Below are 57,671 nucleotides of genomic sequence, written 5' to 3' on the forward strand. Positions count from 1 at the left end.
GAAGCGGGCAAACGCGGATATCGGCAGGCAGGCGGAAGCGGTCGGCTTGACGTTCCGCTTCGAGACGATGAAGCCGACGAATACGTTTGACGCTCATCGCTTGGCGCAATACGCGAAGGAAAAAGGGAAGCTTGATGATGTCGTCGAACGGCTGTTTTTCGCGTATTTCACCGAATCAAAGCGAATCAGCGACCGCGCTGTGCTCCTTGACATCGCGGAAGCGGCCGGGCTTGACCGAAGCGAGACGGAAGCGGTGCTTCATGGCGGCCGCTACACGGAGCAGGTGCGAAACGATGAAGCGGAGGCAGCCCGGCTTGGTGTCCGCGGTGTGCCGTTTTTCGTGCTGAATGGAAAGTATGCCATTTCTGGGGCTCAGCCGGCGGATGTGTTCCGGCGGGCGCTAGAAACGGTGTGGGAGGAGGAACAACAAGCTTCGCCGTTGCGGCCGCTCGCTGACGAAGGCGGCACATGCACGGACGGCAACTGCTCGATCGACGAATCCGTCCGTTAAGCAAATGAACAACCGGCTCGAGTCCTCCGAGCCGGTTGTTTTTTGCCATTCCATTGAGGTGAGGCCGGTAGGATGAAGGCAAATCAGCCGCGCTTCACAAACAGCGGCAAGTCCGTATGCCCCATTGCGCGGACGTAGACGAACAGCTGCCCTTTATGGTGGATTTCGTGATCCATCGCCATTTGCAGCAGCTGCGCGGCTGTGATGTGAATACCAAAGATGGAAGTGAAATCAAGCGTCCGGTTAAAGTCGTCATCACTCATTGATTCGATGAGCTGCCTCGTTTTTTCCGTATACGTTTCCGCCAGCTTAGCCAAATTTGTCTCCGGTTCTTCGATTTTTTGCCGGAACAGCGATGGATCGCCGTATTTCGCCGCATTGGCGAAATTGTAAAAGCTGAACAGCATATGCGTCGCCAGCTGCTTCGCCGTCATCGACGTCGGCGTCGGTTTGTACTCATAATGCGCTTCGTCGATTTTGTTGATCAGTTCCAGCGTGACATGGCGATGTGAAAGGAAATAGTTCACCCATTTTTGTGCGCGGGGCATGGCGATCCCTCCTTTTGGTTAAGGATTCCTGTTTTCATTTTACCATAAACGTCTTCGTTATCGTCAGCGGGGAAGCTTGACCCGAAAGGTCGTCCCTTGGCCAAGAGTGCTGTGGACATCGATGGTTCCGCCGTGAGCCGATACGAATTCTTTGGCAATAGCAAGGCCCAATCCGGTTCCCCCGCGATTTCGCGTCCTCGCTTCATCTGTGCGGTAAAAGCGATCGAACAAAAAGGGCAAATGCTCCGGCGCGATGCCGATGCCTGTATCGGAAACATCAATTTGCAACAGGGCGGGCTCTTCATCGATCATCACGTTTACCGCTCCACCCCTAGGGGGAATCATATCACTCCTACCTGAGCTCCCTTTCCTTCATGGCAATGGAAGAAACTCCTCTTATTCATTACAATGAAAGTAAATCGTTCAGAGCGTCCACACATGACGATGAATGGGGAAAACGCAAAGTGGATGAGGAAAGGATGGGGAAAGATGAAACAGACCTCTGCGCCCGATCCGCTGCGGATCAAAGTGCTCATTGCCGATGACAATTCCTTTGTCCGCGAAGGGCTGCGGATCATCTTAAGCACGTATGACGAGTTTGATGTCGTCGCGACCGTAAGTGATGGGAAAGAGGCGGTGGAATATTGCCGGCATCATGAAGTCGATATTGCGTTATTGGATGTGCGCATGCCGAACATGAACGGCGTCGAAGCGACGAAGCTCATCTGTGAGCAGACGAAGACAAAGCCGCTGATTTTGACGACGTTTGATGATGATGAGTACATTATGGATGCCATCCAATACGGCGCAAAGGGATATTTTTTAAAAAATACCGATCCAGAGCGAATCCGGGAAGCGATCAAAGCCGTTTATCACGGTCAAGTGGTCATGCAAGAGGTGGTCATGGAAAAAATCAAGTCCAATCTCAAAGAAGAAAAAGGACCGACGCCGAAAATCGACAAACGTCTGTTTACTGAGCGAGAGTTGGACATTATGGCGCTCATTGCGAAAGGGCTTTCGAATAAAGAAATTGCCAGCCAGCTATTTATCTCCGAGGGAACGGTGGCTAATTACATTACGTCCATTTTCAATAAAACAGGATTGCAGCATCGAACGCAAATCGCTGTTTATTACCTGACGGGGAAAATCGGTTGAGGGAGCGGTATGGAACGTTTGCTTCTGTTTTACAAACTCATTGTATGGGGATATGCAGCGCTTGATTATATCTCATCGGAACAGAGGAATGAATCTTGGTTTGTCTTGTCCTCTCTGATTTATTTTTGTCTCAGTTTGTCTGCTTCTATCGTTCGAAATGTAAGGTGGAAAAAGGGAGCGGCGCTGTGTTCCGTCGTCCTTGTGATCCTTTCCAGCGCCTATGTGGAGCCGTCATTTGGTTTATTGTTGCCTCTCAATGGATATGAGTTGGCTTCGTTCTATATTCCCCGACTATGGGGGATATGGGTGGTGCTGCTTGTTCCTATGGTTTGGCTTGGCCCTTCGGCAGCGAAATTGTATGGTCTTGTGGCGTTGTTCAGTCTTGTCAGCGTGACGACCGCCAAGCGCCATCTTGAGCGGATGAAACAACAAGAAGATCGTTTGGATCAACTGCGTAACGATTGGCATCGGCTGACAAGGAGTGTCAACGAATATCATCAATATATCAAGCAATCGGAATATATGTTGCAATTAGAAGAGCGAAACCGTCTGTCACAGCGCATTCATGACCAAATCGGCCATTCGCTGACGGGGGCGCTCATTCAGATGGAGGCGGCCAAACGGTTGATGGATGGAGATCGCAACAAGGCAAAACAATTGTTGGAAAACGCCATCCACATTTCCAAAGAAGGCATTGAACAAATCCGGATGACCTTAAAACAGATGAAACCGCCACCTGAGCAAATGGGGATCAATCGAGTGAAATTATTTATTGATGAGTTTTCCGCCCAACATCATCTCCCGATTCCACTCGTATGCAAAGGGGATCTGGATGTGATTACGCCAATCCAATGGAAAGTCATTTATGAGAACATGGCCGAGGCGTTGACGAATGCGATCAAATACGCCGAGGCTACCGCCATTGCCGTTGAGATTCACGTCTTGAATCGAGTCATCAAGGTGGAAGTGAAAGATAACGGGAAAGGTGCGACCAAGATCAAGAAAGGGCTTGGGATCATCGGCATGGAGGAACGGGCGGCCTCTGTTCATGGCACGGTCATTGTCGATGGGACAAACGGGTTCTCTGTCACAACATTGCTTCCGATTCATGAGTAATTCGTGAATTTTCTCATGTCAACGAGATGAATTCCTGCACTTACAGGAGTTCATCTTTTTTTCTATAATCAATAACACCAAGTATGGAAAGAAGGTGGAACGGTGAACATGTTGGAAATCAAGCAGGTCACGAAAAAATTTGGCGACTTCATTGCGGTAGATCATATGTCCCTCTCTGTCGCCGAAGGAGAAATCTTTGGCTTTCTCGGAGCCAACGGAGCGGGAAAAAGCACCACGATCAATATGATTGCCGGGTTGCTGCGCCCGAACGCAGGTGAAATCACGATTCTCGGCAAGGACATCACGAGGCACCGCCAGTTTGCCAAACGACAGATCGGCATCGTGCCTCAAGAAATCGCCATCTATGAAAATTTGACGGCGTATGAGAATGTAGAGTTCTTTGCCGGATTGTATGGACTGCGCGGCGCGGAGCTGCGCCAGCGGGTGGAAGAGGCGCTTGAGTTTGTTGGCTTGAGCGATAAACGCAAACGTTATCCGAAGCATTTCTCAGGCGGGATGAAACGGAGGCTCAATATCGCCTGTGCGATCGCCCATCGGCCGAAGCTCATCATTATGGACGAACCAACAGTCGGCATCGATCCGCAGTCGCGAAATGATATTTTAGCTGCGGTCAAAAAGCTCAATGACATGGGATGTACGATGATTTATACAAGCCATTACATGGAGGAAGTTGAAGAAATTTGTACACGAATCGCGATCATTGATCACGGAAAGATCATCGCAGAGGGGACAAAGGAGCAATTGGAAGCGATGATTACCGATACAAAAGATATTTGGATCGAAATCAGGGGCATGGATCAGCTCAACAAGCAGCATCTACAAGACATTCCCGGGGTCAAGGCGGTGCAATGTGAAGAAAATATGATTAAAATCAGTTCGGACATCAATGTTAATCATTTAAATCAAATTGTGCAATGTTTGATCAATGACGGGGTGGAGATCCGGTCGCTCGAAGACCAATCACCGAATTTAGAAACCGTTTTTCTTACGCTGACGGGGAGAAATTTGCGCGATTCATGACCGATCTTTCATTGGGCAAAGGAGGTGCTTCTTTTGAATATTGTTCGGATCGCGGTAAAGGAGATCAAAAGCGATTTTCGTGATGCCCGGACGCTGTTTTTCATGCTGCTGTTTCCGATTGTACTCATGTTCATCTTAGGAACAGCCCTTTCTCACGCGTTCCAATGGACGATTTCTGTCGGTGAGGTACGCGTCTTCTACAAAGACCAAACAGCCGGGCAGTTGTCGGCATCGATTCACGCCATGGCTCAAGAGGCGAAGAAAGCCCATATCAATTTTCAAAAGGTGCCGGACGATATGAATGGAAAGCAAGCGGTCCAGGACGGAAAAGCCGATGGATACGTCGAGATCGGCTTACATGGGGTCGAGTTGTACACGAATGAACATAACAAGGTAAAAGGGGGGATTGTTCAAGGAGTGATGGGCGCGTTTGTCGGCCAATATCAGCTGGCCATGGCCGTTTCGCAAGGGCAGCCGGGTTCGTTTCAGCCCAATCGAAATCCACATGAGGAGTACATTCAAGAACGATCGCTGCGTTCCAAACGAAAACCGGGGGCGATGGATTATTATGCGGTGGCGATGACGACCATGATCGCTTTGTATAGCGCATTGCCTGGCAGCTCTTTGTTGCGGGGAGAGCGGACGCGGAAGACGGCTGACCGCCTTTTGGCGGCCCCTGTTCGCAAAAGCGAGATTTTTATTGGAAAACTGGCCGGAAACATCGTGGCGAATTTTCTTTGTGTGGCCGTAGTGATCTTGTTTAGTAAACTTGTTTTTCACGCGTATTGGGGGCGTCACTTCAGTCTCGTGTATTTGCTTCTGTTGACTGAAGTGGTATTGGCCATAAGCTTTGGGCTAGGGATGAGCTATCTGGCAAGGACGGAAGGAGCGGCGCGAACGATAGCGATGGTCCTCATTCAGCTCGCTTCTTTTTTCGGGGGTGCTTATTTTCCGATCGATGAAACGAAGTGGGTTGCTCATTTGTCGCCGCTTTCTTGGATGAATGAAACGATTTTTAAAATGGTATATACCAACGATGTGTCCAGCGTGGTTCCAACCATGCTTCTCAATGTCGGTCTAGCGGCGTTGTTTTTATTGATCGCGGTGGCGTCTGTAGCGAGACGGGAGGGATTATAGGGTGAACGATGTGATTTGGTTGGTGAAGTATACGTTAAAGCGAACGTTCCGTCGAAAAATCAATTTTTTGTTATATTTTGGCACGCCGTTGGCGGCAATCCTTTTGTCTTTGTTTGCGGCCGGGAGCAACCCTGTCAAGGAGGTGCGCATCGGGATCGTCAATGAGGATCATGGACGGATTACCGATGATACGATCCATTTTCTGAAAAACATTGACCATCTATCAGTGAAAAGCGTCACGTTGTCAGCAGTGGACGACCAAATCACCTCGCAAAAGGTGGATGGTGTGTTGATTTTTCGCCAAGGGTTTTCCGAAAGCGTCCAGCACGGCCAACCTCGGCCGATTGAACTCGTCTCGCTCAAGGGAGCGGAAATCACTACGTTTATCAAATCATACTTGCATGAATACATTGATCATCTGGCCACATTGGGGCGATTGGCCAATGGAAACAACGATCTCTTTTGGAAAATGTATGAACGGTATCAACACGCACCGTTCCGGTTGGCTATTCATTCATTATCCGATACATCCAAACAAAAAGCGATCACGTATCAAACGATCGGCTACTTGCTCATGATCATGGTAATGTCAGCGGGAAATTTGACGGAGATCATCCTCAAAGAAAGAGAAGAGCGCACGTATTCTCGATTATTGACGACACCGATTCAAGCCAGAACGTATGTGTTATCGAATGTTGTGGTGAATGTGTTGGTCATAACGGTACAGATGATCGTGACCTTTGTGGCGATGAAAAACATCTTTCATATTTATCCTAACGTTCCGATGTGGCAAATGGCCCTCGTACTTTTCGTATTCTCTTTATCGGCAATCGGGTTGGCTTTGATTACGGTGATGGTGGCGAACAGCTCCACCTCTGCCGGAGCGTTGCAGCCATTGATCACCGTTCCGACCTGCATGCTGGCCGGCTGTTTTTGGCCTGTCGAGGTGATGCCGAAGTTTTTGCAAAAGGCGGCGTACTTTCTACCGCAACGGTGGACGCTTGATTTCTTAGTGAAGCTGCAGGAGGGGCGTTCTTTTGGCAGTTTGTATTTGCATGTGTTAATTCTTCTCGCGTTTGCACTGACATTTTTCCTTATTGCTGTTTATACGTTCAGCCGAAGTCAGCAGAATGGACAATTTGTGTAACGATGTTGAATGGTTGTTGATCGCTAGCGGTGCAAGAGGCCTTCATTGGTGTGGAACCGTTGGGTAGTTCTTAAATCAAGCACAGCCGAAGCAGATGGCTGTGCCTTATTTTATTGGTTTTGGGAAACTGTCCATCGCATTTTCGCTCGTCATGCTTATGCTAATAGTGACAGATTCCTAAGCGAGAAGGGTGGGAGAGAGAAGCGCGATGGTGAACATTTTTCTTGACCCCGGTCACGGGGGGACGGACACTGGGGCGGTCGGTAACGGATTGCGGGAGAAAGACATCACGCTGTCCATCGCCTTGGAGATGAGCCGCCTTTTGCAAAGTGAGTACGAAGGAGTTTCCGTGCAGCTGAGCCGGACAAAAGATGAAACGGTGTCATTGAACGAGCGGACGGAGCGAGCCAACCGCTGGGGAGCCGATCTATACGTTGCGATCCACGTAAACGCGGGCGGTGGCACGGGATACGAAGATTACATTTACTACGAGCTGTCGGAAAATTCCCGAACGGCCCGCATTCGCGATGTGCTGCATGAAGAAGTGATTCGGGCGACAGGATTCCGCGACCGTGGAAAAAAGAAGGCGAATTTTCATGTGCTAAGGGAGACAACGATGCCGGCGGTGTTGACGGAGAACGGGTTTATCGATAATGAGGAAGACGCAAAAAAATTGGCGGACACCGAATTTTTGCGGACGATTGCCCGCGGTCATGTCAACGGACTAGAACGGGCGCTCGGATTGAGAAAAAAAGAAGGGACGCCGAACAATCCTCCTGAGCAGGATCCGGATGAGCCAAGCGTTCAAAGATTGACGCGTGTGATCGTTGATGGCAAGCAAGTTGGCGTCTTTGCTAAACCGGAAAACGCGCTGCGCCAAGTGGAGCATTATTTAGGAAGAGCGAAGCGGATTGTGCTCGAACAGGTCGAGAAGTGACGAAAAACGTTTGTCTGGCTTTTAGACGGGCATGTGGTTTTGTCCGTTTGTCCTAGGGGAAAGGCCGCCTCCTCCTTTGTTCAGCCGTCATATGAGTATAGCGAGAAACAAAGGAAGGGGGAAAAGACATGTTTGGCTATTCGATTGTCCAGTTGGCCCGTCGCCATGCGGGGCGGTTGGATCGTCCTCTCCGCCATGCGCTTGTCAATATGTACAAACCGATGACGCGCATGCCGTGCATTTTTCACCGCTGGGCCGAGCGCTGGCTGCGGAAATGGCGGAGGCTTTCCGTCTTGATTGAAGTCGAAAATGCTGAAGGGATGGAGGCAGTGGCCAAAGCGGAACGCGATCATTTCCGTATGACAGTACGCCACCATTTTCGCCATGTTCCCTTCTACAGCGCAACGGTGACACCAGCAGCGCTTGAGCAGCTGCTTGAGCATCCAAAAGTGAAGAAAGTGTATCTGAACCGCACGATCAAGGCGTTATTAAACAACGCCGTGCCATCGGCGAATGCGAAACACGTCACCGTCAATGGAACCGAGCTGAGCGGCAAAGGGGTGACGATTGCGATTGTCGACACCGGCATTGCCCCGCATCCCGATTTAGAGGGGCGGATTGTGGCGTTTGTTGATTTGGTGAACGGGCGCACGGAGCCGTATGACGATAACGGGCATGGCACCCACTGCGCCGGCGATGCGGCCGGAAACGGGCGCATGTCCGACGGGCTGTATGCCGGGCCGGCGTATGAGGCGAACGTCGTGGGCGTCAAAGTGCTCGACCGCTCGGGAAGCGGGACGCTAGAGACCATTATGCGCGGCATCGAATGGTGCATTGACTACAATAGGAACAACCCGGCTAAGCGCATTCAAATCATTTCTTTATCGCTTGGTGGGGAGCCGCAGCCGTTCCCGGCCGAAAATGATGATCCGCTCGTGCAAGTCGTCGAACGGGCGTGGGAAAACGGCATTGTCGTCTGTGCAGCGGCGGGAAATGAAGGACCAAATTATGGAACAATCGCCAGCCCGGGCATCAGCGACCGCATCATTACGGTCGGCGCCCTCGATGACCGTGATACGGCGGCAACGCGCGCCGATGATGCGGTGGCGCCGTTTTCGAGCCGGGGGCCGACGGAATATGGGGTGACCAAACCGGATCTCGTCGTCCCGGGGGTCAACATTGTTTCGCTTCGCGCGCGGCGTTCATTTCTTGACAAGATGAATAAGCAAAGCCGGATCGGTGATTATTATACGGCGATGTCCGGCACATCGATGGCAACGCCGATTTGCGCCGGCATTGTCGCGTTAATGCTGCAGGCGAAACCAACCGCGACGCCGGACGAAATCAAGCAGGCGTTAAAAGACGGCGCCGATTTGTGGAAGGGGCGCGACCCGAACGTATACGGGGCGGGCTACGTGAATGCGAAACGGGCTGTCGAGCGGCTGCGGCAAGGCTAGAAAAAAAGAGGGAGGCGCTTATTGAGCGCTTCCCTCTTCGTCTTCACGGTTGTTATAATCGTATTTCGATGGATCGACCGGTTTAAAGCCTTTGGGCGTGTAGAACCGGAGCAAATCGCCGTAAACGACTTTATCGGACAAATCGAGCTTCGTGCGCACGATTTGTTCAAGACGCTTGATTTCCGGCGTTTCTTTGAGCGGTTCGCCCGTTTTTGTATCATAGTATTTCCCGTTGACGGCCGTGACTGTCGGTGTGACAAAATCGCCGTTGCGGAACGGGATGATCTCTTGATGGTCCGGCGACAACAAGTCTGTTCCGAAGTGGACATAGTTTTTCGTATCGATGCCAAGCAAGTGCAGCAGCGTCGGCAGTAAGTCGATTTGCCCGCCAAACTCGTGAATGACACCGCCTTTGACGCCCGGAACGTGGATAAATAGCGGCACCCGCTGCAATTGGGCATGTTCGTACGGCGTAATTTCTTTTCCTAAAATTTGTGCCATGGCTTTGTTATGGTTTTCGGAAATGCCGTAATGGTCGCCGTACAAAATGATGACCGAGCGGTCGTACAGGCCCGATTTTTTCAGATAATCAAAGAACTCTTTGACAGCCTCATCCAAGTAGCGAGCCGTTTGGAAATAACGGTCGACCGAGCCGTCGCCAGTCGTTGCCGGCGGGATCGTAGCGTCTTCCTCGCTGATCGGGTACGGGAAGTGGTTCGACAACGTAATGAATTTTACATAGAACGGCTCTTTCAACGTCTCTAACAGCGGGATCGACTCCCGGAAGAACGGTTTGTCTTTCAGACCGTAGTTCAAGACGTCTTCGTCGTTCATATCGTAGTAGCTCGCGTCAAAAAAGTGGTCAAAGCCGAACGACTTATAAATTTCGTCGCGGTTCCAGAACGTTTTGTAGTTGCCGTGGAAAACGGCGCTTGTATAGCCGTATTGATGCAAAATGGCCGGAGCCGCATGGTACGTATTTTGCCCCTTGGTCGTAAAGACGGCGCCTTGTGGCAGGCCGTACAACGAGTTTTCCAACATGAACTCCGCGTCCGACGTTTTTCCTTGCCCGGTTTGATGGAAAAAGTTGTCAAAATAGAACGTATTCGGATCACGGGTGAGCGAGTTCAAAAACGGCGTGACCTCTTCCCCATCCAACTTGTAGTTAATGATAAAATTTTGAAGAGATTCCAAATGAATGTAAATGACGTTTTTGCCTTTCGCCACCCCGAAATATTTCGGGTTCGGTTTGGCGTATGTCGCCTGCACGTGGTTCAGCACCGTCGTGATGTCGCTTTTGTTCGCAAACGCCCGTTGTGTCGATGATTTCATGCTTTGGAACGCGTCGTAAATCAAATAGTTGTATACCCCTAAATATTTGACGATATAGTTGCGGTCAAACGTTCTCGTCAGCAGTTGCGGGCGGTCAGCCTCAGCGAGCGCCAAATTGACGCTGAACATCAGAATGGCTGAAGCGAATACAATGCTTTTTTTGAAGCGGCCGGCTTGCACTTGCGGGAGCGGAACGCGCTTAGAGATCACAAGCGCCGCCAAAATGGCCGTATCCAAGAAATAAAACACATCGTACCACTTCAGCAATTCCCAAATGCTTCCGCCCAAATCGCCGAAGTTTTTCGTTTGCGTCAACGTCGGCAACGTAATGAAATCGCTGAAAAAGCGGTAATAGACGATGTTAGCGTATAAGATGAACGACAAAATGAAATTAATAATGATGATCCAGCGGTAGAAGCGCGCATCCTTTGCGAGGAGCGCCAACCCTAAGAAAAACACTGCCGAACTGATCGGGTTGATCAGCAGCAAAAGTTCCTGCATCGAATTGCTGATGCCGAGGTTAAACTCGGCCAAATAGGCGATGTACGTCTTCAGCCAAAACAACAGCACCGCCAAAATAAAAAAACCAATATATTGGTTAGAGAGAGAACGGCACATCGTCAACCAAGCTCTTCCCATTTTTTTGGCGTTCACGTCCTCTTCTCCTCCTTTGCCTCGTATTCTTCCATCCTACATTTCTCTATTTTTATATGAAAATATGCACGTTGCGTTCTTACATCATTTTACATCGGATCGTCTCCATGTCAAGTAGCATAATACTTCTTTTGCCAAAAGTCAATGGAATGTTTTTCGGGATGATGAACGCCTCCTTCCTCGTTTGGCTGGATGCGGCGGCGAGGAATGGACTGCCATTCATTATAGACGAATCGCAACGAAAAAAGTTTCAACAAGTTTGTCCCGATGTCCATGCTCTTTACCCATTTTATTACCCCGATTTACGGTTATGATAAAAATTGTCCCGTACCGAGAACGGGTTATTTTTGGTATAGTTTTTCTATATGCGGTCCGCTACCTTGAATAAAGTAGAGGGAAGGTGATGGGATGATGAAGGGAAAAGGCATCGTTTTGGATCCGCCGAAAATTCTCGTGCTAGGGTTCGCGCTCATTATTCTGGCAGGGGCGCTGCTGCTGACGCTTCCTATGGCGACGGTCAACGGAAAAGGGCTGCCGTTTTTGGACGCGCTGTTTACCGCGACGTCAGCGACGTGTGTCACCGGCCTAGTCGTTGTGGATACAGGAACGACGTTCACCCTGTTCGGTCAACTTGTCATTTTGGCATTAATCCAAGTTGGCGGGCTCGGGTTTATGACGTTTGCGACATTGTTTGCCTTTTTGCTCGGCAAGCGCATTTCGCTGAAAGAGCGGCTCTTGCTGCAAGAGGCGCTGAACCAGTTGACGATTGAGGGCATCGTTCGATTGGTGAAACGCATTTTTATTTTTACCATCGTGATTGAAGGCGTGGGCGGCGTGTTGCTTTCGCTTCGGTTTGCGTTGGACATGCCGGTCGGCCGGGCCATTTATTTCGGGTTTTTTCATGCGATCTCCAACTTTAACAACGCCGGCTTTGACTTAATGGGCGAATTTCGCAGTTTAACCGGGTACGTAGATGACCCGGTCGTCAGCCTTGTCGTGCCGCTGCTGATCATTTTAGGGGGAATCGGTTTCATCGTCATGAACGAAGTATACGAATATCGGCAAACACGCCGCCTTTCCCTTCACACGAAAGTGGTCGTTGCGACGACCGGCTGGCTCCTGCTGGCCAGCATGGCGTTGATTTTGGCGCTGGAATGGAACAATCCGAAAACGATGGGACCGCTGTCGCTGTCAGGCAAGTTGTTGTCTGCGTTTTATCAGGCGGTGACGCCGCGCACGGCAGGTTCGAACACGCTCAACATCCCCGATTTGACGCAGCCGACCTTGTTTCTCATCATTTTCCTTATGTTTGTCGGCGCCTCGCCGGGCTCGACGGGCGGAGGAATTAAAACGACAACGTTCACGACCTTGCTTGGCGCTGTATGGTCGCAAATCCGCGGGAAGGAAGATGTCGTGCTGTTTCGCAACCGCGTCATTTACGATACGGTATACAAGTCGCTGACGGTGACGATGAGCGGGTTGTTCATTGTCATGTTGGTCACGATGGTGCTGACGGTGACCGAGAACGGCAAAGATTTCTTAATGATTTTATTCGAGGCGACATCGGCGTTTGGGACCGTCGGATTGTCAATGGGGTTGACGCCGGAATTGTCTCCGTTAGGGAAAATGGTCATCATTTTGACGATGTTTGCCGGCCGCGTCGGCCCGCTGACGATCGCCTATGCGGTGACGTTGCGCCGTCAGCCCGATCCGTTCCGCTATCCGAAAGGGAGAATGATGATCGGATAACGGCGGGAATAATACAAGCAAACGTCTGAGGGAGTGAGCAAAAGAAAAACAAAGAGAACGTGAGCGATCGTTCGCCCGGCAAGGAAAAATGACCGAACGCGGCGAAAAATCGTCATTGGTTGCCTATTTTCCTTGTTTACAGTGTGAAGGCCGAGGAGTACGATATGGAAACAAGAACACCAGTAACTAGGCGCTGAATCCATGACGGAGCGGGGGACCCAACGTTGTAACGGTTTCGTTACTGGGGGTGAATCCGAACAGGAAGGGCATCTCTCCAAGCCCGAACCCGACAGCTAACTCCGCAAGCGCTTTTTGGGGAGGGACGAGTATGTTTTTCGGCTGTTTTTAGCCGCTGAGCGCGTCCTCGGCGTTTTTTTTTTTTTGGCTGACAGACATGGTAAGGAGGAATTGAAGACATGGCTTCGCTGAAACGATGGGTAATCGGCAAACCGATGGAAACGAAACAGTTAAAACATGAAAAATTGCCGAAATGGAAAGCGTTAGCTGTTTTTTCATCGGATGCGCTGTCATCGGTAGCCTACGCGACCGAAGAAATTTTGTTGGTGTTGGCGCTGTTAGGAACGAGCGTCTTTTTCTACTCGCTTCCCATTGCGGTAGCGATTTTAGTGTTGCTGCTGCTGGTGACCCTCTCCTACCGGCAAATCATTTACGCCTTTCCGTCCGGGGGAGGGGCGTATGTGGTCGCACGCGATCATTTAGGGACGAAAATTAGTTTAGTGGCCGGGGCGGCGCTCATGATCGATTATATTTTGACGGTCGCCGTCAGCATCAGCTCCGGCGTCGCCGCGTTGACATCGGCTTTTCCGGGGCTGCTGCCGTGGAAAGTAGAGGTTGCTGTCGCCCTTGTTTTGGGATTGATGATTTTGAATTTGCGCGGCATCACCGAATCGGCGACGGTTTTTGCCTATCCCACATACGTATTTATCGGTTTTGTTCTCATGATGATCGCAGCCGGTGGATGGCAATTATGGCAGGAAGGGTGGCATGGGTTCACGAGGCAGGAGCATGCATCGACAGCCCATATGTTCGCATCGGGGTACAGTTGGTTTCTTTTGTTGCGCGCCTTTTCTTCGGGATGTTCGGCCATGACGGGAGTCGAAGCTATTAGTAACGGCGTGCCGGCGTTCCGGCCCGACAGCTCGAAAAATGCCGCCATTACGATGGGATGGATGTCCGTTCTGCTCGGCACGATGTTTTTAGGCATCACAGTGCTGGCGGCCGGATTTGGTGTGACACCGGCTGAGCACCAGACGGTGATTTCGCAAATTGGACGTCACGTCTTCGGAAATGGACTTTTGTTTTACTTGTTTCAGCTGACAACGATGCTGATTTTAGTGCTTGCCGCCAATACGAGCTTTGCCGGGTTTCCACAGCTGACGTCGATCATGGCGAGAGACGGATTTTTGCCGCGAAGCTTGGCGGCCCGAGGGGATCGCCTCGTGTTTTCCAACGGTATTATTTTATTGAGCGTGCTGGCGATTTTGTTGATCGTTATTTTTCATGCCGAAACGCATTCGCTCATCCCGCTTTACGCGGTTGGTGTCTTTCTTTCCTTTACCATCGGTCAGAGCGGGCTGATGAAAAAATTATGGAATCGGGAAGAAGGACGGAAGATCGGCGTGCTGTTTACCGTTGGAATGGGAGCGGTGGTCACCGGAATGGTCACTCTTGTCACGATGGTCGCTAAATTTGCGCAAGGGGCGTGGATCGTTATTGTGGCGATTCCGCTGTTCGTCTGGATGTTCATCCGAATTCATGAACACTACAAAAAACTCGGCAAGCAGCTGCGCTTGGACGAACGGGAGTGGCAACGTCCCGAAAAAATATGGAAACCAAAAGTTATTATTCCCATTTCCGGCGTCAGCAAAGTAGTCGACCAGTCCGTTCAGTACGCCCGCAGCATTTCTGATGACATTACCGCTTTGTCGATCATTTTCGACGAAAAAGACGAACAAAAACTGCGGCAGAAATGGGAGACGTTTTATCCAGATATCCCGTTGACCATCATCTATTCGCCGTATCGAACGATTTTATCGCCGCTGCTTGAGTATATTACGCGAACAGAAAAAGAAGCTGATCGAGCGCCGGTGACAGTACTCTTGCCACAATTTGTTGTGAAAAAATGGTGGCATACGTTTTTGCATAACCAAACCGCAATCATTTTACGCTTTGTTCTCATTATGAAAAAAGATGTTGTCATCGCGACATTGCCGTATCATTTGCGGGAATAATGTCGAGAAAAGAGGAAGTATTTCCCCGGAAATCGATTCGTGTCGAAGGGGATGACATTCCCCTTGCCGTACTGGATTGCATATTTTACGGCAAGGGGGGATTTGAATGTGGTTATGGGTATCGATGATGGGGTTGGCTTTGAGCGTGAGCATGGACAGTTTGAGTGTGGGGATTTCATATGGGATGAGGGGGATCCGTTTTCCCTTTCTTTCATTGACGCTCATTTCATTGATGTCTGGAGTGGTAGTGTTTGCTTCCATGCACATCGGCGAGTGGCTGGCGCTTCTGTTGCCGAGGCAGGTTGAGCGCGGACTTGCTTCAGTCATTCTCATTGGTCTTGGCGGTTGGGCGGTTTATCACGTCTATCGTTCAAAGGAGGAGCGAAGGGAAGGATTGGCGGAAGACGGCGGCAGCGCGGTGGCCGGGCGACTGAACGGCGCCGTTCAAGTGTTGAAACGGCCTGAGCAGGGGGATTTAGACCGTTCGGGAACGATCAGCCAAAAAGAGGCATTGTTGATCGGATTGGCCTTGTCAACGGATGCGTTTGGCGCCGGAATCAGCTCATCGCTTTTGCATCTTCCCGCGCTTTCTTTTGCCTTGCTGGTTGGGTTGTTTACTCTCGCGCTGATTCGTGCTGGCTTGTCGCTCGGGCGTTTAGCCTCAAAAACGAAAATCATGAAAAAGGCGAACGTGGTACCTGGCTTTGTGCTCATTGTTTTAGGAGTGGTGAAGTTCTTTCGATGACACCGTTAAACCGATTCATTCGTAATTCAAGGATGGAACTAGGGAAAAGGGAAAGGAGAGAGAGTCGATGTGGAAACGGTTTTTAACGAAATTTGGCATCGGTGGCGCGAAAGTGGATCTCATGTTGCACCGTCCCCATGTGCACCTCGGTGAAACATTGGAAGGCGAATTTTGGTTGGAAGGCGGTTCCGTTGCACAGCACGTCCGTGCCTTGGACGTTTTGCTGGAATTGGAAATGCAAGCGGAAGGGAAGGGGTATCGCCAGACGGCAGCGGTGATTCCGGTCGCGTCCTCGTTTACGATTCAGCCTGGGGAGCGAAAAAAACTGCCGTTTGCCTACAAACTCCCACTCCATTTGCCGATCAGCCGCCCCACGGTCCGTTATACGTTCGTCACTCGTCTTGATATTGCCAATGGGGCGGATGCGTACGACGAAGATGCTATTGAAATCTTGCCGCCACCAGCGCTTGAGCAAACGTTCGCGGCGTTTGCAGCGCTTGGGTTTCGCGAGAAGCCGGCCTCTGGGCGCATTACACGATATGGGCAGGAATTTTCGTTTTTCCCAACAGGCGAATTTCATGGAATAGTTCAAGAAGTAGAGTTTTTGGCCCTTGTTGAGACGGAAGGTGTGCGTCTGCATATGGAAGTGGACGTTTGCCATCGTGCCGGTGGGGAACGGGAGATGAAGCGGGAATTGTTTCTCCCGTTGGAGTCGCTGCGTGATCTTGAGACCGCGGTCCGCCTGATCCGGGACGCCCTTGAAGAAACGGTACAAGCGGCTGGCGCGATCGATTCACTGGAGCCGCATCATTGGCCATTGTCGTCTTCGCCGTTCTATGGTCATTCGGGCAGCCACGTGCCACCCGTTTCTCGCCCGCATCATGGCGGATCAGGATGGGCGGGAGCCATTGGCGGCTTTGCGGCCGGAATGCTGACGGGAATGATCGCCGAGGAGCTGCTCGATGATGTGATCGATGATGTCGCCGACGATATCGCGGATGGAATCGATGCTGATGATTGGTTTGACGGTGGCGATGGCTTTGACGGCGGGGATTGGCTGTAACGGCGGCGCAACGCAGTTCGCTTTGTCTTCTTTGCGTTGCTAGGCTTGGGCAATGGGAACCGTTTCCTCTAGGAGGCCGGTGATTTACTCGCACAAACGCTTCTCAGAATCGTTTCTCAAGCAGAAAAACTGGTTGCATCAGATTCTATGTTCAAGCGTTCCATCATCGATCAAGGCAAACAACGATTTTTCACCGGCCTCCTAGGCAATACAGCCAATGGAAGCAAGCCGAATAGGGGTGGGATGGATGCCTCAATATATCGTCTTTGATGTCGGTGGAACGTATGTCAAATATGCGGTGATGAACCGCCAAGGAGATTTTTTGGAGAAAGGAAGCTATCCTTCCGAACGGCATGATTTTGCCAAGTTTAAAGCTGATCTGTTGGCTGTTGTCCGTCAAGCCCGAACGAATTATTCGATTCAAGGCATGGCGATGAGCTGTCCGGGGGGAGTGGACAGCGAGAGCGGCATCATCGGTGGAAGTAGCGCGTTGCCTTGCATTCATGGCCCCAATTTCAAAGAAGTGTTCGGCGGTGAGACAGGACTGCCGATTGAATTGGAAAACGACGCGAATTGCGCCGCGCTCGGTGAGCTTTGGAAAGGAGCGGCGAAGCATCATCGCGATGTCGCGTTTGTCGTCGTCGGCACCGGCATTGGGGGAGCAGTCGTGAAAGACGGCCGCATTCATAAAGGGGCTCATTTGCATGGCGGGGAATTTGGCTATATGTTGATGGACGTTTGCTATGAAGATGGGACGGTGAAAGGAAAAACGTGGAGCGAGTTAGGGGCGACGAGCGCGCTTGTGCGCATGGCCGCGGCGGACATGGGAGTGCCAGAAGGCGAACTGAATGGGGAAAAGGTGTTTGCGCTGGCCGATGAAGGGAATGCTGCCGCCCAAAAGGCAGTGGACCGGTTTTATTTTTCACTCGCCCATGGCATTTTTAATTTGCAGTACGCCTATGACCCGGAAAAAATCGTTCTCGGCGGCGCCGTCAGCAATCGTCCGGACTTTATCGAACAGATTGAACGGCGGCTTTCCCTCTTGCTCGCAGCCGTGCCGTTTGCCAAAGTGAAGCCGGTCATTGAAAAGTGTCACTTCAAAAATGATGCCAATTTGCTTGGGGCGTTGTACCACTATTTGCAGCGGCGCGGGGAACTGCCGCCGGCGTAACGGGCATGCATGATGGCTCCGTCTTTGTCCAGCCAATGAACGGCGCGGGTAGTAGAAACAGATGATTTATAGTACAATAGAGCAGGCGTGGCCGAACAGGCCGTGCTATTTTGCCGCTTGGCCCATATGTATGGAAACAGACGATTTCCGCGCAGAAAGGATGGACAAAGATGCAATGGATGGAGTTGTGGAAGGCCGTCATTTTAGGAATGGTGGAGGGATTGACAGAGTTCGCTCCCGTTTCTTCCACCGGCCATATGATTATTGTCGACGATCTTTGGTTGAAGTCGACGGAGTTTTTAGGCCAATACGCCGCCAATACGTTTAAAGTCGTCATTCAGCTCGGCTCCATTTTGGCTGCCGTTGTGGTGTTTAAAGACCGGTTTTTGGATTTGCTCGGCGTTCGTGGCCGCCATCCGGGTGGGAAGCCGCGGCTGACGCTGCTTCATGTCATCATCGGTCTGTTCCCGGCCGGGGTGCTCGGCGTATTGTTTGAAGACTATATCGATGAACATTTGTTTTCAACGAAAACGGTGCTCATCGGCTTAGTGCTTGGCGCGCTGTTGATGATCGTTGCCGACCAATTCGCCAAAAAGGCGGCGCGGGCGCGGACGGTCGACGAAATCACGTACAAGCAGGCGTTTTTTGTCGGGCTCGTGCAATGTTTGTCCTTATGGCCGGGGTTTTCCCGCTCCGGATCGACGATTGCTGGCGGGGTGCTCGCCGGTATGAGCCATCGCGCTGCCGCCGATTTCACGTTTATTATGGCAGTGCCGATCATGGCGGGGGCGAGCGGCCTGTCGCTCTTGAAAAATTGGCAATATGTCAGCGCCGCCGATATTCCGTTTTTCATCGCCGGCTTTTTGAGCGCTTTCGTCTTTGCCTTGCTGGCGATCCGCTTTTTCTTGCAGCTGATTAACCGCATCCGTCTCGTGCCGTTTGCGGTGTACCGCATTGTCTTGGCGGCGGTCATTTATTTCTTGTATTTTTAACTTAACCAACGGAAGAAGTCTCCCACTTCTAAACAAAAAAGGGAGATGAATTTCGGTTCCGTCTCAAAAAAGAAAGGCTTGAAACAGTTAGGTGTGGTCTAACGGGCTGTCGAACCGTGGGGCACACGGGAGTGGCTCGGTCCACTTCCTGTCGTATAGACGCGGTGACCCGAGCCCCCGCCCCTAAGCGTCGGCGTAGGTGGTGGAAATATATCACCGCTCGTTTCGAATGAAGTTTCTCTTCCGGTTTGGTTCGATGTTGACGTGATCCGTCAGACGGGAAGGCGTGAACGATGAGGAAGCCCGTTCGAGGAGGGAGGAAGGCGATGCCCAGCAACGGCCAATAGCGGCGTGAGGCATCGCCTTCTTTTGATCAGCGGGCGGTATCTTCAATGACAGAAAGAAGCGTTTGCAGCGGATCGTTGTTGCCGGACCGTTCCATGTTTTGCCGGTAGCGGTCTCGGTTTTCGTACAGGCGGCGAATGGCCCCTGGCAATGATTCGTCTGTCAAGTCTTCTTCCATTAACACGGCTGCATAGCCCGCTTTTTCAAATGAGCGAGCGTTTAAGATTTGGTCACCGCGGCTGGCGGCTTTTGAGAGCGGGATGAGCAACATTGGCTTGCGCAAGGCCAGCAGTTCGAAAATGGCGTTCGCGCCGGCGCGGGAGACGACGAGATCGGCCAAGGCCAACAGGTCAGGCAGCTCTTCGTTGACGTATTCGAACTGTCGGTAGCCTTGTTGGCCTACTAGGCTTGAATCGACGTTGCCTTTTCCGCAGATGTGGACGATGTCAAATTCGCTCAGCAGCGCGGGCAGGCAGGCGCGCAATGCATCGTTGATCGTTTTTGAACCTAAGCTGCCCCCCATGGCGAGCAGCACCGGTTTTTTTCCCGCAAACCGGCAAAGGCGTCGCCCTCGCTCCGCGCTTCCGTGTTTCAGCTCTTCGCGGATGACGGCGCCGACGTACACCGCTTTGTCGGCTTGCACATGATTCTTTGTTTCCGGAAAGGTCAGGCAAATTTTTGTCGCAAACGGCATGGCGATTTTGTTGGCCAAGCCGGGCGTCAAATCAGACTCGTGAATGACGGACGGAACGCCGTTTAGCCAAGCGCCGAGAATGACGGGAACGGAGACGAACCCGCCTTTGGAGAATACGACCGCCGGCTTTTCTTTTTGGATTAAGCGATACGCTTGCCAAATCCCTTTTAAGACGTGAAACGGGTCCTTAAAGTTTTTCCAATCAAAATAACGGCGCAGCTTTCCGGTTGACACCGGATAGTACGGAACGCCGTCGATGCGGCCGATAATCTCGCGTTCAATACCTTGATGGGATCCGATGTACACGATCTCCCATCCAAGCTCTTTCAGCTTCGGGATGAGGGCAACGTTGACCATGACATGTCCAGCCGTGCCGCCGCCGGTTAAAACGATTTTTTTTCGCAACACACATCACCTGTCTTGTTGGCAAAATGAACCTATGCCATTCTAGGCTCCGAGAGGCAGAAAAGTTTCTGCAGGCAAGGCCCGCTAGCGGAAATTCCCGCCCCAACATATCGTGCCCATCTGTCATTATAGCAAATTTCCCGCCGCTGATGGAGGAAACCAGAGAGCGGTGCATTTCGTATTGAGCAGGAGGAATGGGCAAGGCGACTTCATTTCGGTGCATCATTTTCTAGAAGGCTAGTGAAAAATGGTTGTTTCTTTTGAGCAATGGGGGATCGTTTGAAAGGTGATCCTGATGCGACGAGGCTTTTCTATTTGAAAAACAGGCTTGATAAGCGGCTTCCCCCTTAAATCACCGGTCTCCTAGGAAGCTGGGGATTTCATTCATGGATACGGCCTTACAATGTTATTGTTCAATTAGAAAATCTTGTTTCAAGGGTCCTGCTTTTCGCTAGTTCTCCCATTGATGAAGGGAATCAAGCGTTTGTCATCAACCTTCTAAAGGGTGGTAATGAAAGGAGCCGCTCGCTTCATCGCTAAGGTTTTCAAATGAAGCAACTTGGTGTCGTTCGCTTCTCAGTTGACGAGATTGGGCGTTAGCTAGGAACGATCGGCGTTTTTCACCAGCCTTCGAGAAGAATGGCGATTTGGTGTGAAATACCGGTGATTTCATTTCTAAAATGCCGGGCTGACGCGAGATTTTCATTTGTTGGGTGGAGGGGAGATCGCGCTGCCCATGCAATTTTTCCATTAGCGAACCTCCTGCAGACACAGCGATTGTTCTGATGAAAATGCCTCCGATTGGTGCGTGACGACAGTTTTTTACTATTCTTCTAACGATTTATTAAACAGTGATTGGCTAGTCTCCTATTTTCAAAGACACGAAATATTGGTAAAGTACTATCAAGGGGTGAAGACGAGATGTTGGCATGGCTGGTTGGTTGTTTGTTGGTTGGAATCGTTAGTTATGGGGTTGTGCCGACGATCGTCATTCGCAAAAAGCGGGTGCGTTTGTTTCGTGAAGGAACGGCGCCTGACTGCCTCGCTTTGACGTTTGATGATGGCCCTGACCCGTATTATACGCCAAAGCTGCTTGATTTATTAAAGAAATATGGAGTGAAAGCGACCTTTTTTGTCGTCGGTCGAAAAGTGGAGCGCCATCCGGAGATCGTGCGGCGGATGGTGGAAGAGGGGCACGAAGTCGGTTTGCATAATTACCGTCATATCAGCAATTGGCTGCTTCCGCCGTTTTGGCTCGACCGAGGGTTGCGGCGGACCGCTGCGGCGATTGAGCGGGCGACCGGGCAGCGTCCCTTATATTATCGGCCACCATGGGGCCATTTTAACGCTTGGACGCCCATTGTGCAAAAGCGATATGTTACCGTGTTATGGTCGCATATTCTTGGTGATTGGAACGAGAAATTGGGTACAATGGAATTGTTCCATCGATTGCGGGCGGCTGTGCGCGGTGGAGCTGTGATCGTATTGCATGACAATGGTGATGCTTTAGGAGCGGATCAACGCGCTCCGGAGCAGATGCTGGCCGCTCTTGAGCTGCTGCTGAAGGATGAAACGGCGAAAAAGATGCGCTGGGTGACGATTACAGACTTGAGAAACGCGCAAACTAATCAACAAATGCTGTCGATGTAATGGGGGAGCTATGGATACGAGCGTATGGTTACCGTATGTTCAGTCGTACGGGTATGTGATGTTGTTTTTGCTTTTGTTTTGCGGCATCGTTGGCATTCCGGCGCCCGAGGAGAGTTTGCTTTTTCTTGTTGGAGTCATGATCGCCAAAGAGCAGCTGCTGTTTTGGCCGACGATCGCTTCGTGCTGGGGCGGAACGATGGCCGGCATGGTGACCGCGTATGGGGCTGGGAGATGGTGGGGAGCTCCGTTTGTGCAAAAATACGGGAAATATGTAGGGATTACGAAGGAGCGGTGGGAACAGGCCCAGCTTTGGTTTCGCCGCCGTGGAAAATGGGGCATTTTGTTCGGGTGCTATGCTCCAGGGGTGCGGCAAATCTGCCCGTATATGGCGGGGGTGAGCCGTCTCCCGTTTCGGACGTTTTTATGGTTGGCTACGGTCGGGACAGCCGGATGGGTCATCCCTTTAACGTTGGCTGGACAGCTGCTCGGCCGACATCTCCATCTCCCCCTCGCTTCCTTCCCGCTCGCTGGATTGGGATTGTTTTTGCTGTTTTTGCTTGCGGCATGGGTCGGACAGCGGAGGCGAAAAAAATCTATGGAGAGCTAAAGGGTGCGATCGATGATGAAAGTGTTGTTTTTGCCGCTGTTTCAAATGAATACCGGACACCATAAAGTGGCCGATACGCTGATCGATTTTTTGCAACGGCAAATTCCGGCGGTTGAAAGCAAGAAAATCGATTTTTTGAGCTATTGCAATGAACTGATGGAAAAGATGGTGTCGGAGGCATATTTGCGCTGGATTCGCTCGCATCCCGGTTCGTATCACCGCTTGTACAAAACGCTCATGTACCAAGAGCTGTCACGGTTTGAGCTGATGCCGTTCGAGCCATGGCTTCCTTACTTCGAGAACAAAATGAAAAAGATGGTGGAGCAAGAGCGTCCAGATCTTATCGTCTGTACCCATTCGTTTCCATCACGCATTTTGCAGCGGCTGAAGCGGAAACGAGCCTTGGCCGTTCCCGTAGTGAACGTCTATACGGACTTTTTTATGAACAGCGTATGGGGAAAACGATTCATTGACTACCATTTTGTTCCCCATCAAGAAGCCAAATGGGAGCTGATGACGACATACGGCCTCGATCCGGCGCGCATTGTTGTGACAGGCATTCCGGTCCATGATGTGTTTATGAACCGTGCCGAGGGGCGGCGAAAACGTCAGCCTGCTCACGTGCTTGTCGCTGGCGGAAACCAAGGGCTCGGCAATATGATGGCCTTCTTACAGGCGGCGCGGACATCGGCTCGGTTCCGCTACTCTGTGTTATGCGGCGCCAATCGCCAACTGTACGAAGAAATCGCCAGCTGGCAGCTGCCCCACATTCGCCCGCTTCCGTACATCACCGACCCTGAGGAGATGAACCGGCTGTACGATGATGCGGATGCGGTGGTGACGAAACCGGGCGGGGTAACCGTCAGCGAACTGCTTCATAAGCGCATTCCGATCTTTGCGGTCGATTGCCTGCCTGGGCAAGAGCGCATTAATTTGCAATACTTGCAGCGAAACGGCCTCATTTACCATTTGAGCGGACCGGAACAAGTCGAACAGGAGATGTTGCGGCTGCTGACCGACGATGTCGAGAAAAACCGCTTTTTCCGGCGTGTCTCAGACTATTTCGCTGGGTTGGAAAAAACGGCGCAAGAGGCGCTTGCCGAAATGGTGGCCGCGATGCCGCAACGCGTGGCTTGGCGGGTGTTGCGTCCGTAATGAGAAGCCATCTGACAGGAGTTGGATGGCGTTTTTTTTGTGCGGAAAGATGGAGGTGTGGCGAAACAACCCACGCCGCACATAATAAAATATCAGACCGTTGGGTGTGAACCGTGTTACAATAGACAACGATGGCTAAAGAAATGAGGAGGAACGATGATGAAAACGAGAGTAGGCGTGTTATACGGGGGCAAATCGCCTGAACATCAAGTGTCGCTGTCAACGGCCATGGCGGTGATGAACGCGATCGATCCTCATAAATTTGCTGTAGTTCCCATTTATATTACGCCGGAAGGGAAATGGATTAAAGGAGAGCCGCTGACGGGTCCGGTCGAGGAAGTCAAGCAGCTCCAATTTGTGTCAGACGCTACCGCGATGATCCCGGTGTCTTTGAACCAAGTCCAACCATCGGATGCGGGTGGCCAAGAGGAAGCGATCGATGTCATTTTCCCGCTTTTGCACGGACCAAACGGCGAAGACGGAACGGTGCAAGGGCTGCTGGAAATGCTCAACCTTCCGTACGTCGGCAATGGGGTGCTCGCCTCTGCCGTCGGGATGGATAAAGTAGTGATGAAAAACTTGTTTGCCCAAGCTGGGCTGCGCCAAGCGAAGTATGTGGCAGTGACAAAATACGAATGGAACCAAAGCGGCGAGGCGGTGTATGACCGGGTTGAACAGGCGCTCGGCTATCCGTGCTTTGTCAAGCCGGCCAACGCCGGTTCGAGCGTCGGTATTTCGAAGTGCAAGCGGCGCGATGAGTTAAAAACGGCGTTTGCTGAGGCGTTTACGTATGATCGGAAAATTATTATTGAGGAAGCCATTGTCGGCCGAGAAATTGAGATTGGCGTGATCGGGAACGACGAGCCGGTTTGTTCCGTTGTCGGAGAAATTGTGCCGAAAAAGGAATTTTATGATTATGAAGCGAAGTATGAAGATGGGCAAACGGAGCTGATTATTCCCGCCGCTGTGACGGAGGAACAGTATGAAACGATCCGGTCGATGGCGTTAACGGCGTTTCGGGCCCTTGATTTATCCGGGCTCGCACGCGTTGACTTTTTCCTTGCTGAGAACGGCACGGTGTACATTAACGAAGTCAATACGATGCCGGGATTTACGCCATACAGCATGTTCCCGCTCCTTTGGAAGCATAGCGGCGTGTCATATCCGGAGCTGATCGAGCGCCTCATTGCGCTGGCGTTGGAACGGCATCAAGAAAAACAGACGATTTCATACACATTGGAACGAAAAAGAGGGTGAGAGCCGATGATGAAACGGACGGTGCGAGAGATTGCCGCGATGACCGGCGGCCGTTGTCCCCAGCCAGAGTGGGAAGACATTGTCGCCTCTGGGGTATCGACCGACACGAGGACGATTGCGGCCGGCAATTTGTACGTCCCGTTGCGCGGCAAGACGTTTAACGGCCACGCGTTTGTGAAAGAAGCGGTGCAGAAGGGAACGGCCGCCGTCTTATGGACGGCAGCGGAGGGGGAGCCGCCGGAAGGGGTTCCGGTCATCGTTGTCGACGATACATTGACGGCGCTGCAACGGCTTGCTGCCCGCTATCGCGAACAGCTCGGTCTACACGTGGTCGGCGTCACCGGCAGCAACGGCAAAACGACGACGAAAGACATGCTTGCCGCTTTGCTTTCGACCCGCTATCGCGTGCAAAAAACGGAAGGGAACTTGAACAATCATATCGGTGTGCCGCTCACGCTGCTCGCGCTGGAGGAAGGGACAGACATCGCCGTCGTGGAGATGGGAATGAGCGGGTTTGGTGAAATTGAGCGGCTTACGATGATCGCTCGGCCGAACGCCGCCGTCATCACGAACATCGGTGAAGCGCACTTGCAAGAGCTTGGGTCGCGAGAAGGAATCGCCAAGGCGAAACTCGAAATTGTCGCCGGTTTGCATCGCGACGGGTTGTTCGTTTATCACGGCGATGAGCCGCTTTTAGCCGAACGGGTGCCGCATTTGCCGCTGCCCCGTCACGTCGTCACGTTTGGGGAGAGCGAGGAAAACGATTATTATCCGACAGCGGTGCGCATCGAAGCGGGGGGCACGTCATTCGCGGTGAACGCCCTCCCCGGCCGGACGCTGTTTATGCCGGTATTGGGGAAACATCACGTATACAATGCGCTCGCTGCCATTGCCGTGGCTCGCTTTTTTGACATCAGCTGGGAGGAGATTGACGCCGCTCTCTCCCGTTTGCAAGTGACGCGCATGCGTACGGAAGTAGTGAGAACGAAACGCGGCTTTACAGTGATTAATGACGCTTACAACGCCAGCCCGACATCGATGCGCGCTGCGTTGCTGCTGCTTGGAGAACTGGATGGTTATCGGCACAAAATCGCGGTATTGGGCGATATGCTCGAACTCGGCGACCAAGAAGTTGCGTTCCACCGAGAAATCGGGGAAATGCTGCGGCCGCAAATGGTGGATTATGTGTTCACTTACGGACCGTTGGCGCGCCATATTGCTGAGGCCGCCGCGCCGTTTTTTGGCCAAGGACGTGTAACGGCGTTTGACGATAAGACGGCACTGGCCGAGGCCGTGCTATCGGTTGCCTCTCCGGATGATATTGTGTTGTTGAAAGCATCGCGCGGCATGAAATTGGAAGAGCTGCTTTGCTGTTGGGAGTAGCGCCGAGTCGGCGCAAAGAAATGAAGAGCAGGGGGGCGTGGCTGTAAGTCTCCGCGCCGGTTTGCCGGAAATATCGACCGCTTTTGTGATCTTCGCCCGCTGCATTCATCGACCCGAGGGGGAAACATTTTTGCCTGCCGCGGACGCCCGACATTGCAAATCGCTGCATAACATGGTATGATAACTGTCAAACCTTTCTCACGAACAAAAGGGACGATTTTGGATTAAGGGAGTTTGAATAACATTGACGACATTTCAAGAATTAGGATTAAGCCAAGAAGTCATGAAAGCCATTGAGCGAATGGGATTTGAAGAAACGACCCCGATTCAAGCGAAAACGATCCCGCTCAGCCTGCAAAATAAAGACGTGATCGGCCAGGCGCAAACCGGAACGGGGAAGACGGCGGCGTTTGGCATTCCGATCGTGGAAAAAGTGGACGTGAAAAACGGCGCCATCCAGGCGCTCGTCGTCGCACCGACGCGCGAGCTGGCCATCCAAGTGTCAGAAGAACTGTATAAAATCGGCGCCGTCAAGCGGGTGCGCGTTTTGCCGATTTACGGCGGCCAAGATATTGAACGGCAAATTCGCGCCTTGAAAAAGCATCCACACGTCATCGTCGGCACGCCGGGCCGCATCATCGATCATATTCAGCGCGGAACGCTGCGCCTCGATCACGTGCATACGGTCGTGCTTGACGAGGCGGATGAAATGCTCAACATGGGCTTTATTGAAGATATCGAGGCGATTTTAAGCCATGTGCCGACCGAGCGGCAGACGCTGCTGTTTTCGGCGACGATGCCGGATCCGATCCGCCGCATTGCCGAGCGGTTCATGAACGAACCGGAGCTCGTCAAAGTGAAAGCAAAAGAAATGACCGTGCCGAACATCCAGCAATACTATTTGGAAGTGCACGAGAAAAAGAAATTTGACATTTTGACGCGGCTTCTGGATATTCAAGCGCCGGAGCTGGCGATCGTGTTTGGCCGCACGAAACGGCGCGTTGACGAGCTCGCCGAAGCGCTCAACTTGCGCGGCTATGCGGCGGAAGGCATTCACGGCGATTTAAGCCAAGCGAAGCGGCTGTCGGTGCTGCGCAAGTTTAAGGAAGGAACGATTGAAATTTTGGTCGCGACCGATGTGGCGGCGCGCGGGCTCGATATTTCCGGCGTCACGCACGTGTACAACTTTGACATTCCGCAAGACCCGGAAAGCTACGTTCACCGAATCGGGCGCACCGGGCGCGCAGGCAAGACCGGGATGGCGATGACGTTTGTCACGCCGCGGGAAATCGGGCAGCTTCACCATATTGAACGGACGACGAAGCGGAAAATGGAGCGCATGAAGCCGCCGACGCTCGATGAGGCGCTCGAGGGCCAACAGCGCGTTGCCATTGAACGGCTGTTGAACGTTGTTGAAACCGAAAACTTATCGTTTTACAAACGGGCGGCGGAAGAGTTGCTTGAGGAGCACGATTCGGTGACGATCGTCGCCGCTTGCTTGAAAATGTTGACGCGTGAACCGGACACAACGCCGGTGAAGCTGACGGAAGAGCCGCCTTTGGCGGTCAAACGGGAGAAAAAGCGAGGCGGTCGCCCGGACAGCTCGACGCGCAGCCGGACGAAAAAACGGCGGATGACGGCGCATTAAGCGCCGTTTTTCTATGCCCGTGGCCGGAAACCGCCGCGTTCTTCGAGCGCTTTTCCCCCGTCCGAGGTGGCGCTCTGTTGGTGAACACGACTAAAAAAGACGATTTCGTTTCGGCGTATGGAGCCAAAGGAGGGGCGGTGGGTCAAGGCGGACAGCCAGAAACGGGGCGAGCAGCCCGCCGGTGGCGAAGCCGAACAAATGGGCCAGCAAATTTCCGTTGGGCCTTGTCAAAGCAAGCGCCAGATTCACAGCGATGACGGCCAGCAGCAGCTGGGCATATCGGGGGGCGATTGCCTCGCGGCGAAACAAAGCGAGATAGCTATACATGCCAAATAAAGCGAAAATGGCACCCGATGCCCCGACGTGTGTATACATTGGCGGCATGAACAAGACGGTGGCGATATTCGCGCCGATGCCGCCCGCGAGGTAAAGGGCGAAAAATCGTCTCGTTCCGAGCGCGCGTTCCAGCCATGGACCGCATACGTACAACGAAAGGCTGTTGGCTGCCATATGGCTGAAATCGCGGTGCAGCACGATCGGGCTGACAAGCCGCCAATATTCTCCACGGAGAATGGCGCTGTTTGTTCCGACGGTATACTGCCAAACCGGTTCGAGCGTTGCGATGGGCAGGGCGAACAGCAGCCATAGCGCGATATGGGCGCACAGCAGCGCGGCAACGGCCGGGCAAAGGCGGATCAATGTGCGACTATCGTTTGCGGGAAGAAACACGGATTTGTCTCCCTTCTTAGTGAAAATGAAATGGCATTTCTATGAAACCATTTTATGCGACGCGTCACGAAAACATTTGTCCAAAGAAAGAAGAGGAGGGAAGGCGATGATCATCGGCATCGGCATTGATATTGTCGAGCTGGAACGGATCCGGTCGCTCCTTGAGCGCAGCCGTAAATTCGCCGAGCGCATTTTGACGCCGCGCGAAAAGGCGCAGTTTGATGCGTTGCCGACCGCGCGGCAGACGGAATTTCTCGCCGGTCGGTTTGCGGCGAAAGAAGCGTATGCCAAAGCGCTTGGGACGGGGATTGGCAAGAAGGTGTCCTTTCGCGATATCGAGATCGTTTGCGATGCGAATGGGAAACCGGGGATTCTCGCCCGCCGCGACGGTGAGGCGGTGCACTTGTCCATTTCGCACAGCCGCGACTACGCGGTCGCCCAAGTGATCATTGAGCGTCTCAGCCCGGGCCAGCCGCTCGATGCTTGCCATGGCTAGTCTGCATATTCCCGGACTTTGTCTCATATATTGTAGTGCATGGACAGAAACCGATATATGAGGCAAAGGGGTTGAAGCGATGGGCAAAAAAGTCCTTTTGGCATTCGCCGGCATCATCTTTTTGTTTGCTTTGGCTGGCTGCGGGTCGAAATCACAGGAGGAAGTGCTGAAAGCGCTCGATGAAAAGCTGGAAGAGATGACGAGCTATCAAGCGGAAGCGAAAATGACGTTCCGCACGGGGGCTAAGCCGCAAGTGTATCATGTGGAAGTATGGCATAAGCAGCCGGCGTATTACCGCGTCAGTTTGAAAAACGCCGACAAAGGGCAAAGCCAAATGATTTTGCGCAACGACGAAGGGGTGTTTGTCTTTACGCCCGCCCTCAACAAAAGTTTTAAGTTTGTCAGCGATTGGCCGAAAAACAGCAGCCAAGCCTATTTGTACGAATCGCTCGTCAAAGACATTTTAAGCGACTCGAAGGCGAAGTTTAAGGCAACGAAGGACTACTACGTGTTCGAAACGAAAACGAACTATCCAAACAGTCAGGTCGTTCCGACACAAGAAATTACATTGCGCAAAAAAGATTTAGCCCCTGTTTCGGTCAAGGTGATGGACACAGATCGAAAAGCGCTGTTGACCGTGGAATTTTCGAACGTCGAATTCAACAAAACGTTTGATGACGATGCGTTTGATACGTCCAAAAATATGACCGGGGCGCGCCTCGAAGTACCAACGATGGCTGAGGGCAGCGGACAAGTGATGGCCGTGATGTATCCAAGCCGCCTTCCGCAAGGCGTTCAGGCGCTGGAAGAAAAAGAAATCAAAAACGAAAACGGCACACGGGTGATTATGACATTCGGCGGCCAAAAATCGTTTACCCTCGTGCAAGAAAAAGCGGAAGTGCTCCCGGCGACAAGCACGCCGGTGCTCATTAACGGCGATCCTGTTGATTTAGGATTCACGGTCGGCGCTCTCACCGACAGGACGTTAACTTGGTCGTATAATGGAGTGGAATTTACATTGGCTTCAGACGATTTGACGCCGGAAGAAATGATCATGGTCGCCAGCTCGGTGCAAGAAAAAGCAGCCAAATAGAGGCATTGGAAAAGGCGGATTCCCGCTTCGGGCGTGGGACCGCCTTGTTGTTATTTTCCAGCCCGCGGTTTAGAACGTTGGTGAAAAACGCTGTTTCCCTTCGTCAATGGGAGAATGAGTGAAAAACGGGACCGATGCGACAAGGTTTTTCGAATGGAGAAATGACACATGGTAAAGCTGTATCCGCGATGAAATCACCACCCTCTTAGATGGTTGGTGAAAAACCGCTGTTGGCCTTAATCGGTGATGGAACGCGTGAACATAGCGGCTGCTGCAGCAAGTTTTCTCTACTTGAGAAATGATTCCGAGAAGCGGTTGCGCGAGTCAATCGCCAGCCTCTTAGGCCGGAAACGGGCCTTCTAGGGTGAAAGGCCGTTCAAGGAGAGGACGGAATGAAACAAGAGAGGATGGGAATCGTTTGCGCTCCCTAGGCAATGGGAAAGGAGCGGCCCTTTGCAACATTTTCCTCCGTGCAGGCCGTTTTTTCGCGGCTCCTCCTATTCCTTCTTTTTGAAGAACGTGATAAACTAAAAAAGGATTGAGAATCGTTGAAACGCTTACAAAACGGCTATTAAGGGAAAGGCAGCGAGAGAAGGATGGACGACTTTCATCGCGATACATGGGCGGAAATCGATTTGGACGCCATCTATGACAACGTCACCAATCTGCGCCGTTTTTTGCCAACGGGCACGAACATTATGGCGGTCGTCAAGGCAAACGCTTACGGGCACGGTGATGCTGAAGTGGCGAACACCGCGCTGGAGGCCGGCGCCTCTTACCTAGCTGTCGCTTTTTTGGATGAGGCGCTCGCGCTAAGGAAAAAGGGCCTCGCCGCCCCTATTTTAGTGCTCGGAGCGTCTCGCCCGGAAGATGTGAGCCTTGCTGCGGAACACCGCATTGCTCTCACCGTGTTCCGTTTGGATTGGTTGGAAAAAGCAGCAGCGCTGTATCAAGGTTCTGCCCCGGTTCATTTTCATTTAAAGATGGATACGGGAATGGGGCGGCTTGGCGTCAAGGATGAACGGGAGACGAAGCAAATGGCGGCGCTGATCGAACGCCATCCGCATTTCATCCTTGAGGGAGTTTACACACATTTTGCGACGGCCGACGAAATCAATACGGACTATTTTTCGTATCAGTACGATCGTTTCTTATCGATGCTTGAGTGGCTGCCGTTTCGGCCGCCCCTCGTTCATTGCGCCAATAGCGCCGCGACGCTCCGCTTTCCCGATCGAGCGTTCAATATGGTCCGCTTCGGCATTTCGATGTACGGGCTCGCCCCATCGCCAAGCATCAAGCCGCTGCTCCCGTACGAGCTCAAGGAGGCGTTCTCGCTCCATAGCCGCCTTGTCCATGTGAAAAAGCTGCAACCGGGGGAAAAGGTGAGCTACGGAGCGACGTATACGGCGCAAGCGGAAGAGTGGATCGGCACGATCCCGATCGGCTATGCCGATGGCTGGCTGCGCCGCCTAGAGCATTTTCATGTGCTAGTTGACGGCAAAAAAGCGCCGATTGTCGGCCGCGTTTGTATGGACCAATGCATGATCCGTCTCCCGGGGCCGCTGCCGGTCGGCACGAAGGTGACGTTGATCGGCCGCCAAGGGGACGAAGTCATTTCCGTCGATGACGTCGCTCGCCATCTGGATACGATCAACTATGAGGTGCCTTGCCTGATCAGCTATCGGGTGCCCCGTATTTTTTTCCGAAATAAGCGTATAATGGAAGTGAGAAATGCCGTTGGTCGCGTGGGAACGAATGCATAATTTGCTTCGGGAGACAAAGGATAGAAAACGAAGAAATGACTTTGCAGCGCCGTTGTTTAATGGTATCATGAAGTGGAAGCAATGAATGGCTGCAGTTCGTGGAGGTGTATATTCGTGTCGGAATCGGGCGCAACAACGGAAATCATCGTTCGCTTGCCGCAATCGCTGGTGACGGAGCTGGATGTGCTTGTCAAACAGGAAAACGGCAACCGCAATGAACTGATTTATCAGGCGACAAAAATGTATATTCGTGAGCGGAAAAAACGGCAAATTCGCGAGGCGATGAGACGAGGCTACATGGAAATGGCAAAAATCAATTTATCTATCGCTTCTGAAGCGTTTCATGCTGAATACGAGGCCGACCACACCGTTGAACGCTTAGTTAGCGGGGGGTAATGCTTTGATTGTCAAACGTGGCGACGTGTATTTTGCGGACCTTTCCCCGGTTGTTGGCTCAGAGCAGGGCGGCGTGCGTCCCGTCTTGGTCATTCAAAATGACATCGGCAACCGCTTCAGTCCAACGGTAATCGTTGCGGCAATCACGGCGCAAATTCAAAAGGCAAAATTGCCGACGCATGTGGAGATTGACGCGAAGCGTTACGGGTTTGAACGCGATTCCGTCATTTTGCTTGAGCAAATCCGTACGATCGATAAGCAACGGCTGACCGATAAAATCACCCATTTGGATGACGAAATGATGGATAAAGTCGATGAAGCGTTGCAAATCAGTTTAGGGCTGATTGACTTTTGAGCTTCGTTGCCTTGCCACCGCAACGCATTTTTGTGGCCAATAAGATGAGGGAAAGCGGCGTTGACGTGCGGCATCGGTCTTGGATAATGGTCTGTGGATGAGATGGGCAGATCGGGCTCCCATCGCGATCTGTCCTTCTATGTATATATGAAGTTGACCAAGAAGCTGCGGATTGAGTAGCTCTTTTTTTTGTCACCGCGAATGGAGAAGCCCGCGGTTTCTCCATACATAATAAAGGGGGAAGTACATCGCCAATCGCTATCATGTGCATCGGCTAGAGTTTCTCTATACATAAAAGGAGGGAAGCGTTTGACCACTGAACAGCAACTCATTTCGCTGATTGCCGCCGAGCAGAAACTGGCAGCGCCACACGTTAAAAATGTCATCACGCTTCACCAGGAAGGAAACACGATCCCGTTTATCGCCCGTTACCGGAAAGAAATGACCGGGGCGCTTGATGAGGTGCAAATTCGTGATGTGCTTGAGCGCTGGGAGTACTTGCAGCATTTAGAACAGCGCAAAGAAGAAGTCATTCGCTTAATCGATGAGCAGGGGAAATTGACGGAAGAGTTAAAAAACGAGATTATGGCGGCGACGAAGCTGCAGCAAGTCGAAGATCTGTATCGCCCTTACCGACAAAAACGGCGCACGAAAGCAACGATCGCCAAGGAAAAAGGGCTCGAGCCGCTTGCCGATTGGCTTCTTTCCTGCCCCCCGTCCCCAACGCCTGATGCGCAGGCGGAAGCGTTCGTTGATGTTGAAAAAGGGGTGGCGACTGCTAGTGAGGCGCTGCAAGGGGCGAAAGACATTATCGCTGAACGAGTAGCCGATGATGCTGGCTTCCGTCAATGGATACGCGAGCAAACATGGCGGAAAGGAACGATCGCTTCGGCCGCCAAAGCGCCGGAAAAGGACGAGAAGCGCGTGTATGAAATGTATTATGATTACGAAGAGCCTGTCGGCAAAATAGTTCCGCACCGTGTGTTAGCGTTAAACCGCGGTGAAAAAGAAGGCGTGCTGCGCGTCTCGATCAAGGCGCCGGTCGAGGAGATCGTTCGCTATTTGCAGCGAAAAACGGTCACCCATCCGTCCTCTCCGGCCGCCGCGCTGGTGGCGGAAGCGGTGGAAGACGGGTACAAGCGGCTGCTTGAACCCGCCATCGAACGCGAGATCCGCAACGAGCTAACGGAAAAGGCCGAGGAACGGGCCATTCATATTTTTGCCGAAAACTTGCGCAAGCTGCTTCTCCAGCCGCCGCTAAAAGGAAAAACGGTCCTTGGCATCGATCCGGCCTATCGCACGGGATGTAAACTCGCTATCGTCGATGAAACGGGGAAGCTGCTCTGCATCGATGTCATGTACCCGCACCCGCCTCAAGAACGGAAAGAAGAAGCGCGAGCAAAGCTTCTGCGTTTGCTTGCTGACTATCATGTGGACATGATCGCCATCGGCAACGGAACGGCATCAAGGGAAACAGAGCAGTTTGTCGCCGACGTGCTGAAGGAAGTGGAGCGGGACATCTTTTATGTCATCGTCAACGAGGCGGGGGCGAGCGTCTATTCCGCTTCCGACCTTGCGCGCGCGGAATTCCCGGATTTGCAAGTGGAAGAGCGGAGTGCCGTTTCCATCGCTCGCCGCGTTCAAGATCCGCTGGCCGAATTGGTAAAAATCGATCCGAAATCGGTCGGGGTCGGCCAGTACCAGCATGATGTGTCGCAGAAAAAGCTGGCCGAATCGCTTCAGTTCGTCGTGGAGACGGTGGTCAACCAAGTGGGCGTCAACGTGAACACGGCGTCCGTTTCATTGCTTCAATACGTGTCAGGGCTGACGAAAACGGTGGCCGAAAACATCGTCAAGCGCCGCGAAGAACAAGGAAAATTCCGCAGCCGTGAAGAGCTGAGAGCGATCCCGCGGCTTGGGGCGAAAACGTACGAGCAATGCATCGGCTTTTTGCGCATTCTCGATGGTGAAGAACCGCTCGACCGCACGCCGATTCACCCTGAGCGGTACGCGGAAGCAAAACGGCTTTTGCACACGGTGGGATTTACCACCGACGCCATTGGCAGCAGCGAACTGCGCCGGGCGCTGCAAGCCATCGACATCGAAGCAACGGCAGCTGAACTTGGCGTCGGTGAACTAACGTTGCGCGATATCATCGACGCCTTATGCCGTCCGGAGCGCGACCCGCGCGATGAGCTACCCAAGCCGCTGCTTCGCAAGGACGTTTTGAAAATGGAAGACTTGCAACCGGGCATGGAACTTGAAGGTACAGTGCGCAATGTCGTGGATTTCGGCGCCTTTGTCGACATCGGGGTCAAACAGGACGGTCTGGTTCACATTTCCAAACTCAGCAAACAATACGTGCGCCATCCGCTCGATGTTGTTTCCGTCGGCGATGTCGTCAAAGTGTGGGTCGAACATGTCGACGTGGCGAAAGGGAGAATTTCCTTATCGATGGTAGCACCAGAAAAGTGAAGCGAGAAGCACTGCTTCATGAGCAGTGCTTTCTCCGATAAAAAAACCAGCATTGGTTTAACAGCTTAATTTGATCGCGGTTTTTCTCATAATAGGCTCGTCTCATCTGGTTTTTCAGCCATGTAGGCAAAACGGTCACCTCCCTACCAACGGAAAGGTAGTATATAATGTATGTATCTGGGCATTGTCCTGTGCCAAAAACATAAAGGGGGCGCCTGCCAATGGATCAGAAACAGTTGCAAGCACTCGTGGAGGAAGTTTCCCTAAGCGCATTTGGCAAACCGTTTCGCCACACCGCCTCCTTCAATCCAAGACTTCGCACGGTCGGCGGGCGCTACGTGTTGCAAACGCACAACATTGAACTGAACAAAAAACATTATGACCGATTTGGCGAAGAAGAGCTCATTGCCATCATCAAACATGAACTATGTCATTACCATCTTCATCTGGAAGGGAAAGGCTACCGCCATCGCGACCGCGACTTCCGCGAGCTGTTGGCCAAAGTCGGGGCCCCTCGTTATTGCCGCCCGCTCGAACAAAAAGCAAAAACGGCCAAGGTGATCCATACATACATCTGCACATCGTGCGGCTTAGCTTACAAGCGCAAAAAACGCATCAACACCGACCGCTATGTCTGCGGTCGGTGCCGCGGCCGACTCGAGCTCGTCCAAAGCGCGCGCTCGTGAGCTGCGCAAAATCTTTTCAAAAAAGGTTGACAACCTAAATATCCTATGCTAAATTATAAAAGCCGTCGCCGAATGGCGATCAGTGATTTTTCCCGACAGTATATTGACAAATCAAAAACTGCTCAATATAATAAACAATGTCAGTTTGTGAAGAACATCGTTGGGGCATCGGAGTTTGCTTGGAAAAGAACAAGGCGAGCTCGAAACGCTTTCGGTGATCATTAAACAACAGCCTAGCGACGAGCCTACGCATCATCGAATATGCTTTGCGTGACCCTAACGTATTAATTAAGCCTTCTTGGATATGCTTGGAGAGGAAGGAACAAGGCAAGTTTTGAGCTAGTTCCTTGGCTACTATTCCGCAATAGCTCAGCGGTAGAGCAACCGGCTGTTAACCGGTAGGTCGTAGGTTCGAATCCTACTTGCGGAGCCATCTGTTTGGAGAAGTACCCAAGTGGCTGAAGGGGACGGTTTGCTAAACCGTTAGGTCGTGGCTTTACGGCGCGCGGGTTCAAATCCCGCCTTCTCCGCCACTTCTCATATTTGCATGGCCCGTTGGTCAAGTGGTTAAGACACCGCCCTTTCACGGCGGTAACACGGGTTCGAATCCCGTACGGGTCACTTGCAGCGCGGGGATTCCCGCGAATTCACGGTCCCGTAGTGTAGTGGTTAACATGCCTGCCTGTCACGCAGGAGATCGCGGGTTCGAGTCCCGTCGGGACCGCCATTACAACATAATAGTTCGCTGGGCCATAGCCAAGCGGTAAGGCAACGGACTTTGACTCCGTGATGCGCTGGTTCGAATCCAGCTGGCCCAGCCATTCTTCTTTCATACATACCTAAGCTGTTCGCTTAGGGCCTATCATGCTCATTAGCTCAACAACAAGCCATATATCTTCGAGTTGACTGCGAGTTGTCCCGACGCACTTGGCATCTTCGAGTCAGCTGGTAGAGGAAGGGACATCGTCAAAGATCTGAGTGTATACCAAACCATGAGCCATTAGCTCAGTAACGAGCGCTGCATCTTCGAGTTGACTGCGAGTTGCCTCGACGCACTTGGCTTCCTCGAAATGGCTCGTAGAGGAAGAGGCAGGTAGAGCTCATCAGTACTTAGAGTGTTATGATCACATGAGCCATTCGCTCAGTAGGTAGAGCAACGAGCGCTACATCTTCGAAATCGCTGCGAGTTGTCCCGACGCACTTGGCATCTTCGAGTCAGCTGGTAGAGGAAGGGACATCGTCAAATATGTGAGTGTATCCTAACAATGAGCCATTAGCTCAGTAGGTAGAGCATCTGACTTTTAATCAGAGGGTCGGAGGTTCGAGTCCTCCATGGCTCACCACCATTAGCGGGTGTGGCGGAATTGGCAGACGCACCAGACTTAGGATCTGGCGCCTTACGGCGTGGGGGTTCAAGTCCCTCCACCCGCACTTAAAATGATGACGCGGTCGTGGCGGAATGGCAGACGCGCTAGGTTGAGGGCCTAGTGGGGGCAACCCCGTGGAGGTTCAAGTCCTCTCGACCGCATTTTCGATGTATTTTTTGTTCATCATCAATAACCGAATAGTAGTCTCTATCATTCGAGCATTGTCGTTTTTTGGATTGTTGCTTTGCCAATGGATTACAATTCCAGGGGACGCCTATCTCTTAAGCAGAACATAGCCTTAGGAGGTCATTATTGACAACAGCAATATGGGCTGCTAAAATGGAATTTGCCCTCTGAGGGAGCAATCATCACCTATGCGCTCGTAGCTCAATTGGATAGAGCATCTGACTACGGATCAGAAGGTTAGGGGTTCGAATCCTCTCGAGCGCGCCACCATCGGGAAGTAGCTCAGCTTGGTAGAGCACATGGTTTGGGACCATGGGGTCGCAGGTTCAAATCCTGTCTTCCCGATTTCGCTTCAAGTGAAAATGAATGTTTGAAAGCGAAAGCTTATGAAACGAGAGTAAACGTTTTTGCTTCACTACCTGCGCATCAATGCCCTTTGCACGGTAGAGGAACTACGTAAACGCGCATGGCGAGCGAAAAATGCAATAATACGCGGGTGTAGTTTAGTGGTAAAACCTCAGCCACGAGCCTTAACTTCATCGAGTAGGCCACGAGTTGCCTCGACGCATTTGGCTTCCTTGAATCAACTGGCAGAGGAAGAGGCATGAAAGTGCGTGGTGAACATTAAACAGAATAATATGCGGGTGTAGTTTAGTGGTAAAACCTCAGCCTTCCAAGCTGATGTCGTGGGTTCGATTCCCATCACCCGCTCCATCTAAAAACGAAGAATTTGACCGTTTCATCTTGTTCCTTGAAAACTGAACGAAACGAAGCGCAACGAAAAGCAGAGGCCGCTTGCCTATCGGCGAAACGCGCTGGAGGGCCTGCGAGGAGGCTATCGCCGCCGCAGCAGGACCGAAGCGTCGCGAGCCGATAGCGGCCGAAGCTAGACAATACGAAAAGCGGAGGCCGCTTGACACGTTTGGTGTCGGCGCCGAAGCTTACAAAGCCAATCCACTTTCTTTTGGAGAGTTTGATCCTGGCTCAGGACGAACGCTGGCGGCGTGCCTAATACATGCAAGTCGAGCGGACCGAATCGGAGCTTGCTCTGGTTGGGTCAGCGGCGGACGGGTGAGTAACACGTGGGCAACCTGCCCGCAAGACCGGGATAACTCCGGGAAACCGGAGCTAATACCGGATAACACCGAAGACCGCATGGTCTTTGGTTGAAAGGCGGCCTTTGGCTGTCACTTGCGGATGGGCCCGCGGCGCATTAGCTAGTTGGTGAGGTAACGGCTCACCAAGGCGACGATGCGTAGCCGGCCTGAGAGGGTGACCGGCCACACTGGGACTGAGACACGGCCCAGACTCCTACGGGAGGCAGCAGTAGGGAATCTTCCGCAATGGGCGAAAGCCTGACGGAGCGACGCCGCGTGAGCGAAGAAGGCCTTCGGGTCGTAAAGCTCTGTTGTGAGGGACGAAGGAGCGCCGTTTGAACAAGGCGGCGCGGTGACGGTACCTCACGAGAAAGCCCCGGCTAACTACGTGCCAGCAGCCGCGGTAATACGTAGGGGGCGAGCGTTGTCCGGAATTATTGGGCGTAAAGCGCGCGCAGGCGGCTCCTTAAGTCTGATGTGAAAGCCCACGGCTCAACCGTGGAGGGTCATTGGAAACTGGGGAGCTTGAGTGCAGGAGAGGGGAGCGGAATTCCACGTGTAGCGGTGAAATGCGTAGAGATGTGGAGGAACACCAGTGGCGAAGGCGGCTCTCTGGCCTGTAACTGACGCTGAGGCGCGAAAGCGTGGGGAGCAAACAGGATTAGATACCCTGGTAGTCCACGCCGTAAACGATGAGTGCTAAGTGTTAGAGGGGTCACACCCTTTAGTGCTGCAGCTAACGCGATAAGCACTCCGCCTGGGGAGTACGGCCGCAAGGCTGAAACTCAAAGGAATTGACGGGGGCCCGCACAAGCGGTGGAGCATGTGGTTTAATTCGAAGCAACGCGAAGAACCTTACCAGGTCTTGACATCCCCTGACAACCCAAGAGATTGGGCGTTCCCCCTTCGGGGGGACAGGGTGACAGGTGGTGCATGGTTGTCGTCAGCTCGTGTCGTGAGATGTTGGGTTAAGTCCCGCAACGAGCGCAACCCTCGCCTCTCGTTGCCAGCATTCAGTTGGGCACTCTAGAGGGACTGCCGGCGACAAGTCGGAGGAAGGTGGGGATGACGTCAAATCATCATGCCCCTTATGACCTGGGCTACACACGTGCTACAATGGGCGGTACAAAGGGCAGCGAACCCGCGAGGGGGAGCGAATCCCAAAAAGCCGCTCTCAGTTCGGATTGCAGGCTGCAACTCGCCTGCATGAAGCCGGAATCGCTAGTAACCGCGGATCAGCATGCCGCGGTGAATACGTTCCCGGGCCTTGTACACACCGCCCGTCACACCACGAGAGCTTGCAACACCCGAAGTCGGTGCGGTAACCCTGACGGGAGCCAGCCGCCGAAGGTGGGGCAAGTGATTGGGGTGAAGTCGTAACAAGGTAGCCGTACCGGAAGGTGCGGCTGGATCACCTCCTTTCTAAGGGGAAAAGCGAAGGCCGCCCGCCTATCGGCGAAACGCGCTGGAGGGCCTGCGAGGAGGCTATTGCCGCCGCAGCAGGACCGAAGCGTCGCGAGCCGATGGCGGCCGGAGCTAGACAGTACGAAAAGCGGAAGCGCCGTGATCGGCTCTCGAAGCCAAATGTTCTTCACCCAGAGGGGTGCTTGCACCCCGAGGGGGAAGGTTATTTGGCAGAAGAGAGCCAGGCGCTGGAGCTAGACAGTAGTCCATATGCATGAACACCGCGCTTTCGTTTCGTTCAGTTTTGAGGGAACGAGTGATGTTCTCTCAATGGCAAACATCGTTCTTTGAAAACTAGATAACCGCAAAAGTAAAGGAAGAAGCCGAGACGCTGTAGGTTAAGCTAGAAAGGGCGCACGGTGGATGCCTTGGCACTAGGAGCCGATGAAGGACGGGGCAAACGCCGAAACGCTCCGGGGAGCTGTAAGCAAGCGTGGATCCGGAGATGTCCGAATGGGGGAACCCACTGTCCGTAATGGGACAGGATCCATGCCTGAATCCATAGGGCATGGAGGGCACACCCGGGGAACTGAAACATCTTAGTACCCGGAGGAGAAGAAAGCAAACGCGATTCCCTGAGTAGCGGCGAGCGAAACGGGAACAGCCCAAACCAAGAGGCGTGCCTCTTGGGGTTGTAGGACCGCTCATAGGGGAGTGAGAAAGGAACGGGGTAGACGAACCGGTCTGGAACGGCCGGCCAGAGAAGGTGAGAGCCCTGTAGTCGAAACTTCGTTCCCTCCCGAGCGGCTCCTGAGTACGGCGGGACACGGGAAATCCCGTCGGAAGCAGGGAGGACCATCTCCCAAGGCTAAATACTCCCTAGTGACCGATAGCGAACCAGTACCGTGAGGGAAAGGTGAAAAGCACCCCGGAAGGGGAGTGAAAGAGAACCTGAAACCGTGTGCCTACAAGTAGTCAGAGCCCGTTCATGGGTGATGGCGTGCCTTTTGTAGAATGAACCGGCGAGTGACGATGGCGTGCGAGGTTAAGTCGAAGAGGCGGAGCCGCAGCGAAAGCGAGTCTGAACAGGGCGTGAAGTACGTCGTCGTCGACCCGAAACCAGGTGATCTACCCATGTCCAGGGTGAAGGCCGGGTAACACCGGCTGGAGGCCCGAACCCACGCACGTTGAAAAGTGCGGGGATGAGGTGTGGGTAGGGGTGAAATGCCAATCGAACTTGGAGATAGCTGGTTCTCCCCGAAATAGCTTTCGGGCTAGCCTCGGGTGTAAGAGTCTTGGAGGTAGAGCACTGATTGGGCTAGGGGCCCTCATCGGGTTACCGAACCCAGTCAAACTCCGAATGCCAACGACTTATGCCCGGGAGTCAGACTGCGAGTGATAAGATCCGTGGTCGAGAGGGAAACAGCCCAGATCGCCAGCTAAGGCCCCCAAGTGCACGTTCAGTGGAAAAGGATGTGGAGTTGCGAAGACAACCAGGATGTTGGCTTAGAAGCAGCCACCATTTAAAGAGTGCGTAATAGCTCACTGGTCGAGTGACTCTGCGCCGAAAATGTACCGGGGCTAAACGTGCCGCCGAAGCTGCGGGATGACCGTTGGTCATCGGTAGGGGAGCGTTCTAAGGGCAGAGAAGCCAGACCGGAAGGACTGGTGGAGCGCTTAGAAGTGAGAATGCCGGTATGAGTAGCGAAAACAGAGGTGAGAATCCTCTGCGCCGAAAGCCTAAGGGTTCCTGAGGAAGGTTCGTCCGCTCAGGGTTAGTCGGGACCTAAGCCGAGGCCGAAAGGCGTAGGTGATGGGCAACAGGTGGAGATTCCTGTACCACCTCCTTCCCGTTTGAGCGATGGGGGGACGCAGGAGGATAGGGCGAGCAGGCGGCTGGAAGAGCCTGTCCAAGCAGTGAGGCTGGCCAGTAGGCAAATCCGCTGGCCGGAAGGCCAAGCTGTGATGGCGACGGATTGGATCCGGAAGTCCCCGATTTCACACTGCCAAGAAAAGCCTCTAGCGAGGGAAGAGGTGCCCGTACCGCAAACCGACACAGGTAGGCGAGGAGAGAATCCTAAGGCGCGCGGGAGAACTCTCGTTAAGGAACTCGGCAAAATGACCCCGTAACTTCGGGAGAAGGGGTGCTCTTTCGGGTGAAGAGCCTGGAAGAGCCGCAGTGAAAAGGCCCAAGCGACTGTTTATCAAAAACACAGGTCTCTGCGAAGCCGAAAGGCGACGTATAGGGGCTGACACCTGCCCGGTGCTGGAAGGTTAAGGGGAGCGCTTAGCGGAAGCGAAGGTGCGAACCGAAGCCCCAGTAAACGGCGGCCGTAACTATAACGGTCCTAAGGTAGCGAAATTCCTTGTCGGGTAAGTTCCGACCCGCACGAAAGGTGTAACGACTTGGGCGCTGTCTCAACGAGAGACCCGGTGAAATTATACTACCTGTGAAGATGCAGGTTCCCCGCGACAGGACGGAAAGACCCCGTGGAGCTTTACTGCAGCCTGATATGGAATTTTGGTATCGCTTGTACAGGATAGGTGGGAGCCTGAGAAGCCGGAGCGCCAGCTTCGGTGGAGGCGCCGGTGGGATACCACCCTGGCGGTATTGAAATTCTAACCCGCACCCCTTAGCGGGGTGGGAGACAGTGTCAGGTGGGCAGTTTGACTGGGGCGGTCGCCTCCCAAAAGGTAACGGAGGCGCCCAAAGGTTCCCTCAGAATGGTTGGAAATCATTCGGAGAGTGCAAAGGCACAAGGGAGCTTGACTGCGAGACGGACAGGTCGAGCAGGGACGAAAGTCGGGCTTAGTGATCCGGTGGTTCCGCATGGAAGGGCCATCGCTCAACGGATAAAAGCTACCCCGGGGATAACAGGCTGATCTCCCCCAAGAGTCCACATCGACGGGGAGGTTTGGCACCTCGATGTCGGCTCATCGCATCCTGGGGCTGTAGTCGGTCCCAAGGGTTGGGCTGTTCGCCCATTAAAGCGGTACGCGAGCTGGGTTCAGAACGTCGTGAGACAGTTCGGTCCCTATCCGTCGCGGGCGTAGGAAATTTGCGAGGAGCTGTCCTTAGTACGAGAGGACCGGGATGGACGCACCGCTGGTGTACCAGTTGTCCCGCCAGGGGCACCGCTGGGTAGCTATGTGCGGACGGGATAAGCGCTGAAAGCATCTAAGCGTGAAGCCCCCCTCAAGATGAGATTTCCCATCGCGTTAGGCGAGTAAGATCCCTCGAAGATGACGAGGTCGATAGGTCCGAGGTGGAAGCGTGGCGACACGTGGAGCTGACGGATACTAATCGATCGAGGGCTTAACCTAGAAAAGCGGAGGCCGCCCGCCGATCGGCGAAACGCGCTGGAGGGCCTGCGAGGAGGCTATGCCGCCACAGCAGGACCGAAGCGTCGCGAGCCGATGGCGGCCGGAGCTAGACTGGACGATACGCGGCTTCTTCCGACGGTTATCTAGTTTTGAAGGAATGCGTTCCTTCTTGACAGGAATTGATTTTCTGGTATAATGATTCATGAAAAACGGAATGGCTTGCCTAGTGGTGATAGCGGAGGGGAAACACCCGTTCCCATCCCGAACACGGAAGTTAAGCCCTCCAGCGCCGATGGTAGTTGGGGCCAGCGCCCCTGCAAGAGTAGGTCGCTGCTAGGCAATCAAATTCACCAGGGAGTAGCGACACGCCTAATTGCCTTTTTTCTTTTCTGAAATAATCTCTAGACGTGGACGATCCAGCGGCCAGTTAAATGGAAATGGCTTGTGGATCGTCCTTTTTCTTTTCTTTCTTTATGCTGGTATGCCGTCCTTGGGGTTGGAAGTAGCGATGCAGCATTTTCTTATGGTACAATTTCAAAAGCGAGAGTGAAGATGATAAAATGGAATAAGGTGGAACAGAATGAAGCATGTCGAGCTGCTTGTACATTCTTCTGAAGAAACGAAAGCGGTCGCCCGTCGTCTTGCAGAACGCCTTGAACCGGGAATGGTGATTGCGCTTGAGGGCGACCTCGGTGCGGGAAAGACGACATTTACGAAAGGATTGGCTGAAGGATTAGGCATCCAGCAAAACGTCAACAGTCCAACGTTTACCATCATCAAGCAGTACGAAGGCCGATTGCCCCTTTACCATATGGATGTGTACCGTCTTGAGGATGAATGGGAGGATCTTGGCTTTGATGAATACTTTGGCGGTGACGGGATTACGGTTGTGGAGTGGGCGCACTTGATTGCTGGCCAGCTTCCGGCCGAACGTCTGACGGTGTATTTGCTTGACCGCGGTGGGGATGAACGGCTGCTTCGTTTTGAGCCGCTGGGACAACGCTATGAACAGTTATGCGAGGAGATTTTTGGCGCATGAAAGTATTAGGGATTGATACATCAAACACACCACTTGGTCTTGCTTTGGCGGATGGAAATGTTGTGAAGGGTGAATGGATCACGAATGTGAAAAAAGATCATTCGCTCCGTGCGATGCCGGCTATCGAATCGCTGTTTCGCCAGTGTGGGATGGCCCCGAAAGACCTTGATTTGATCGTAGTGGCCAAAGGGCCCGGGTCTTATACAGGAGTACGAATTGGCGTGACGATTGCGAAAACGCTCGCTTGGTCGCTCGGTATTCCGATCGCCGGTGTGTCGAGCCTTGAAGTGCTCGCCGCCAACGGCCGTTGCTTCTCCGGTTTGATTGTCCCATTGTTTGATGCGCGGCGTGGGCACATTTATACTGGGCTTTATCACAGCGACGGGAGTGTGCTTCGCCAGCTTGAACCGGATCAACTTGTGGTGGCGGATGAGTGGGCGCGGCGACTAGGAGAGCGGGGAGAGGACGTATTGTTCATTGGTGCGGATGTGCTGTTATATCACGAGCTGTTTCAGCGCGTCCTAGGTGGGCGGGCCCATATGGCTCCTCCGTCATTGGCGTTGCCGCGCCCGAGCGAGCTGGTGATGCTCGGTAAAGAAAAAGAGCGTAGAAATGCCCATACGTTTGTGCCAGATTACCTCCGCCTGGCTGAAGCGGAGGTGAAATGGCTCGCAAAACAAAAAGGGGAACGAAACGATGGGGATCGATGTACAATTTCGGCCAATGACCATTCATGATATTGATGAAGTTGTGCAGGTGGAGCGGGCATCGTTTACCGCGCCTTGGAGTCGGGAGTCGTTTTATCATGAGTTGATGTACAACCGCTACGCTCTCTATATTGTAATGGTGCATCGAGGGCGAATCATTGGCTATGCTGGGATGTGGTTGGTCATTGATGAAGCGCACGTCACGAATGTTGCTGTTCTTCCCGAATTTCGTGGCCAAAAACTTGGTGAGGCGTTGATGCGTTGTCTGATGGATCTGGCGAGGCGACAAGGGGCAGTGACGATGACGCTGGAAGTGCGTGTGTCCAATCATGTCGCTCAATCGTTATATCGGAAACTCGGGTTTCGCAACGGCGGTATTCGAAAACGATATTATCCCGATAATTTTGAGGATGCGTTGGTGATGTGGGTGAAGCTACATGAATGAAGATGTGTATGTATTAGGGATTGAAACAAGCTGCGACGAGACTGCCGCCGCGGTTGTTAAAAACGGAAGAGCCATTTTGTCCAATGTGGTCGCTTCACAGATGGAAAGTCATCGGCGGTTTGGCGGCGTCGTTCCTGAGATCGCCTCGCGCCATCATGTGGAGCAAATTACGCTCGTGATTGAAGAGGCGATGCAGCAGGCGAAAGTGTCATTTTCCGACCTTCAGGCTATCGCTGTGACAGCGGGGCCAGGGCTTGTCGGGGCGCTTCTTGTCGGAGTGAACGCGGCGAAAGCGTTGGCGTTTGCCCACGGCATTCCGCTTGTCGGCGTGCATCATATCGCTGGGCATATTTATGCCAATCAGCTCGTGTCGGAAATGAAATTTCCGCTCTTGGCTCTGGTCGTTTCCGGAGGGCATACAGAGCTCGTTTACATGGAAGAACACGTCAAATTCAAGGTGATTGGTGAAACGCGAGATGACGCCGCCGGTGAGGCGTATGACAAGGTGGCTCGCGCTTTGGGGCTTCCGTATCCGGGAGGGCCGCACATTGACCGGTTGGCCCAAGAAGGAGAGCCGACCATTGACTTGCCGCGGGCATGGCTTGAGGAAGGATCGTATGATTTCAGTTTCAGCGGCTTAAAATCGGCGGTGTTGAATACGCTTCATCGTGCTAAACAGCGCGGCGAGGAGATCGATCCGAAGCAGATGGCAGCCAGTTTTCAAGCCAGCGTAGTTGAAGTGTTGACGACAAAGACTTTACAAGCAGCCAAACAATATCGCGTCCGGCAAGTGTTGCTCGCTGGTGGAGTGGCGGCCAACCGCGGGTTGCGGACTGCATTAGGGGAGCGAATGAGGCAGGAGCTCCCCGGTGTGGAGCTGGTTATTCCACCCTTATCATTGTGTACCGATAATGCGGCGATGATTGCGGCAGCGGGCACGATGTTGTACTGGCAAGGCAGGCGGTCAGATTTGGCGTTGAACGCCGATCCAAGCTTGCCGTTGGCGTAACGTAACGAAGGACAAACCGATGGGCACAATCGGCGGTTTTGGCGGCGGGCCAACCGCCGTTTCTTTTTTTAGACGGCAAGGGTGGATTGGTGGACAGACTGGTGGTCCGATTTGTGCATAGTTTCATCCACAGGTTGTGGATGATGTGGAAATATGGCGTAAATCGGATGAATATGAGGAAAATAATACACAGCGATGTTGAACAAAATTGAGCTGTTTTTTGTGGATAATGTGGAAAAGTTGGTGAATAACCTATATTTCACTGGATAGATTGTGGATTTCTTTGTGGATAATGTGACTAATTGAAACCGCCCACCGAAATAACCGGCGGGCGGTTGGTTATGGTGAGTCATAAAGCTGCTCCCATTCGGCCAGCAGTTTTTCCACTTGCTGCTTTCGCTCCTCGTTTTCTTGCACAAGCTGTTGTGCTGTTTCGTAGTCGTCATAAACGGACGGATCGCATAGTCGCTGTTCGGCTTGGGCGATTTGCTCTTCAAGCGCGGTGATTTCTGCTTCGATTTCGGCTAGGCGGCGTTGACGTTGACGCTGGCGCCTTTTTTCCTCTTTTTCTTGTTCATAAACAGATTTCGCCGACTCGTTGCTGCTCGGAACGATTGGGCTGGCATCCAAACGGGCTAACTCACGCATTTCTTCTTTTTTGGCGATATAGTAGTCATAGTCTCCCAAATATTCGCTAAGGCCGTCGCTTGACAGCTCGAGCACCTTCGTAGCGATGCGGTTGATGAAATAGCGGTCGTGGGAGACGAACAAAATGGTGCCTGGATAGTCGATCAATGCCTGTTCGAGCACTTGTTTGCTGTCGAGGTCTAAATGGTTGGTCGGCTCGTCCAGAATGAGAAAATTGGCCTGCTGGAGCATCAGCTTCGCGAGCGCCAAGCGCGCCTTTTCCCCGCCGCTCAACGCTGAGATCGGTTTTAAAACGTCATCGCCCGAAAACAGGAAGTTGCCGAGTATCGTTCGGATTTCTTTTTCTGTTTTAAGGGGGGAAGCATCCCATAATTCGTCAATGACTCGTTTATTAGACGACAGGTCGGCTTGATCTTGATCATAATATCCGATTTGGACGTTCGTGCCGTAGCGCAAATGTCCGGCTTGAATGGGAAGCTGCCCGGCGATGGCTTTCAACAGTGTAGATTTGCCGATGCCGTTTGGACCGACCAACGCGACGCTTTCGCCGCGGGCGATGTGGAAGCTGATATGACGAATGACCGGCTCGTTCCGGTAAACGACGGCCACGTCTTCAGCGATGAGCACTTGTTGACCGCTTGGTCGTTCGATCGTGAAAGAAAATGATGCCGATTTTTCCTCTCCGACAGGCCGTTCCATTCGCTCCATTTTCTCCAGCTGTTTTCGCCGGCTTTGCGCCCGCTTGGCCGTCGAGGCGCGGGCGATGTTGCGCTGAATAAACTCTTGCAATCGGGCGATTTCTTCCTGTTGTTTTTCATATCGCTGTAGCTCTTGCTCATATTGCTGCGCTTTCAGTTCCAGATAGCGGCTGTAGTTGCCGTTGTACGTCCGCAGCTTGGCGTTGGACAGCTCGTACACGTGATTGGCAACTTTGTCGAGAAAGTATCGGTCATGGGAGACGAGCAAGAGGGCGCCCGGATATGCCTGCAAATACTGTTCCAGCCAAGCGAGTGTGTCCAAGTCTAAATGGTTGGTCGGTTCGTCTAAAATCAGCAAATCCGGCTTGGACAACAGCAGCTTTCCGAGAGCGAGCCGTGTTCGCTGTCCGCCGCTTAACGAAGAGACCGGCGTTGTTTGATAATCGTATGAAGAAAATTGCAATCCGTGCAAGACGGAACGAATGTCGGCCTCATATTGATAGCCGCCTTGTTCCTTATACTGCTCTTGCAGTTCATCGTACATTTTCAGCGTTTTTTCATAGCGGACGGGATCGGCGAGCACATCGGGATCGCCAAGCTGAGAGCCGAGCGCGGCCAGCTGTTGTTCCATCGCTTGAAGCGGTGCGAACACGTCGAGCATTTCCTCCCAAATGGAGCGTGATGATTCCAACCCGCTCTGTTGTGCCAAATAGCCGATTTTGAGATGGTTTGGCTTGATGATTTCACCGCTGTCAAAAGATAGTTCGCCGGCGATGATTTTTAATAATGTCGATTTTCCCGCTCCGTTTCGGCCGACAAGGGCGATGCGGTCGCGGGACTGTATTTCTAGTTTAATATTCGATAAAATAAGGTCAGCGCCAAAATATTTCGTGAGTCCACGCACTTGCAAAATCATCATGTCGGTTCACCTCTCGGAATAGTTTAACGTATGTTGCTCAGACGGTCAAAGACAGAAGGAGAAAAATCATGTATAGTGTAGACATGGAGGAGATGGCTTTGTCATCGTTTACCCATTTTAATGAAGAGGGACGCGCGAAGATGGTCGATATCACGGACAAAGAAGAGACGGTCAGGGTCGCGGTGGCGCGAACGAGTGTCACTGTCAGCCAAGAAATTTATGAAAAAATCAAAGGCCGTGACATTAAAAAAGGGGATGTGCTGGCCGTCGCCCAAGTGGCAGGGGTCATGGCGGCCAAAAAAACGGCTGACCTGATCCCGATGTGCCACCCGCTGATGCTAAAGAGCGTCGATTTCACGTTTTCTTGGGAGCATGAAGAAACCGAGCCTCGTCTTGTCATTACAGCGACCGTGAAAACGAAAGGGAGCACGGGGGTGGAAATGGAAGCGCTGACGGCCGTTTCGGTTTGTGCGTTGACGGTATACGACATGTGTAAGGCGCTCGACAAAGGGATGACGATCGGTCCGACGTATTTGGTCGAAAAAACGGGCGGGAAATCCGGCCATTATCGACGGAAAACCGATTAGCTAGGGGATGAGACAATGAGCAATGAACAACCGAAAATTCCGCAAGCGACGGCTAAGCGGCTGCCGCTTTATTACCGATTTTTAAAGAACTTGCATGCATCAGGAAAGCAGCGCGTCTCTTCCGCTGAGCTGAGCGAGGCGGTGAAAGTCGATCCAGCGACGATCCGCCGCGATTTTTCGTATTTTGGCGCGCTCGGCAAAAAAGGATACGGGTATAATGTCCATTATTTGTTGTCGTTTTTTCGCCAAACGTTGGAAGAGGATGAAGTGACTGAAGTGGCGCTGTTTGGAGTCGGCAATTTAGGCACCGCTTTTTTAAACTATAATTTTTCGAAAAACAATAACACGAAAATTGTGATGGCGTTCGATGTTGATAAGCAAAAAGTAGGGACGACAGTCGGCGGCGTGCCCGTCTATCATCTCGATGAGCTGGAAGAACGGCTGCGCGGCGACATTCCGGTCGCTATTTTAACCGTGCCGGCCTCCGCGGCTCAGGCGTTGACCGATCGCCTTGTCGCCCAAGGGATTAAAGGAATTTTAAACTTTACTCCGGCGCGGCTGAACGTGCCTGACCATATTCGCGTTCACCACATCGATTTGGCCATTGAGCTGCAATCGCTCGTGTACTTTTTGAAAAACTATCCATCGCCATCGGCAAAAGGAGAGAATCATTCATGAAATATGTATTGCTGGCTGTTTTGATTTTGCTGTTGTTTGGCACGAAAAAGCTGCCGGAACTAGGGCGTTCGTTTGGCGAGTCGCTGCGCGAGTTCAAAGACGCCACCAAGGGTCTTGCGGATGAGGACGAAACGAAAACCGACCGGTGATAAGGCGGGATGAGGAACCATGAATGACAAAGAGATGTCAGTGTATGAACACCTCGGTGAGCTGCGAAAGCGGCTGATCATTGTGCTCGTTTTTTTCGCCGCGGCGTTGGCGGCGAGCTTCTTTTTCGTCGATGATGTCATTATTTATTTGCAACGAACGGCTGAGACAAAGCAGCTGACCATGAACGCCTTTCGCCTGACCGATCCGATCAAAGTATACTTTCAGTTTGCTTTTGTCATTGCCGCCGTGCTGACGTCTCCGGTGCTGCTGTATCAAATTTGGGCGTTTGTCAGCCCCGGTCTGTATGAAAAAGAGCGGAAGGTAACGCTAAGCTATATTCCGGCATCGATTGTTCTTTTTTTGGGCGGTGTCAGCTTTGCCTATTTCGTTTTGTTTCCATTTGTCGTTCGATTTATGAACCAGCTGGCTGAACAGCTGGGGGTCCAGCAAATGATCGGCATTAACGAATATTTCCAGTTTCTGCTTCAGCTTGTGCTGCCGTTTGGCGTTGTGTTTCAGTTGCCGATCGTGGTGCTGTTTTTCACCCGCTTAGGGCTTATCACGCCGCAGTTTCTTGTTCGCGTTCGCAAGTATGCGTATTTGGTGCTGTTAATTATCGCGGCGATTATCACGCCGCCCGATGTGTTGTCGCAAGTGATCGTCATGATTCCGCTCACGCTTTTGTATGAAGGGAGCATTTGGATCGCAAAAATCGGCTACCGGAAGGCGCGATCAGCGGCGGAACAAGGAGACAACGAGTAAAGCGGCGCACGGCCAAAGCGATTTTTAAACAAAAAATTCCATGGACAGCGTCCACTCGGGGGGAAAATCTCGCGCCGGTCCGGCATTTTCACGGGAAAGATCCATGGGCAAGCTGTGATCTGCCCTCCACTTGGAGGGTGAAAATCTCGCGTCAGTCCGGCATTTTCACGGGAAAGATCCATGGGCAAGCTGTGATCTGCCCTCCAGACGGGGATGAAAATCGCCGCTTGCCGACGGGGATGTTCGCGGGAAACAGATCGAGGGAGCACGGATGGGCATATCATAAAAAGAGGTGTCCCGATCGTACGTTTGGGGCACCTTCTTTATCGCTTCGGGGTAAAAAGCAGACGAAAGGCGGTTCCGAAATCAAAAGCCGCCAACGCCGCCAAGGCGATGGTCGAAACGTTCCAAATCGTTTCATGCGCGCTTTGGATCGCCAAATACGTAAACAGCAAACCTAGAAGGAAATAGGGCAATGAGAAGAGTCGAGGGTGGCGCGTCATAACCATGCCCCCCAAATCGTCAGCGGCAATTCCGGCTGGCGCATCATTTTTTCCATTTCATCAGCCAGTAGCATCTGCACAACGACGACGAACGTGTTCATCGCCACATGGGCGAACATCGGCACGAAAATGCGGCCGGTTTTCGCATATAAAAAGGCGAACGTCAGACCGATCGCTGTATACAAAAGCAAATGCTCCAGCTCCATATGGGCGATGGCGAAAAGAAGCGAGCTTGCGAGCGCGGCCGGCCAAAAGCGGTATTTTTCATAAAGCGATCCAAAAATGATTTTGCGGAAAACGAGTTCTTCCAAAATCGGGCCGATGACCGAAGCGACAATGACTAGCAGCGGTGTCAAGCGAATGATCTCAATGATTTGTCTTGTGTTCTCCGATCCTGGTTCAATGCCGAGCAGCCGCCATTCGATATTGACGGCGATGCTTTGGGCGACAAGCGCCAAAAATACGCCTAAAAATGCCCACATCCACGATGAAGCGAGCGGCATCTGCCGCATGTTTCGCTCAGGGCGGGCGCGGCGAAGCAGCCATAAAATAATGACAAACGCTGTCAAAAAGCTGATGACCGCCCAATATCCAGAAGCGATTTTTGTAGCTTCGCTGGGGGTTTCCGCGCTTGACCCGACGCCGAGGGCGCATAGAAGCGGCACGCCGGCAAAAGCGGACAGCTGCATGGCAATATAGGTGATCAGCACGTACCAGTCATGACGTTTCAAGTTTTCTTACCCCTTTATTCAAAATATATCCGTATTGTAGCATATGTTTGGCGAAATGATAAGAAAAGCGCGTTGGTTCAATCCAACGGCAAACGGGACAAAAAAACAGCCGCCGGGTGTTTATTGGCGCTGGAAATGTGCAATAATGAAAACGGATTTTGCGCCGCCGGCTTGAGAAGCTAGCCGTCGTCCCGCCCGGTTGCCCTTCAGCTGCCGGCATGTTTCTGTCACGCCGGAAGCGTGGAAACGAACGAGACCGCTTGTCGGTGGAACAATGCGCTGCCCGCGCGTTTCTGTCACGCCCGAAGCAGCGGTTTTGGGCGAAATGCTGCCGGTTGGTGGAGGACGGGTGTTTTTTGCCGGTCTTCGGGGCGACCGATTGGCTCGTGTGGCGTCAAAAAGAAAAGCCGCTATTTTTTTGAATTTCCCACTTGCAAAACGGAAAGAAGTTCATTAATATTATAAGTGTGTTAGCACTCAATAAAGATGAGTGCTAATAAGAACGGCGAAAACTATCGTTAAGGAGGTTGTTTCCCGTGTTGAAGCCATTAGGCGATCGCATTGTCATTGAAGTCGTGGAAACAGAAGAAAAAACGGCAAGCGGCATCGTGTTGCCGGATACGGCGAAAGAAAAGCCGCAAGAAGGCCGTGTTGTCGCCGTTGGTGCAGGCCGCGTGCTCGATAACGGCCAACGCGTTGCACCGGAAGTTGAAGTCGGCGACCGCATCATCTTCTCGAAATACGCGGGCACAGAAGTGAAATACGACGGCAAAGAGTACTTAATTTTGCGCGAAAGCGACATTTTGGCTGTCATTCGCTAATCTATGCGCCGATTAAATAAAACATACGTAAAACTCACTGATACTTAACGTTCGCTTCATGCACGTGTTGCAATTTCATCCATATTGTAAGGAGGTAACGGGGTATGGCAAAACAAATCAAGTTCAGCGAAGAAGCGCGCCGTGCGATGTTGCGCGGGGTGGACAAACTCGCAGACGCCGTGAAAGTCACGTTAGGTCCGAAAGGCCGCAACGTCGTATTGGAGAAAAAATTTGGTTCGCCGCTCATCACGAATGACGGCGTCACGATCGCGAAAGAAATCGAACTCGAAGATCCGTTTGAAAACATGGGCGCGAAATTGGTCGCTGAAGTCGCCAGCAAAACGAACGACATCGCTGGGGACGGGACGACAACCGCTACGGTATTGGCTCAAGCGATGATCCGCGAAGGGCTGAAAAACGTGGCTGCCGGTGCGAACCCGATGGGCATCCGCCGCGGGATTGAAAAAGCGGTTGCGGTTGCCGTTGAAGAATTAAAAGCCATCTCCAAACCGATCAAAGGAAAAGAATCGATCGCCCAAGTCGCTGCGATTTCGGCTGCTGACGAAGAAGTCGGCCAATTGATCGCTGAAGCGATGGAACGCGTCGGCAACGACGGTGTCATCACGCTGGAAGAATCGAAAGGCTTCACGACGGAACTCGACGTTGTCGAAGGGATGCAATTCGACCGCGGTTACGTTTCGCCGTACATGATTACAGATACGGAAAAAATGGAAGCTGTTCTCGAAAATCCGTACATTTTGATTACGGACAAAAAAGTATCGAGCATCCAAGAGTTGCTGCCGGTTCTTGAACAAGTCGTTCAACATGGCCGTCCGCTCTTGATCATCGCCGAAGATGTCGAAGGCGAAGCGCTCGCGACGCTCGTTGTCAACAAACTGCGCGGCACGTTCAATGCCGTTGCCGTCAAAGCGCCTGGCTTCGGCGATCGCCGCAAAGCGATGCTCGAAGATATCGCGATTTTAACAGGCGGCGAAGTCATTTCGGAAGAGCTTGGCCGCGAACTGAAATCGACAACGATCGCTTCGCTTGGCCGTGCGTCGAAAGTAGTCGTAACGAAAGAAACGACGACGATTGTCGAAGGCGCCGGCGATTCGGAGCGCATCAAAGCGCGCATCAACCAAATCCGTGCGCAGCTTGAAGAAACAACGTCCGAATTCGACCGCGAAAAACTGCAAGAACGCTTGGCGAAATTGGCCGGCGGCGTAGCGGTCATCAAAGTGGGTGCGGCAACCGAAACAGAATTGAAAGAACGCAAACTGCGCATCGAAGACGCGCTCAACTCGACTCGTGCGGCGGTTGAAGAAGGCATTGTCGCCGGCGGTGGTACGGCGTTGATGAACATCTACAACAAAGTCGCGTCCATCGAGGCGGAAGGCGATGAAGCAACCGGCGTGAAAATCGTATTGCGCGCGATCGAAGAACCGGTTCGTCAAATCGCGCAAAACGCTGGTCTGGAAGGCTCGATCATCGTTGAGCGCCTGAAAAACGAAAAACCGGGCGTCGGCTTCAACGCTGCAACGGGCGAATGGGTCGACATGATCGAAGCTGGTATCGTTGACCCGACGAAAGTCACTCGCTCGGCGCTGCAAAACGCAGCTTCTGTCGCTGCCATGGTCTTGACGACCGAAGCGGTTGTCGCCGACAAACCGGAAGAAAACAAAGGCAACAATCCGGGCATGCCGGACATGGGCGGCATGATGTAATCAGCGCCTCCCATCCGTTGGAACACTGGGGTTTTCCCCGGTGTTCTTTTTGTTTTGACCATGAAAATGACCACGCTATGGAATGCGGATCAAGCACGCATAAATCGCCTCCCCCTCTTGCCAAGCAGCGTGAATGACGTAGATGTACGAGCCTTGTTGTTTTGGCAGTGTGATCGTTCCATGTTGCACCGGCTGCCAGTCAACATCATCATCCTTCCATACGCCGGCTTCGAGTGTCGATGGGCGGTAGTCAAACTCGATGTGAAGTTTTGCCCCTGAAGCGGCGGGATGAGGCTTGAGTTCTTTGACGAGCAGCGGTGGGGCGGCGGCATCGGCAACAACTCCGCGCCGGCCTGTTGACCACGTGTAAGTCCCGAGCCGGTGGTCGACCGTTTCGCCGTTGATGGTCAACGTTAATTCAGGCGGCTTGATATCACCGAATGAACAGCCGGAAAGCCATAGAAGCAAAATAAGAAGCGGGGCCCGTCGTTTCTTCATTGTCGAACCATTCCTCCCTTTTCTAAACATAGACGTTTTTTCCGCCGATTTGTTGCGTTGATCTGTCTCAAAATGGGAATAAAAATGTAATGGAGCTCTTCACTATGACACCCTTCCTTTTTATACCAACCGATTTTGTCTTTAAAAGTCAAGTATATCTTTTGGTGATAAACTTGTCATGGGGATGTCGATGCAAAGGAGGACAACGCAATGAACGAACGAATCGAGCGCGACTCGCTCGGCGAGGTGAGGGTGCCGGCCGATAAATATTGGGGAGCGCAGACGGAGCGAAGCCGGCAAAACTTCCGGATCGGCAAGGAAACGATGCCGCTGGAACTCATTTATGCTTATGCCGAGCTGAAAAAAGCGGCAGCCATCGTCAACGAGCAAGCCGGGAAGCTGAGCGAAGCGAAAAGACGGGCGATTGTAGCGGCGTGCGACGAAATTTTGGCCGGTCAGTGGGATGCGCATTTTCCGCTTGTCGTTTGGCAGACGGGAAGCGGGACGCAGACGAATATGAACGTCAACGAAGTGGTGGCGAGACGGGCGAACGAGCTGCTCCGTGATGGCGAGGAGCGCATTCACCCGAACGATGACGTGAATATGTCACAAAGCTCCAATGATACGTTTCCAACGGTCATGCATATGGCGGTGTATGTGAAAATTCACACGCATTTGCTGCCGGCGCTGGATGGATTGATCGGCACGTTCGCAGCGAAGGAGCGGCAATATGCGAAGACGATCAAAATCGGGCGCACCCACTTGCAAGATGCGACGCCGCTCACATTCGGACAAGAGATTTCCGGGTGGCGGACGATGCTGGAGAAAAGCAAAATGATGATCAGCGAAGCGGCCGACAAGCTGCTCGATTTGGCGATCGGCGGCACGGCGGTCGGCACGGGGCTCAATGCGCCGCCAGCGTTTGGCGAACAAGTCGCCAAACAGCTGCACGCCCAAACCGGCTACCCGTTCCGGTCTGCTGCCAACAAATTTCACGCGCTGACCAGCCATGACGAGATCGTTTACGTTCACGGGGCGTTGAAGGCGCTCGCCGCCGATCTGATGAAAATCGCGAACGATATTCGCTGGCTGGCGAGCGGACCGCGCTCCGGGCTCGGGGAGATCACGATTCCAGCCAATGAACCTGGGAGCTCCATCATGCCAGGCAAAGTCAATCCGACGCAAAGCGAAGCGATGACGATGGTGGCCGTGCAAGTGTTTGGCAATGATGCGGCAATTGGTTTTGCGGCAAGCCAAGGCCATTTTCAATTAAACGTGTTCAAACCGGTCATCGCCTATAACGCCATTCAGTCCGTGCAGCTGCTTGGTGATGCCATCCGTTCGTTTGATGAGCGATGCGCCCAAGGGTTGGAGGCGAACGAAACGAAAATGAAAGAGTACGTGGACCGCTCGCTCATGCTCGTGACAGCGTTAAGCCCGCATATCGGCTATGACAAAGCCGCGGAAATCGCCAAGCTTGCGCACCGCGAAAGATTGACGCTGAAAGAAGCGGCCTTGAAAAGCGGGTATGTGACAGCCGAGCAGTACGAAGAATGGGTAAGGCCGGAGAAGATGATTTAGTGGCCCAAAACAACGGGGAACCAGACGAGAGCGAATAGGCAGGCCAAAAACGCTTATCCCGATTCAAGGGATGAGCGTTTTCCGTTGCGACAGCCTTCTCGCCAGCTCAGGCCAATGTTAGGCAAACAGGCGAATGAGCTCATTGATCGACAAGACGGCAAACAGCGCTAAGCACAAAGTGAGCAGCACGTTCGACAGCCAATGGTTTCGCCCTTCGTCCGGAAGCGCTTTTTTGGAGTTGAGCAAGTAAAGGAGCGTGACAGCCAAAAACGGCATAAACAGCGCCCCGAGCGCTCCATAGACGATAATGAGCCCGACCGGTTTGCCGATAAAATGCAAGAGCATCGGTGGGAACGTGAGCCAAAAGACGTAGAAACGAAACGCTTTTGTCTGGTTGAGCGACTCGGCGCCAACCGGCGTTTTCCGCATGTTGCGAACAAAATCGGCAAACAAATAGGAAACGCCGTTCCAAACGCCGATGACGGATGTAAACGACGCCGACCAAAAGCCGAGCAAAAAGAGCCAACGGGCAGCTGGATGCAGCTCATTGCCCATGATCGAAGCGAACGAGACAAGCCCTTGTTCGCCGCTGATCGACGTATTAGTTCCGTAAAGAAGCGCGGCGCCCAAAATAAGAAGCGACAATGTA

At 52.6% G+C, this 57,671-nt stretch carries 49 protein-coding genes, 11 tRNA genes, 3 rRNA genes, 1 pseudogene and 1 riboswitch (2 of these 65 cut by a window edge); of the genes and pseudogenes, 52 read left to right on the forward strand and 12 right to left on the reverse strand.

Annotated features, from left to right (window positions below; translation table 11 throughout):
• Positions 1-511, forward strand: the 3' portion of a protein-coding gene (locus ACTVIM_RS01110; RefSeq protein WP_445613378.1) for a DsbA family oxidoreductase. It extends 209 nt beyond the left edge of the window; only the last 511 of its 720 coding nucleotides appear in the window; the start codon falls outside the window, past its left edge; it ends in the stop codon at positions 509-511.
• An 83-nt stretch (positions 512-594) separates the two neighbouring features.
• On the opposite strand, the gene ACTVIM_RS01115 is transcribed toward ACTVIM_RS01110, so the two are convergent.
• The gene (locus ACTVIM_RS01115) at positions 595-1,059 is read right to left on the reverse strand and encodes a DinB family protein (protein WP_445613379.1); all 465 of its coding nucleotides are present in this window, start codon (positions 1,057-1,059) and stop codon (positions 595-597) included.
• 63 nt (positions 1,060-1,122) lie between these two features.
• Positions 1,123-1,395: pseudogene (locus ACTVIM_RS01120) on the reverse strand (sensor histidine kinase); the annotation flags it as partial.
• 153 nt (positions 1,396-1,548) lie between these two features.
• Between ACTVIM_RS01120 and ACTVIM_RS01125 the strand changes: the two are divergent.
• The 7 genes from ACTVIM_RS01125 to ACTVIM_RS01155 all read left to right on the forward strand — a co-directional run bounded on the left by ACTVIM_RS01125 (position 1,549) and on the right by ACTVIM_RS01155 (position 9,049).
• Positions 1,549-2,214, forward strand: a complete 666-nt coding sequence (locus tag ACTVIM_RS01125; protein WP_033023639.1) for a response regulator — start codon at positions 1,549-1,551, stop codon at positions 2,212-2,214.
• Between the two features lie 9 nt (positions 2,215-2,223).
• Complete coding sequence (locus ACTVIM_RS01130) at positions 2,224-3,330, forward strand: sensor histidine kinase (protein WP_033023643.1); 1,107 nt, start codon at positions 2,224-2,226, stop codon at positions 3,328-3,330.
• Between the two features lie 102 nt (positions 3,331-3,432).
• Complete coding sequence (locus ACTVIM_RS01135; RefSeq protein WP_445613380.1) at positions 3,433-4,371, forward strand: ABC transporter ATP-binding protein; 939 nt, start codon at positions 3,433-3,435, stop codon at positions 4,369-4,371.
• A 33-nt stretch (positions 4,372-4,404) separates the two neighbouring features.
• Positions 4,405-5,508, forward strand: a complete 1,104-nt coding sequence (locus ACTVIM_RS01140; RefSeq protein WP_445613381.1) for an ABC transporter permease — start codon at positions 4,405-4,407, stop codon at positions 5,506-5,508.
• A gap of 1 nt (position 5,509) precedes the next feature.
• Positions 5,510-6,655, forward strand: a complete 1,146-nt coding sequence (locus ACTVIM_RS01145; RefSeq protein WP_445613382.1) for an ABC transporter permease — start codon at positions 5,510-5,512, stop codon at positions 6,653-6,655.
• Between the two features lie 208 nt (positions 6,656-6,863).
• On the forward strand, positions 6,864-7,592 hold the full coding sequence (locus ACTVIM_RS01150; RefSeq protein WP_445613383.1) for an N-acetylmuramoyl-L-alanine amidase: 729 nt from the start codon (positions 6,864-6,866) through the stop codon (positions 7,590-7,592).
• Positions 7,593-7,720: 128 nt separating this feature from the next.
• Complete coding sequence (locus tag ACTVIM_RS01155; protein WP_445613384.1) at positions 7,721-9,049, forward strand: S8 family peptidase; 1,329 nt, start codon at positions 7,721-7,723, stop codon at positions 9,047-9,049.
• 18 nt (positions 9,050-9,067) lie between these two features.
• Here the strand turns inward: ACTVIM_RS01155 and ACTVIM_RS01160 are convergent, their stop codons facing one another.
• A complete protein-coding gene (locus ACTVIM_RS01160) occupies positions 9,068-10,999 on the reverse strand; it encodes an LTA synthase family protein (protein ID WP_445614283.1) in 1,932 nt (643 codons plus the stop codon).
• A gap of 447 nt (positions 11,000-11,446) precedes the next feature.
• Here ACTVIM_RS01160 and ACTVIM_RS01165 point away from each other — a divergent pair, with 447 nt between their 5' ends.
• From ACTVIM_RS01165 to ACTVIM_RS01190, 6 genes are all read left to right on the forward strand, one after another.
• Positions 11,447-12,784, forward strand: coding sequence for a TrkH family potassium uptake protein (locus ACTVIM_RS01165; protein ID WP_445614284.1), 1,338 nt, complete (start codon positions 11,447-11,449; stop codon positions 12,782-12,784).
• A 181-nt stretch (positions 12,785-12,965) separates the two neighbouring features.
• Positions 12,966-13,107: riboswitch (cyclic di-AMP (ydaO/yuaA leader) on the forward strand.
• A gap of 93 nt (positions 13,108-13,200) precedes the next feature.
• Positions 13,201-15,036: an APC family permease gene (locus ACTVIM_RS01170; protein ID WP_445613385.1), complete on the forward strand. Its 1,836-nt coding sequence runs from the start codon at positions 13,201-13,203 to the stop codon at positions 15,034-15,036.
• Positions 15,037-15,142: 106 nt separating this feature from the next.
• Complete coding sequence (ytaF, locus tag ACTVIM_RS01175; RefSeq protein ID WP_033023658.1) at positions 15,143-15,781, forward strand: sporulation membrane protein YtaF; 639 nt, start codon at positions 15,143-15,145, stop codon at positions 15,779-15,781.
• Between the two features lie 67 nt (positions 15,782-15,848).
• A complete protein-coding gene (locus ACTVIM_RS01180) occupies positions 15,849-16,844 on the forward strand; it encodes a sporulation protein (protein WP_445613386.1) in 996 nt (331 codons plus the stop codon).
• Positions 16,845-17,091: 247 nt separating this feature from the next.
• The gene (locus tag ACTVIM_RS01185; RefSeq protein ID WP_445613387.1) at positions 17,092-18,015 is read left to right on the forward strand and encodes an ROK family protein; all 924 of its coding nucleotides are present in this window, start codon (positions 17,092-17,094) and stop codon (positions 18,013-18,015) included.
• Between the two features lie 170 nt (positions 18,016-18,185).
• Complete coding sequence (locus ACTVIM_RS01190) at positions 18,186-19,007, forward strand: undecaprenyl-diphosphate phosphatase (protein ID WP_445613388.1); 822 nt, start codon at positions 18,186-18,188, stop codon at positions 19,005-19,007.
• Positions 19,008-19,380: 373 nt separating this feature from the next.
• Here the strand turns inward: ACTVIM_RS01190 and ACTVIM_RS01195 are convergent, their stop codons facing one another.
• On the reverse strand, positions 19,381-20,451 hold the full coding sequence (locus tag ACTVIM_RS01195; RefSeq protein ID WP_445613389.1) for an undecaprenyldiphospho-muramoylpentapeptide beta-N-acetylglucosaminyltransferase: 1,071 nt from the start codon (positions 20,449-20,451) through the stop codon (positions 19,381-19,383).
• Positions 20,452-20,941: 490 nt separating this feature from the next.
• Positions 20,942-21,202 (reverse strand): hypothetical protein, encoded by a 261-nt coding sequence (locus tag ACTVIM_RS01200; RefSeq protein ID WP_445613390.1) that lies wholly within the window; start codon positions 21,200-21,202, stop codon positions 20,942-20,944.
• A gap of 170 nt (positions 21,203-21,372) precedes the next feature.
• Between ACTVIM_RS01200 and ACTVIM_RS01205 the strand changes: the two genes are divergently transcribed.
• The 6 genes from ACTVIM_RS01205 (at position 21,373) to ACTVIM_RS01230 (ending at position 28,151) form a co-directional block, all read left to right on the forward strand.
• A complete protein-coding gene (locus ACTVIM_RS01205) occupies positions 21,373-22,101 on the forward strand; it encodes a polysaccharide deacetylase family protein (protein ID WP_061912480.1) in 729 nt (242 codons plus the stop codon).
• A 10-nt stretch (positions 22,102-22,111) separates the two neighbouring features.
• Complete coding sequence (locus ACTVIM_RS01210; protein WP_033023669.1) at positions 22,112-22,708, forward strand: DedA family protein; 597 nt, start codon at positions 22,112-22,114, stop codon at positions 22,706-22,708.
• A gap of 12 nt (positions 22,709-22,720) precedes the next feature.
• Positions 22,721-23,863, forward strand: coding sequence for an MGDG synthase family glycosyltransferase (locus ACTVIM_RS01215; protein ID WP_445613391.1), 1,143 nt, complete (start codon positions 22,721-22,723; stop codon positions 23,861-23,863).
• Positions 23,864-24,022: 159 nt separating this feature from the next.
• The gene (locus ACTVIM_RS01220) at positions 24,023-25,120 is read left to right on the forward strand and encodes a D-alanine--D-alanine ligase (RefSeq protein WP_445613392.1); all 1,098 of its coding nucleotides are present in this window, start codon (positions 24,023-24,025) and stop codon (positions 25,118-25,120) included.
• Positions 25,121-25,126: 6 nt separating this feature from the next.
• Positions 25,127-26,503 (forward strand): UDP-N-acetylmuramoyl-tripeptide--D-alanyl-D-alanine ligase, encoded by a 1,377-nt coding sequence (locus tag ACTVIM_RS01225; RefSeq protein WP_445613393.1) that lies wholly within the window; start codon positions 25,127-25,129, stop codon positions 26,501-26,503.
• A gap of 283 nt (positions 26,504-26,786) precedes the next feature.
• Positions 26,787-28,151 carry a DEAD/DEAH box helicase gene (locus ACTVIM_RS01230; protein WP_407652291.1) on the forward strand — a complete coding sequence of 455 codons (1,365 nt, stop codon included), beginning with the start codon at positions 26,787-26,789 and terminating at the stop codon, positions 28,149-28,151.
• 90 nt (positions 28,152-28,241) lie between these two features.
• On the opposite strand, the gene ACTVIM_RS01235 is transcribed toward ACTVIM_RS01230, so the two are convergent.
• A complete protein-coding gene (locus ACTVIM_RS01235; protein WP_445613394.1) occupies positions 28,242-28,880 on the reverse strand; it encodes a rhomboid family intramembrane serine protease in 639 nt (212 codons plus the stop codon).
• 106 nt (positions 28,881-28,986) lie between these two features.
• Here ACTVIM_RS01235 and acpS point away from each other — a divergent pair, with 106 nt between their 5' ends.
• The 6 genes from acpS to ACTVIM_RS01265 all read left to right on the forward strand — a co-directional run bounded on the left by acpS (position 28,987) and on the right by ACTVIM_RS01265 (position 35,458).
• The gene (gene acpS, locus ACTVIM_RS01240; protein ID WP_445613395.1) at positions 28,987-29,376 is read left to right on the forward strand and encodes a holo-ACP synthase; all 390 of its coding nucleotides are present in this window, start codon (positions 28,987-28,989) and stop codon (positions 29,374-29,376) included.
• A 79-nt stretch (positions 29,377-29,455) separates the two neighbouring features.
• The gene (locus tag ACTVIM_RS01245) at positions 29,456-30,469 is read left to right on the forward strand and encodes a LolA family protein (RefSeq protein ID WP_445613396.1); all 1,014 of its coding nucleotides are present in this window, start codon (positions 29,456-29,458) and stop codon (positions 30,467-30,469) included.
• 596 nt (positions 30,470-31,065) lie between these two features.
• Entirely contained in the window at positions 31,066-32,232 is a 1,167-nt protein-coding gene (gene alr, locus ACTVIM_RS01250; protein WP_445613397.1) for an alanine racemase, read from the forward strand.
• Between the two features lie 114 nt (positions 32,233-32,346).
• Positions 32,347-32,628 carry a CopG family ribbon-helix-helix protein gene (locus ACTVIM_RS01255; RefSeq protein WP_033023681.1) on the forward strand — a complete coding sequence of 94 codons (282 nt, stop codon included), beginning with the start codon at positions 32,347-32,349 and terminating at the stop codon, positions 32,626-32,628.
• A gap of 4 nt (positions 32,629-32,632) precedes the next feature.
• Entirely contained in the window at positions 32,633-32,983 is a 351-nt protein-coding gene (gene ndoA / locus ACTVIM_RS01260) for a type II toxin-antitoxin system endoribonuclease NdoA (RefSeq protein WP_003253417.1), read from the forward strand.
• Positions 32,984-33,292: 309 nt separating this feature from the next.
• A complete protein-coding gene (locus ACTVIM_RS01265; RefSeq protein WP_445613398.1) occupies positions 33,293-35,458 on the forward strand; it encodes a Tex family protein in 2,166 nt (721 codons plus the stop codon).
• 16 nt (positions 35,459-35,474) lie between these two features.
• On the opposite strand, the gene cmpA is transcribed toward ACTVIM_RS01265, so the two are convergent.
• The gene (gene cmpA, locus ACTVIM_RS01270; protein WP_089135018.1) at positions 35,475-35,588 is read right to left on the reverse strand and encodes a cortex morphogenetic protein CmpA; all 114 of its coding nucleotides are present in this window, start codon (positions 35,586-35,588) and stop codon (positions 35,475-35,477) included.
• 91 nt (positions 35,589-35,679) lie between these two features.
• On the opposite strand from cmpA, the gene ACTVIM_RS01275 reads away from it, so the two are divergent.
• From ACTVIM_RS01275 to tsaD, 19 genes are all read left to right on the forward strand, one after another.
• Complete coding sequence (locus ACTVIM_RS01275; protein ID WP_033023684.1) at positions 35,680-36,144, forward strand: SprT family protein; 465 nt, start codon at positions 35,680-35,682, stop codon at positions 36,142-36,144.
• Between the two features lie 358 nt (positions 36,145-36,502).
• A tRNA-Asn gene (locus tag ACTVIM_RS01280) sits at positions 36,503-36,577 on the forward strand.
• Between the two features lie 7 nt (positions 36,578-36,584).
• Positions 36,585-36,677: transfer RNA gene (locus tag ACTVIM_RS01285), tRNA-Ser, on the forward strand.
• Positions 36,678-36,693: 16 nt separating this feature from the next.
• Positions 36,694-36,765: transfer RNA gene (locus ACTVIM_RS01290), tRNA-Glu, on the forward strand.
• A 30-nt stretch (positions 36,766-36,795) separates the two neighbouring features.
• A tRNA-Asp gene (locus tag ACTVIM_RS01295) sits at positions 36,796-36,871 on the forward strand.
• Between the two features lie 19 nt (positions 36,872-36,890).
• Positions 36,891-36,965, forward strand: a tRNA-Gln gene (locus tag ACTVIM_RS01300).
• Positions 36,966-37,411: 446 nt separating this feature from the next.
• A tRNA-Lys gene (locus ACTVIM_RS01305) sits at positions 37,412-37,487 on the forward strand.
• A gap of 6 nt (positions 37,488-37,493) precedes the next feature.
• Positions 37,494-37,575, forward strand: a tRNA-Leu gene (locus ACTVIM_RS01310).
• Positions 37,576-37,589: 14 nt separating this feature from the next.
• Positions 37,590-37,672 (forward strand) — tRNA-Leu (locus tag ACTVIM_RS01315).
• A 215-nt stretch (positions 37,673-37,887) separates the two neighbouring features.
• Positions 37,888-37,964 (forward strand) — tRNA-Arg (locus ACTVIM_RS01320).
• A 4-nt stretch (positions 37,965-37,968) separates the two neighbouring features.
• Positions 37,969-38,042: transfer RNA gene (locus ACTVIM_RS01325), tRNA-Pro, on the forward strand.
• 295 nt (positions 38,043-38,337) lie between these two features.
• A tRNA-Gly gene (locus ACTVIM_RS01330) sits at positions 38,338-38,411 on the forward strand.
• A gap of 247 nt (positions 38,412-38,658) precedes the next feature.
• Positions 38,659-40,216 (forward strand): 16S ribosomal RNA (locus ACTVIM_RS01335).
• A 378-nt stretch (positions 40,217-40,594) separates the two neighbouring features.
• Positions 40,595-43,522 (forward strand): 23S ribosomal RNA (locus tag ACTVIM_RS01340).
• Between the two features lie 222 nt (positions 43,523-43,744).
• Positions 43,745-43,861, forward strand: a 5S ribosomal RNA gene (rrf, locus tag ACTVIM_RS01345).
• Together the 16S, 23S and 5S rRNA genes with 11 tRNA genes alongside form the textbook arrangement of a ribosomal RNA operon.
• Before the next feature lie 241 nt (positions 43,862-44,102).
• Entirely contained in the window at positions 44,103-44,561 is a 459-nt protein-coding gene (gene tsaE / locus ACTVIM_RS01350) for a tRNA (adenosine(37)-N6)-threonylcarbamoyltransferase complex ATPase subunit type 1 TsaE (protein ID WP_033020404.1), read from the forward strand.
• Positions 44,558-45,298: a tRNA (adenosine(37)-N6)-threonylcarbamoyltransferase complex dimerization subunit type 1 TsaB gene (gene tsaB, locus ACTVIM_RS01355; protein WP_033020401.1), complete on the forward strand. Its 741-nt coding sequence runs from the start codon at positions 44,558-44,560 to the stop codon at positions 45,296-45,298. Before tsaE ends, tsaB begins: the two co-directional genes overlap by 4 nt.
• Positions 45,258-45,713 carry a ribosomal protein S18-alanine N-acetyltransferase gene (gene rimI / locus ACTVIM_RS01360; protein ID WP_144972491.1) on the forward strand — a complete coding sequence of 152 codons (456 nt, stop codon included), beginning with the start codon at positions 45,258-45,260 and terminating at the stop codon, positions 45,711-45,713. Before tsaB ends, rimI begins: the two co-directional genes overlap by 41 nt.
• Complete coding sequence (gene tsaD / locus ACTVIM_RS01365) at positions 45,706-46,722, forward strand: tRNA (adenosine(37)-N6)-threonylcarbamoyltransferase complex transferase subunit TsaD (RefSeq protein ID WP_033020397.1); 1,017 nt, start codon at positions 45,706-45,708, stop codon at positions 46,720-46,722. Before rimI ends, tsaD begins: the two co-directional genes overlap by 8 nt.
• A 339-nt stretch (positions 46,723-47,061) precedes the next feature.
• Here tsaD and ACTVIM_RS01370 read toward each other — a convergent pair whose 3' ends face one another.
• Entirely contained in the window at positions 47,062-48,987 is a 1,926-nt protein-coding gene (locus tag ACTVIM_RS01370) for an ABC-F family ATP-binding cassette domain-containing protein (protein ID WP_445613399.1), read from the reverse strand.
• Positions 48,988-49,085: 98 nt separating this feature from the next.
• Between ACTVIM_RS01370 and moaC the strand changes: the two genes are divergently transcribed.
• Genes moaC through tatC form a run of 4 tightly spaced genes read left to right on the forward strand, consistent with a single transcriptional unit; the run spans position 49,086 to position 51,164 of the window.
• Complete coding sequence (gene moaC / locus ACTVIM_RS01375; RefSeq protein WP_033022733.1) at positions 49,086-49,574, forward strand: cyclic pyranopterin monophosphate synthase MoaC; 489 nt, start codon at positions 49,086-49,088, stop codon at positions 49,572-49,574.
• 15 nt (positions 49,575-49,589) lie between these two features.
• Complete coding sequence (locus ACTVIM_RS01380) at positions 49,590-50,252, forward strand: redox-sensing transcriptional repressor Rex (RefSeq protein WP_033842611.1); 663 nt, start codon at positions 49,590-49,592, stop codon at positions 50,250-50,252.
• On the forward strand, positions 50,249-50,401 hold the full coding sequence (gene tatA, locus ACTVIM_RS01385; RefSeq protein ID WP_033022709.1) for a twin-arginine translocase TatA/TatE family subunit: 153 nt from the start codon (positions 50,249-50,251) through the stop codon (positions 50,399-50,401). Before ACTVIM_RS01380 ends, tatA begins: the two co-directional genes overlap by 4 nt.
• 19 nt (positions 50,402-50,420) lie before the next feature.
• A complete protein-coding gene (gene tatC / locus ACTVIM_RS01390; RefSeq protein WP_445613400.1) occupies positions 50,421-51,164 on the forward strand; it encodes a twin-arginine translocase subunit TatC in 744 nt (247 codons plus the stop codon).
• 323 nt (positions 51,165-51,487) lie between these two features.
• Here tatC and ACTVIM_RS01395 read toward each other — a convergent pair whose 3' ends face one another.
• Together ACTVIM_RS01395 and ACTVIM_RS01400 are read right to left on the reverse strand one after the other, a co-directional pair.
• Positions 51,488-51,667 carry a YdiK family protein gene (locus tag ACTVIM_RS01395; protein ID WP_033022711.1) on the reverse strand — a complete coding sequence of 60 codons (180 nt, stop codon included), beginning with the start codon at positions 51,665-51,667 and terminating at the stop codon, positions 51,488-51,490.
• On the reverse strand, positions 51,664-52,398 hold the full coding sequence (locus ACTVIM_RS01400) for a lysostaphin resistance A-like protein (protein ID WP_445613401.1): 735 nt from the start codon (positions 52,396-52,398) through the stop codon (positions 51,664-51,666). The genes ACTVIM_RS01395 and ACTVIM_RS01400 overlap by 4 nt, the downstream gene beginning before the upstream one ends.
• Positions 52,399-52,934: 536 nt before the next feature.
• Between ACTVIM_RS01400 and groES the strand changes: the two genes are divergently transcribed.
• Entirely contained in the window at positions 52,935-53,219 is a 285-nt protein-coding gene (gene groES, locus ACTVIM_RS01405) for a co-chaperone GroES (RefSeq protein ID WP_033022714.1), read from the forward strand.
• A gap of 104 nt (positions 53,220-53,323) precedes the next feature.
• Positions 53,324-54,943, forward strand: coding sequence for a chaperonin GroEL (gene groL, locus ACTVIM_RS01410; RefSeq protein WP_033022716.1), 1,620 nt, complete (start codon positions 53,324-53,326; stop codon positions 54,941-54,943).
• A gap of 75 nt (positions 54,944-55,018) precedes the next feature.
• On the opposite strand, the gene ACTVIM_RS01415 is transcribed toward groL, so the two are convergent.
• Positions 55,019-55,441 (reverse strand): hypothetical protein, encoded by a 423-nt coding sequence (locus tag ACTVIM_RS01415; protein ID WP_033020064.1) that lies wholly within the window; start codon positions 55,439-55,441, stop codon positions 55,019-55,021.
• Between the two features lie 210 nt (positions 55,442-55,651).
• Here ACTVIM_RS01415 and fumC point away from each other — a divergent pair, with 210 nt between their 5' ends.
• A complete protein-coding gene (gene fumC, locus ACTVIM_RS01420; protein ID WP_445613402.1) occupies positions 55,652-57,022 on the forward strand; it encodes a class II fumarate hydratase in 1,371 nt (456 codons plus the stop codon).
• Between the two features lie 117 nt (positions 57,023-57,139).
• Here fumC and ACTVIM_RS01425 read toward each other — a convergent pair whose 3' ends face one another.
• Positions 57,140-57,671, reverse strand: partial view of an Nramp family divalent metal transporter gene (locus ACTVIM_RS01425; RefSeq protein WP_445613403.1) — the end only. Its footprint extends 692 nt past the window's final position; 532 of the gene's 1,224 nt are visible here — the last part of the coding sequence; its start codon lies off the right edge, out of view; the stop codon is at positions 57,140-57,142.

The organism is Geobacillus sp. YF-1, assembly GCF_052692335.1.

What these genes read in the sequence shown, in the direction of transcription:
- ACTVIM_RS01115 (WP_445613379.1), bottom strand. Translation starts at nt 1,059, where the DNA reads ATGCCCCGCGCACAAAAATGGGTGAACTATTTCCTTTCACATCGCCAT.
- ACTVIM_RS01125 (WP_033023639.1), top strand. Translation starts at nt 1,549, where the DNA reads ATGAAACAGACCTCTGCGCCCGATCCGCTGCGGATCAAAGTGCTCATT.
- ACTVIM_RS01130 (WP_033023643.1), top strand. Translation starts at nt 2,224, where the DNA reads ATGGAACGTTTGCTTCTGTTTTACAAACTCATTGTATGGGGATATGCA.
- ACTVIM_RS01150 (WP_445613383.1), top strand. Translation starts at nt 6,864, where the DNA reads ATGGTGAACATTTTTCTTGACCCCGGTCACGGGGGGACGGACACTGGG.
- ACTVIM_RS01155 (WP_445613384.1), top strand. Translation starts at nt 7,721, where the DNA reads ATGTTTGGCTATTCGATTGTCCAGTTGGCCCGTCGCCATGCGGGGCGG.
- ACTVIM_RS01160 (WP_445614283.1), bottom strand. Translation starts at nt 10,999, where the DNA reads ATGTGCCGTTCTCTCTCTAACCAATATATTGGTTTTTTTATTTTGGCG.
- ACTVIM_RS01165 (WP_445614284.1), top strand. Translation starts at nt 11,447, where the DNA reads ATGAAGGGAAAAGGCATCGTTTTGGATCCGCCGAAAATTCTCGTGCTA.
- ACTVIM_RS01170 (WP_445613385.1), top strand. Translation starts at nt 13,201, where the DNA reads ATGGCTTCGCTGAAACGATGGGTAATCGGCAAACCGATGGAAACGAAA.
- ytaF (WP_033023658.1), top strand. Translation starts at nt 15,143, where the DNA reads ATGTGGTTATGGGTATCGATGATGGGGTTGGCTTTGAGCGTGAGCATG.
- ACTVIM_RS01180 (WP_445613386.1), top strand. Translation starts at nt 15,849, where the DNA reads ATGTGGAAACGGTTTTTAACGAAATTTGGCATCGGTGGCGCGAAAGTG.
- ACTVIM_RS01185 (WP_445613387.1), top strand. Translation starts at nt 17,092, where the DNA reads ATGCCTCAATATATCGTCTTTGATGTCGGTGGAACGTATGTCAAATAT.
- ACTVIM_RS01190 (WP_445613388.1), top strand. Translation starts at nt 18,186, where the DNA reads ATGCAATGGATGGAGTTGTGGAAGGCCGTCATTTTAGGAATGGTGGAG.
- ACTVIM_RS01200 (WP_445613390.1), bottom strand. Translation starts at nt 21,202, where the DNA reads ATGGAAAAATTGCATGGGCAGCGCGATCTCCCCTCCACCCAACAAATG.
- ACTVIM_RS01205 (WP_061912480.1), top strand. Translation starts at nt 21,373, where the DNA reads ATGTTGGCATGGCTGGTTGGTTGTTTGTTGGTTGGAATCGTTAGTTAT.
- ACTVIM_RS01210 (WP_033023669.1), top strand. Translation starts at nt 22,112, where the DNA reads ATGGATACGAGCGTATGGTTACCGTATGTTCAGTCGTACGGGTATGTG.
- ACTVIM_RS01215 (WP_445613391.1), top strand. Translation starts at nt 22,721, where the DNA reads ATGATGAAAGTGTTGTTTTTGCCGCTGTTTCAAATGAATACCGGACAC.
- ACTVIM_RS01220 (WP_445613392.1), top strand. Translation starts at nt 24,023, where the DNA reads ATGAAAACGAGAGTAGGCGTGTTATACGGGGGCAAATCGCCTGAACAT.
- ACTVIM_RS01225 (WP_445613393.1), top strand. Translation starts at nt 25,127, where the DNA reads ATGATGAAACGGACGGTGCGAGAGATTGCCGCGATGACCGGCGGCCGT.
- ACTVIM_RS01230 (WP_407652291.1), top strand. Translation starts at nt 26,787, where the DNA reads ATGAAAGCCATTGAGCGAATGGGATTTGAAGAAACGACCCCGATTCAA.
- acpS (WP_445613395.1), top strand. Translation starts at nt 28,987, where the DNA reads ATGATCATCGGCATCGGCATTGATATTGTCGAGCTGGAACGGATCCGG.
- ACTVIM_RS01245 (WP_445613396.1), top strand. Translation starts at nt 29,456, where the DNA reads ATGGGCAAAAAAGTCCTTTTGGCATTCGCCGGCATCATCTTTTTGTTT.
- alr (WP_445613397.1), top strand. Translation starts at nt 31,066, where the DNA reads ATGGACGACTTTCATCGCGATACATGGGCGGAAATCGATTTGGACGCC.
- ACTVIM_RS01275 (WP_033023684.1), top strand. Translation starts at nt 35,680, where the DNA reads ATGGATCAGAAACAGTTGCAAGCACTCGTGGAGGAAGTTTCCCTAAGC.
- tsaE (WP_033020404.1), top strand. Translation starts at nt 44,103, where the DNA reads ATGAAGCATGTCGAGCTGCTTGTACATTCTTCTGAAGAAACGAAAGCG.
- tsaB (WP_033020401.1), top strand. Translation starts at nt 44,558, where the DNA reads ATGAAAGTATTAGGGATTGATACATCAAACACACCACTTGGTCTTGCT.
- rimI (WP_144972491.1), top strand. Translation starts at nt 45,258, where the DNA reads ATGGGGATCGATGTACAATTTCGGCCAATGACCATTCATGATATTGAT.
- tsaD (WP_033020397.1), top strand. Translation starts at nt 45,706, where the DNA reads ATGAATGAAGATGTGTATGTATTAGGGATTGAAACAAGCTGCGACGAG.
- ACTVIM_RS01370 (WP_445613399.1), bottom strand. Translation starts at nt 48,987, where the DNA reads ATGATGATTTTGCAAGTGCGTGGACTCACGAAATATTTTGGCGCTGAC.
- ACTVIM_RS01380 (WP_033842611.1), top strand. Translation starts at nt 49,590, where the DNA reads ATGAGCAATGAACAACCGAAAATTCCGCAAGCGACGGCTAAGCGGCTG.
- tatA (WP_033022709.1), top strand. Translation starts at nt 50,249, where the DNA reads ATGAAATATGTATTGCTGGCTGTTTTGATTTTGCTGTTGTTTGGCACG.
- tatC (WP_445613400.1), top strand. Translation starts at nt 50,421, where the DNA reads ATGAATGACAAAGAGATGTCAGTGTATGAACACCTCGGTGAGCTGCGA.
- ACTVIM_RS01395 (WP_033022711.1), bottom strand. Translation starts at nt 51,667, where the DNA reads ATGACGCGCCACCCTCGACTCTTCTCATTGCCCTATTTCCTTCTAGGT.
- groL (WP_033022716.1), top strand. Translation starts at nt 53,324, where the DNA reads ATGGCAAAACAAATCAAGTTCAGCGAAGAAGCGCGCCGTGCGATGTTG.
- ACTVIM_RS01415 (WP_033020064.1), bottom strand. Translation starts at nt 55,441, where the DNA reads ATGAAGAAACGACGGGCCCCGCTTCTTATTTTGCTTCTATGGCTTTCC.
- fumC (WP_445613402.1), top strand. Translation starts at nt 55,652, where the DNA reads ATGAACGAACGAATCGAGCGCGACTCGCTCGGCGAGGTGAGGGTGCCG.